47 protein-coding genes and 1 tRNA gene (1 of these 48 running past the window's edge) are annotated in these 57,671 nt (G+C 73.6%); 41 read left to right on the top strand and 7 right to left on the bottom strand.

Going from position 1 to position 57,671, the window contains the following annotated elements:
• Positions 1 to 2,077 carry the 5' portion of an isoleucine--tRNA ligase gene (gene ileS / locus BM142_RS00235; RefSeq protein ID WP_254790430.1) on the bottom strand. The gene continues 1,124 nt to the left of window position 1, outside the view, so 2,077 of the gene's 3,201 nt are visible here — the first part of the coding sequence; it begins with the start codon at positions 2,075 to 2,077; its stop codon lies off the left edge, out of view.
• A 104-nt stretch (positions 2,078 to 2,181) separates the two neighbouring features.
• On the opposite strand from ileS, the gene BM142_RS00230 reads away from it, so the two are divergent.
• The 12 genes from BM142_RS00230 to BM142_RS00175 all read left to right on the top strand — a co-directional run bounded on the left by BM142_RS00230 (position 2,182) and on the right by BM142_RS00175 (position 17,102).
• The gene (locus BM142_RS00230; protein WP_092194798.1) at positions 2,182 to 3,693 is read left to right on the top strand and encodes a potassium/proton antiporter; all 1,512 of its coding nucleotides are present in this window, start codon (positions 2,182 to 2,184) and stop codon (positions 3,691 to 3,693) included.
• A gap of 204 nt (positions 3,694 to 3,897) precedes the next feature.
• Positions 3,898 to 5,169: a DUF4032 domain-containing protein gene (locus BM142_RS00225; RefSeq protein ID WP_092195152.1), complete on the top strand. Its 1,272-nt coding sequence runs from the start codon at positions 3,898 to 3,900 to the stop codon at positions 5,167 to 5,169.
• Positions 5,170 to 5,358: 189 nt separating this feature from the next.
• Positions 5,359 to 6,636, top strand: a complete 1,278-nt coding sequence (locus BM142_RS00220; protein WP_254790429.1) for an extracellular solute-binding protein — start codon at positions 5,359 to 5,361, stop codon at positions 6,634 to 6,636.
• Entirely contained in the window at positions 6,633 to 7,592 is a 960-nt protein-coding gene (locus tag BM142_RS00215; RefSeq protein WP_092194796.1) for a carbohydrate ABC transporter permease, read from the top strand. The genes BM142_RS00220 and BM142_RS00215 overlap by 4 nt, the downstream gene beginning before the upstream one ends.
• Positions 7,593 to 7,595: 3 nt before the next feature.
• Positions 7,596 to 8,429, top strand: coding sequence for a carbohydrate ABC transporter permease (locus BM142_RS00210; protein ID WP_092194795.1), 834 nt, complete (start codon positions 7,596 to 7,598; stop codon positions 8,427 to 8,429).
• A gap of 64 nt (positions 8,430 to 8,493) precedes the next feature.
• Positions 8,494 to 9,774 (top strand): ABC transporter ATP-binding protein, encoded by a 1,281-nt coding sequence (locus tag BM142_RS00205; RefSeq protein ID WP_092194794.1) that lies wholly within the window; start codon positions 8,494 to 8,496, stop codon positions 9,772 to 9,774.
• Between the two features lie 165 nt (positions 9,775 to 9,939).
• On the top strand, positions 9,940 to 10,416 hold the full coding sequence (gene lspA / locus BM142_RS00200) for a signal peptidase II (protein ID WP_254790428.1): 477 nt from the start codon (positions 9,940 to 9,942) through the stop codon (positions 10,414 to 10,416).
• 27 nt (positions 10,417 to 10,443) lie between these two features.
• Positions 10,444 to 11,394 carry an RluA family pseudouridine synthase gene (locus BM142_RS00195; RefSeq protein ID WP_092194792.1) on the top strand — a complete coding sequence of 317 codons (951 nt, stop codon included), beginning with the start codon at positions 10,444 to 10,446 and terminating at the stop codon, positions 11,392 to 11,394.
• Positions 11,395 to 11,401: 7 nt separating this feature from the next.
• Entirely contained in the window at positions 11,402 to 12,184 is a 783-nt protein-coding gene (locus tag BM142_RS00190; RefSeq protein ID WP_092194791.1) for a CPBP family intramembrane glutamic endopeptidase, read from the top strand.
• 17 nt (positions 12,185 to 12,201) lie between these two features.
• Positions 12,202 to 12,630: a GNAT family N-acetyltransferase gene (locus tag BM142_RS00185; protein ID WP_254790478.1), complete on the top strand. Its 429-nt coding sequence runs from the start codon at positions 12,202 to 12,204 to the stop codon at positions 12,628 to 12,630.
• Between the two features lie 190 nt (positions 12,631 to 12,820).
• Positions 12,821 to 16,381, top strand: coding sequence for a DNA polymerase III subunit alpha (gene dnaE / locus BM142_RS00180; protein WP_092194789.1), 3,561 nt, complete (start codon positions 12,821 to 12,823; stop codon positions 16,379 to 16,381).
• 58 nt (positions 16,382 to 16,439) lie between these two features.
• Positions 16,440 to 17,102 carry an LPXTG cell wall anchor domain-containing protein gene (locus tag BM142_RS00175; protein WP_139228723.1) on the top strand — a complete coding sequence of 221 codons (663 nt, stop codon included), beginning with the start codon at positions 16,440 to 16,442 and terminating at the stop codon, positions 17,100 to 17,102.
• Here the strand turns inward: BM142_RS00175 and BM142_RS00170 are convergent.
• The gene (locus BM142_RS00170) at positions 17,095 to 17,931 is read right to left on the bottom strand and encodes an LON peptidase substrate-binding domain-containing protein (RefSeq protein WP_254790427.1); all 837 of its coding nucleotides are present in this window, start codon (positions 17,929 to 17,931) and stop codon (positions 17,095 to 17,097) included. The genes BM142_RS00175 and BM142_RS00170 overlap by 8 nt on opposite strands.
• Before the next feature lie 82 nt (positions 17,932 to 18,013).
• On the opposite strand from BM142_RS00170, the gene hisD reads away from it, so the two are divergent.
• From hisD to BM142_RS00140, 7 genes are all read left to right on the top strand, one after another.
• Entirely contained in the window at positions 18,014 to 19,318 is a 1,305-nt protein-coding gene (gene hisD, locus BM142_RS00165) for a histidinol dehydrogenase (protein WP_092194787.1), read from the top strand.
• On the top strand, positions 19,315 to 20,427 hold the full coding sequence (locus BM142_RS00160; protein ID WP_092194786.1) for a histidinol-phosphate transaminase: 1,113 nt from the start codon (positions 19,315 to 19,317) through the stop codon (positions 20,425 to 20,427). Before hisD ends, BM142_RS00160 begins: the two co-directional genes overlap by 4 nt.
• Positions 20,428 to 20,432: 5 nt before the next feature.
• Complete coding sequence (gene hisB / locus BM142_RS00155) at positions 20,433 to 21,029, top strand: imidazoleglycerol-phosphate dehydratase HisB (RefSeq protein WP_092194785.1); 597 nt, start codon at positions 20,433 to 20,435, stop codon at positions 21,027 to 21,029.
• A 3-nt stretch (positions 21,030 to 21,032) separates the two neighbouring features.
• Positions 21,033 to 21,209 (top strand): hypothetical protein, encoded by a 177-nt coding sequence (locus BM142_RS24320; RefSeq protein WP_175527028.1) that lies wholly within the window; start codon positions 21,033 to 21,035, stop codon positions 21,207 to 21,209.
• 141 nt (positions 21,210 to 21,350) lie between these two features.
• Positions 21,351 to 22,535: a hypothetical protein gene (locus BM142_RS00150; protein ID WP_092194784.1), complete on the top strand. Its 1,185-nt coding sequence runs from the start codon at positions 21,351 to 21,353 to the stop codon at positions 22,533 to 22,535.
• A gap of 17 nt (positions 22,536 to 22,552) precedes the next feature.
• Complete coding sequence (gene hisH, locus BM142_RS00145) at positions 22,553 to 23,191, top strand: imidazole glycerol phosphate synthase subunit HisH (RefSeq protein WP_092194783.1); 639 nt, start codon at positions 22,553 to 22,555, stop codon at positions 23,189 to 23,191.
• A 40-nt stretch (positions 23,192 to 23,231) separates the two neighbouring features.
• Entirely contained in the window at positions 23,232 to 25,562 is a 2,331-nt protein-coding gene (locus BM142_RS00140; RefSeq protein ID WP_092194782.1) for a M20/M25/M40 family metallo-hydrolase, read from the top strand.
• On the opposite strand, the gene BM142_RS00135 is transcribed toward BM142_RS00140, so the two are convergent.
• Both BM142_RS00135 and BM142_RS00130 read right to left on the bottom strand, forming a co-directional pair.
• On the bottom strand, positions 25,563 to 26,324 hold the full coding sequence (locus BM142_RS00135) for an SDR family NAD(P)-dependent oxidoreductase (RefSeq protein ID WP_092194781.1): 762 nt from the start codon (positions 26,322 to 26,324) through the stop codon (positions 25,563 to 25,565).
• Positions 26,311 to 26,910 carry a nitroreductase family protein gene (locus BM142_RS00130; RefSeq protein ID WP_092194780.1) on the bottom strand — a complete coding sequence of 200 codons (600 nt, stop codon included), beginning with the start codon at positions 26,908 to 26,910 and terminating at the stop codon, positions 26,311 to 26,313. The genes BM142_RS00135 and BM142_RS00130 overlap by 14 nt, the downstream gene beginning before the upstream one ends.
• Positions 26,911 to 26,975: 65 nt before the next feature.
• On the opposite strand from BM142_RS00130, the gene priA reads away from it, so the two are divergent.
• The 3 genes from priA to hisF are packed head-to-tail and all read left to right on the top strand — an operon-like array spanning position 26,976 to position 28,890.
• A complete protein-coding gene (gene priA, locus BM142_RS00125) occupies positions 26,976 to 27,710 on the top strand; it encodes a bifunctional 1-(5-phosphoribosyl)-5-((5-phosphoribosylamino)methylideneamino)imidazole-4-carboxamide isomerase/phosphoribosylanthranilate isomerase PriA (RefSeq protein WP_092194779.1) in 735 nt (244 codons plus the stop codon).
• Positions 27,707 to 28,099, top strand: a complete 393-nt coding sequence (locus tag BM142_RS00120) for a RidA family protein (RefSeq protein ID WP_092194778.1) — start codon at positions 27,707 to 27,709, stop codon at positions 28,097 to 28,099. Before priA ends, BM142_RS00120 begins: the two co-directional genes overlap by 4 nt.
• Positions 28,096 to 28,890 (top strand): imidazole glycerol phosphate synthase subunit HisF, encoded by a 795-nt coding sequence (gene hisF, locus BM142_RS00115; RefSeq protein WP_092194777.1) that lies wholly within the window; start codon positions 28,096 to 28,098, stop codon positions 28,888 to 28,890. Before BM142_RS00120 ends, hisF begins: the two co-directional genes overlap by 4 nt.
• Here the strand turns inward: hisF and BM142_RS00110 are convergent.
• Positions 28,887 to 29,498 (bottom strand): TIGR03085 family metal-binding protein, encoded by a 612-nt coding sequence (locus tag BM142_RS00110; protein WP_092194776.1) that lies wholly within the window; start codon positions 29,496 to 29,498, stop codon positions 28,887 to 28,889. The two genes, hisF and BM142_RS00110, sit on opposite strands and share 4 nt — an antisense overlap.
• A 102-nt stretch (positions 29,499 to 29,600) precedes the next feature.
• On the opposite strand from BM142_RS00110, the gene BM142_RS00105 reads away from it, so the two are divergent.
• The 16 genes from BM142_RS00105 to BM142_RS00030 all read left to right on the top strand — a co-directional run bounded on the left by BM142_RS00105 (position 29,601) and on the right by BM142_RS00030 (position 51,719).
• The gene (locus BM142_RS00105; RefSeq protein WP_092194775.1) at positions 29,601 to 31,376 is read left to right on the top strand and encodes an ABC transporter ATP-binding protein; all 1,776 of its coding nucleotides are present in this window, start codon (positions 29,601 to 29,603) and stop codon (positions 31,374 to 31,376) included.
• The gene (locus BM142_RS00100) at positions 31,373 to 33,205 is read left to right on the top strand and encodes an ABC transporter ATP-binding protein (protein ID WP_217640507.1); all 1,833 of its coding nucleotides are present in this window, start codon (positions 31,373 to 31,375) and stop codon (positions 33,203 to 33,205) included. Before BM142_RS00105 ends, BM142_RS00100 begins: the two co-directional genes overlap by 4 nt.
• 17 nt (positions 33,206 to 33,222) lie before the next feature.
• Positions 33,223 to 33,630: a hypothetical protein gene (locus BM142_RS00095; RefSeq protein WP_139228722.1), complete on the top strand. Its 408-nt coding sequence runs from the start codon at positions 33,223 to 33,225 to the stop codon at positions 33,628 to 33,630.
• Between the two features lie 83 nt (positions 33,631 to 33,713).
• On the top strand, positions 33,714 to 35,387 hold the full coding sequence (locus BM142_RS00090; RefSeq protein WP_092194773.1) for an FAD-binding dehydrogenase: 1,674 nt from the start codon (positions 33,714 to 33,716) through the stop codon (positions 35,385 to 35,387).
• 17 nt (positions 35,388 to 35,404) lie between these two features.
• A complete protein-coding gene (locus tag BM142_RS00085; RefSeq protein ID WP_139228721.1) occupies positions 35,405 to 36,079 on the top strand; it encodes a hypothetical protein in 675 nt (224 codons plus the stop codon).
• A 26-nt stretch (positions 36,080 to 36,105) separates the two neighbouring features.
• A complete protein-coding gene (gene hisI, locus BM142_RS00080) occupies positions 36,106 to 36,498 on the top strand; it encodes a phosphoribosyl-AMP cyclohydrolase (protein WP_092194771.1) in 393 nt (130 codons plus the stop codon).
• A complete protein-coding gene (locus BM142_RS00075) occupies positions 36,495 to 37,991 on the top strand; it encodes an anthranilate synthase component I (RefSeq protein ID WP_092194770.1) in 1,497 nt (498 codons plus the stop codon). Before hisI ends, BM142_RS00075 begins: the two co-directional genes overlap by 4 nt.
• The gene (locus tag BM142_RS00070) at positions 37,988 to 38,578 is read left to right on the top strand and encodes a Trp biosynthesis-associated membrane protein (RefSeq protein ID WP_092194769.1); all 591 of its coding nucleotides are present in this window, start codon (positions 37,988 to 37,990) and stop codon (positions 38,576 to 38,578) included. Before BM142_RS00075 ends, BM142_RS00070 begins: the two co-directional genes overlap by 4 nt.
• 161 nt (positions 38,579 to 38,739) lie before the next feature.
• A complete protein-coding gene (gene trpC / locus BM142_RS00065) occupies positions 38,740 to 39,549 on the top strand; it encodes an indole-3-glycerol phosphate synthase TrpC (protein WP_092194768.1) in 810 nt (269 codons plus the stop codon).
• 43 nt (positions 39,550 to 39,592) lie between these two features.
• A complete protein-coding gene (gene trpB / locus BM142_RS00060; protein ID WP_092194767.1) occupies positions 39,593 to 40,945 on the top strand; it encodes a tryptophan synthase subunit beta in 1,353 nt (450 codons plus the stop codon).
• A 29-nt stretch (positions 40,946 to 40,974) separates the two neighbouring features.
• The gene (gene trpA / locus BM142_RS00055) at positions 40,975 to 41,805 is read left to right on the top strand and encodes a tryptophan synthase subunit alpha (RefSeq protein ID WP_092195149.1); all 831 of its coding nucleotides are present in this window, start codon (positions 40,975 to 40,977) and stop codon (positions 41,803 to 41,805) included.
• Complete coding sequence (lgt, locus tag BM142_RS00050) at positions 41,802 to 42,752, top strand: prolipoprotein diacylglyceryl transferase (protein WP_092194766.1); 951 nt, start codon at positions 41,802 to 41,804, stop codon at positions 42,750 to 42,752. The genes trpA and lgt overlap by 4 nt, the downstream gene beginning before the upstream one ends.
• 447 nt (positions 42,753 to 43,199) lie before the next feature.
• A complete protein-coding gene (gltB, locus tag BM142_RS00045) occupies positions 43,200 to 47,855 on the top strand; it encodes a glutamate synthase large subunit (RefSeq protein ID WP_092194765.1) in 4,656 nt (1,551 codons plus the stop codon).
• Entirely contained in the window at positions 47,848 to 49,338 is a 1,491-nt protein-coding gene (locus tag BM142_RS00040) for a glutamate synthase subunit beta (protein ID WP_092194764.1), read from the top strand. The genes gltB and BM142_RS00040 overlap by 8 nt, the downstream gene beginning before the upstream one ends.
• 90 nt (positions 49,339 to 49,428) lie before the next feature.
• Positions 49,429 to 50,844: a pyruvate kinase gene (gene pyk / locus BM142_RS00035; RefSeq protein WP_092194763.1), complete on the top strand. Its 1,416-nt coding sequence runs from the start codon at positions 49,429 to 49,431 to the stop codon at positions 50,842 to 50,844.
• Positions 50,841 to 51,719 (top strand): acyl-CoA thioesterase, encoded by an 879-nt coding sequence (locus BM142_RS00030; protein WP_092194762.1) that lies wholly within the window; start codon positions 50,841 to 50,843, stop codon positions 51,717 to 51,719. Before pyk ends, BM142_RS00030 begins: the two co-directional genes overlap by 4 nt.
• Here the strand turns inward: BM142_RS00030 and BM142_RS00025 are convergent.
• Both BM142_RS00025 and BM142_RS00020 read right to left on the bottom strand, forming a co-directional pair.
• A complete protein-coding gene (locus BM142_RS00025) occupies positions 51,697 to 53,478 on the bottom strand; it encodes an aminotransferase class V-fold PLP-dependent enzyme (protein ID WP_254790426.1) in 1,782 nt (593 codons plus the stop codon). The genes BM142_RS00030 and BM142_RS00025 overlap by 23 nt on opposite strands.
• Before the next feature lie 215 nt (positions 53,479 to 53,693).
• Positions 53,694 to 53,767 (bottom strand) — tRNA-Leu (locus BM142_RS00020).
• Between the two features lie 72 nt (positions 53,768 to 53,839).
• Between BM142_RS00020 and BM142_RS00015 the strand changes: the two genes are divergently transcribed.
• From BM142_RS00015 to BM142_RS00005, 3 genes are all read left to right on the top strand, one after another.
• Entirely contained in the window at positions 53,840 to 54,463 is a 624-nt protein-coding gene (locus tag BM142_RS00015; protein WP_092194760.1) for an ANTAR domain-containing response regulator, read from the top strand.
• Between the two features lie 255 nt (positions 54,464 to 54,718).
• On the top strand, positions 54,719 to 56,047 hold the full coding sequence (locus BM142_RS00010; RefSeq protein WP_092194759.1) for an ABC transporter substrate-binding protein: 1,329 nt from the start codon (positions 54,719 to 54,721) through the stop codon (positions 56,045 to 56,047).
• Between the two features lie 241 nt (positions 56,048 to 56,288).
• Positions 56,289 to 57,671 (top strand): DUF222 domain-containing protein (locus BM142_RS00005; protein ID WP_139228720.1); only part of this gene is annotated, 1,383 nt, incomplete at its 3' end.

The raw sequence follows: 57,671 nt of genomic DNA, 5'->3' as shown, positions 1-57,671 counted from the left end.
GCGGGGGAGCGGCCGCCGGGTCCCAGCTGTTGGCCTCGGCGTACAGGGTGAAGAAGCTGGCGGTGTTCCAGTAGGTCAGGAGCACCTTGCGGACGACCTCGGACAGCGTCTCGTGGCCGACCCGGCGGGCCGACCACGGCGAGCCGCCGGCGAGCATGAACCAGCGGACGGCATCGGCGCCGTGCCGGTCCATCAGCGGGATGGGCTCGAGGATGTTGCCCAGGTGCTTGCTCATCTTGCGGCCGTCCTCGGCCAGGATGTGGCCGAGGCACAGCACGTTCTCGTAGGAGCTCCGCTCGAACACCAGCGTGCCCACGGCCATCAGCGTGTAGAACCAGCCGCGGGTCTGGTCGATGGCCTCGGCGATGAACTGCGCGGGGTAGGACGCCTCGAACTCGGCCCGGTTCCGGTGCGGTGCGCCCCACTGCGCGAACGGCATCGACCCGGAGTCGTACCAGGCGTCGATGACCTGCCGGACCCGGCGGAACGTGCCCTCCTCACCGGGGAGGGTGAAGGTGACCTCGTCGATGAACGGCCGGTGCGGGTCCAGGTCGGAGAGGTCCCGGCCGGTCAGCTCCGACAGCTCGGCCAGTGAGCCGACGGCGACCATCCGGCCCGGGTCGGCGTCGTTGCGCCAGATCGGCAGCGGCGTGCCCCAGTACCTGTCGCGGGAGAGCGCCCAGTCGACGTTGTTGGTCAGCCAGTCGCCGTAGCGGCCGTTCTTGATGCTCTCGGGGTACCAGTTCGTCTTCTCGTTCTCGGCGAGCAGCTGGTCCTTGATCTGGCTGGTCCGGATGTACCAGGACGGCTGCGCGTAGTACATCAGCGGCGTGTGGCAGCGCCAGCAGTGCGGATAGCTGTGCTCGTAGCGCAGCTCCCGGAACAGCACGCCGCAGTTCTTCAGGTCCTCGACCAGCGCGGCGTCCGCGGCCTTGAAGAAGTGCCCACCGACCAGGGGCACCTCGGCGAGGAAGTGCCCGCTCGGGTCGATCGGGTTCACCACCGGCAGCCCGTAGCCCCGGCAGACGGCGAGGTCCTCGGCGCCGAACGCGGGGGACTGGTGCACCAGCCCCGTGCCGTCCTCGGTGGTCACGTAGTCGGCGAGGACGACGAAGTGCGACCCCTGCTCGGGCAGGTCGGCCTCGGGGAAGGCGACCAGCTCGAAGGGCCGCTGGTAGTGCACGTACTCCCAGTCCCGCCCGGTGGTGCGGGCGAGCACCTCGACGTCCTCACCGAGCACCGCGGTCAGCAGCGGCTCGGCGACGACGAACGTGCCGGCGGTCGGACCGTCGCCGGGCACGCGCGCCACGACGTAGGTCACGTCCGGGTGGACGGCGACGGCGGTGTTGGACGGCAGCGTCCACGGCGTCGTCGTCCAGACGAGCAGGTCGGCCTTCCCCGCCCACTCGCCGGTGGTGATCGGCAGCCGGACGTAGACCGAGGGGTCGGTGAGGGTCTCGTACCCCTGGGCGACCTCGTGGTCGCTCAGCCCGGTGCCGCAGCGCGGGCAGTAGGGCGCCACCCGGTGGTCCTCGACCAGCAGCCCCTTGTCGAAGATCTGCTTGAGCGACCACCAGACGCTCTCGATGTAGGCGGGGTCCATCGTCCAGTAGGCCGTGGACATGTCGACCCAGTAGCCCATCCGCCGGGTCAGCTCGGAGAACGAGTCCACGTGCCGCTCGACCGACTCCCGGCACCGGGCGTTGAACTCGGCGATCCCGTAGCGCTCGATGTCGGGCTTGCCGGCGAAGCCGAGCTCCTGCTCGACGGCGATCTCGACCGGCAGGCCGTGGCAGTCCCACCCGGCGCGGCGGGGGACGGAGAAGCCCTGCATCGTCTTGAACCGGGGGAAGACGTCCTTGAACGCCCGGGCCTCGATGTGGTGCGTCCCCGGCCGGCCGTTCGCCGTGGGCGGGCCCTCGTAGAAGACCCACTGCGGCCGGCCGGCGGTGGCCTCCAGCGATCGGGCGAAGACCTTGTCGTCCTCCCAGCGCCGCAGGATCTGCTGCTCCATGGCCGGGAGGTCGACCTGCGGGGGCAGCGCGGCGAAGGGACCGGCGGGGGAAGGAGAACTCACGGCGCCCATTCTCCCCGACCCGCCAAACGGGTTGCGGGGCACGTCCGCAGCGGCGGCGGTGGGCGTCTTCCCGTACGGGAGACTGGCCCCATGGACGGCGCCCGGTGAACACCACGGTCACCGTGGCCATGGCGGCCGGCGCCGTCGTCGTGCTCGTCGCCGCCGTCGCCCTGCGGCTGGCCGACCGGCTCGGGTTGCCGAGCCTGCTGATCTACCTCGGCATCGGCCTGGCGATCGGGGAGGCCGGGCTGGGGGTGAACTTCGACGACGCCGAGCTCACCCAGAACCTCGGCGTGGCCGCCCTGGTGATCATCCTCGCCGAGGGTGGTCTGACCACCCGCTGGACCGACGTCCGTCGCGCCATCGGCCCGGGGCTGACCCTGGCCACCGTCGGGGTGGCCGTGAGCGTGGGGATCACGGCCGCGGTCACCGTCTGGCTGCTCGGTGCCACCTGGGGCTTCGCCCTCCTCCTGGCCGCGGTGATCGGCTCCACCGACGCGGCGGCGGTGTTCGCGGCCCTGCGCCGGCTCCCGCTGCCGCGCCGGCTCGCCGCCGCCCTCGAGGCCGAGAGCGGGCTCAACGACGCCCCGGCCATCCTGCTCGTCACGACGCTCGCCGCCTACCTGACCGACTCCGACGCCGCGGTCTGGTGGCTGGTGGTCCTGCAGGTCGTCGGCCAGCTGGTCGGCGGCGCGGTGCTGGGCGTCGCGATCGGCCTGGGCGGCGCCGAGCTGCTCCGCCGGTCCGCGCTGCCCCTCGCGGGCTTCTACCCGCTGGCGATGCTCGCGCTGTGCGTGCTGGCCTTCTCCGTCGCCACCCTGGCGGCCACCTCGGGCATCGTCGCGGTCTACCTCGCCGGCGTGGTGCTCGGCAACGCCGCCCTGCCGCACCGCTCGGCCAGCATCGGCTTCGCGGAGGGCATGGCGTCGCTGGCCCAGATCGGCCTCTTCGTGCTCCTGGGTCTGCTGGCCTCGCCCTCCCGGTTGCTCGACGCCCTGGGGCCGGCCCTGGTGGTCGGCGGGGCCCTGCTGCTGGTGGCGCGGCCGGTCTCGGTCGTGGTCAGCCTGGCCGCCTTCCGCTGGCCGTGGGCGCAGCAAGCCTTCGTCTCCTGGGCGGGGCTGCGCGGCGCCGTCCCCATCGTCCTGGCGACCTTCCCCCTCACCGCGGGCGTGCCGGGCGCGGAGAACATCTTCGACACGGTGTTCGTGCTGGTCGTCGTCTTCACCCTGGTGCAGGGCTGGTCGCTGCCGTGGGTGGCCCGGCGGCTCCGGATCGCCGCACCGGTCACGCCGAGGGACGTGGACGTGGAGTCGGCTCCGCTGGAGGAGCTCGACGCCGACCTGATGCAGCTGACCGTGCCGGCCGGCTCCCGGCTGCACGGGGTGTACCTGCCCGAGCTGCGGCTGCCCGAGGACGCGGCGGTGGTGCTGATCGTGCGGGAGGGCCGCGCGTTCGTCCCCGACGAGACGACCCGGCTGATGCGCGGCGACCAGGCGCTGCTGGTCTCGGCCCGGCGGTCGAGGCCGGAGGCCGAGCGGCGGCTGCGGGCGGTCAGCCGGGCCGGGCGGCTGGCCAGCTGGCGCGGCGAGGACGGCCGGGCCACCGGGCTGGACTGACGAAGGACCACCCTTCCCCCCACGCCTCGCGCGCTCGGCGGGGGCCCCTGAAGTGTGGCCGTTCCAGGACGTCACCAGGCTCGGCGCGGGCCCCTGGAGGGTGGCCGTTCCAGGACGTCGCCGCGCGGGCGGCGGGCCCAGCAGGAGGGACGCCGCCGTGGCATCGTGAGCGCGACGGCGACCTTCACGGGTGGGAGCGCGGACATGCGGTTCCTGTTCAGGCCCCCCGCCGCCGAGGCGACGGGCCTGCTGAGCCTGCCCTGGGAGCGTCCGCTGGCCGAGTGGGACCCGGAGCTGCTGCTCGAGGTGCCCCAGCGGGGCATCTCGCGGCACGTGGTGCGGTTCGTGGCCACCGGCGGGCAGGTCTTCGCCCTCAAGGAGATCACCGAGCGCCTGGCCCGCCACGAGTACGCCCTGCTGGGCCGGTTCGAGGAGGAGGGCCTGCCGACGGTCTCCGTGCTGGGGATCTGCGTCGACCGGCCGGACGACCAGGAGGCGATCCTGGTGACCCGGTACCTCGAGTACTCGATGTCCTACCGGTGGCTGTTCTCCAGCCCGCGGGCCGAGCACTCCGCCGAGCGGCTCCTCGACACGATGGTGGAGCTGCTGGTCCGGCTGCACCTGGCCGGCATCTTCTGGGGTGACTGCTCGCTGTCCAACACGCTGTTCCGGCCGGACGCCGGGGCGCTGGCGGCCTACCTGGTCGACGCCGAGACCGCGGAGCGCTACCCCGCGCTGTCGCCCGGCCAGCGCGCCTACGACGTCGACCTGGCCCGGGAGCGGGTGGGTGCGGAGCTGCTGGACCTGCAGTTCGGTGGCCTCCTGCCCGAGGGCATCGACCCGATCGAGGTCGCCGCGGGCCTGCCCGGGCGCTACGAGGCGCTGTGGGAGGAGGTGACCGCCGAGCAGGTGTTCGGGGTCGAGGAGCAGCAGTGGCGGATCACCGAGCGGCTGCGGCGGCTCAACGACCTCGGCTTCGACGTCGGCGAGGTCGAGCTGATCACCTCGCCGGAGGGCGCGAAGCTGCGGGTGGAGACGCGGGTCGCCGAGCCCGGTCAGCACCGCCGGGAGCTGCTGCGGCTGACCGGCCTGGAGGTGCAGGAGCGGCAGGCCCGGCGGCTGCTCAACGACATCGTCGCCTACCGCGCCCACCTGGAGCAGACCGAGGGGCACCCGGTGACCGACGCGTTCGCCGCCCACCGCTGGCTGGTCGAGGTGTACCAGCCGGTGGTGGACGCGGTCCCGCGCGAGCTGGCCGGCCGGCTGGCGCCGGCGGAGGTGTTCCACGAGGTGCTCGAGCACCGGTGGTTCCTGTCGGAGCAGGCCCAGCGCGACGTCGGGACGGCGGAGGCGACGACGTCCTACATCGCCCACGTCCTGCCGCGGACGCCCAAGGAGGTCACCACCCCGTCGGTCGCGGCGGAACTGACGCCGGGCGCCGGGAGAGGGGTCCCGAGGCAGGAACCGACGACCTGATCACGGCACCGTAACGGTTCGAATTGACACCCCTGGTGACCTGCACCACGCTCCGAGGACCTCGGTGATCAACCGTCGCAGACGCGCCAACGGAGGCGATGCGCAGTGCCCTACGCGGCTGGCAAGGAAGCGCCCGGGACGAGGGCGAAAACGATGCGACCGGCGGCGCGGGGGAGGTCCCGACGAGGTGTGGCCGGCGCGGCCGCTCTCCTCGTCACCGCCGGCACGCTCGCCGCGTGCGGCAGCGATGGCGGAGGCGCCTCCACGCTCACCTGGTACATCAACCCCGACGCGGGTGGGCAGGCGGAGATCGCCGACCGGTGCACGGAGGCCGCCGGTGGGCGCTACACGATCGAGACGGCGCTGCTGCCGCGCGACGCCGCCTCGCAGCGCGAGCAGCTGATCCGCCGGCTCGCGGCCAACGACAACTCCATCGACCTGATGAGCCTGGACCCGCCGTTCATCCCGGAGTTCGCGCAGGCAGGCTTCCTGGCCCCGGTGCCGGAGGACGTGGCCGAGGCGGTCACCGAGGACGTCGTGGACAGCGCGGTCGAGGGGTCCACCTGGGACGACGAGCTGGTCGCCGTCCCGTTCTGGGCGAACACCCAGGTGCTCTGGTACCGGGAGTCGGTGGCCGAGGCCGCCGGGCTGGACATGTCCGAGCCCGTGACGTGGGAGCAGATCGTCCAGGCGGCCGAGGAGACCGGCACGCTCGTCGGCGCCCAGGGCACCCGCGCCGAGTCGCTCACCGTGTGGTTCAACGCCCTCATCGAGTCCGCCGGCGGCGAGATCATCACCGACCCATCGCCGGAGGACCCGGCGCAGATCGAGCTGGGGCTCACCTCGGACGCGGCGGTGCGTGCGGCGGAGGTCATGCAGATGGTCGCGGAGTCCGACGCGGCCGGCGCCGCCTTCTCGACGTCGAACGAGGACTCCACCGCCACCGGCTTCGAGAGCGAGAACGGCGGCTTCCAGGTCAACTACCCGTTCGTCTACCCCCGCGCGCTGGGGGCGGCGGAGGCCGGGACCCTCGACCCGTCGGTGCCGGAGGACTACGCCGCGACGATCTACCCCCGGGTGGACGAGGACGAGCCGGCCGCCCCGCCCTACGGCGGGATCAACCTCGGGGTCAGCGCCTTCAGCGAGAGCCCCGAGCTCGCCTACGAGGCGGCCGAGTGCATCGTCTCCGACGAGAACCAGGCCTACTACTTCGTGACCAACGGCAACCCGGCGTCGTCCACCGCGGTGTACGACGACCCCGAGGTGCTCGAGGCCTTCCCGATGGCCCCGGTGATCCGGGAATCGCTGGAGCTGGCCGCGCCGCGGCCGCAGACGCCGTACTACAACGAGATCTCGGTCGGGATCCAGCGCAGCTACCACCCGCCGTCGGCCGTCGACCCGGGGGAGACCGGTGAGCAGGCCAGCGAGCTGATCAACGCGGTGCTGGCGAAGGAGGACCTGCTGTGAGTACCACGACGCTCCCCCCGACCAAGAAGACCGAGCCGAAGTCGGCGCCGAAGGCCGCCATCAGCGACCGGGCCCGCAGCGAGCGCAAGCTCGGCTGGCTGCTGGCCGGGCCGGCGTTCCTGGTCATGCTGCTGGTGACCGCCTACCCGATCCTGCAGGCCACGTACGAGTCGCTGTTCGACTTCCGGCTCACCGACCCGGAGAACCGCTCGTTCGTCGGGCTGAGCAACTACTGGGTGATCCTCACCGACTCGCTGTGGTGGCAGTCGATCGGCGTCACCGCCTTCATCACGGTGGTGACGGTCGCCGTCGAGCTGGTCCTGGGCTTCGCGCTCGCGCTGGTGATGGTCAAGGCGCTCCGGGCGCTGCGGCCGGTCCTCCGCGCGGCGATCCTCATCCCGTACGCGGTCATCACCGTCGTCTCGGCGTTCGCCTGGCAGTTCGCCTTCGACATCCAGTCCGGCTTCGTGAACTCGTGGTTCGCCTGGCTGCCCGGCGTCTCGGAGAACACCGACTGGTTCGGTGACCGCTGGACGGCGCTGCTGGTCATCTGCCTGGCCGAGATCTGGAAGACCACGCCGTTCATCTCGCTGCTCCTGCTCGCCGGCCTGGCCCAGGTGCCCGAGGTGCTGCAGGAGGCGGCCAAGGTCGACGGCGCGACCCGGTGGCAGCGGATGTGGCGGGTGACGCTCCCGAACATGAAGGCGGCGATCATGGTGGCGCTGCTCTTCCGCACCCTCGACGCGTTCCGGGTGTTCGACAGCATCTTCATCATGACCAACGGCGCGAACGGCACCGAGTCGGTCTCGTTCCTGGCCTACCGGCAGACCATCGCGCGGCTGGAGATCGGCCTGGGGTCCGCGGTGTCGGTGCTGCTCTTCCTCGCGGTCGTGCTGATCGCCTTCTCCTTCATCAAACTTTTCAGGGTCGACCTGTCCCAGGCTCGGGGGGAGTAGTCCATGTCCACGCGGAAGAAAGTCCTCTGGGGCGTCGGCAGCGCACTGATCATCGTCTACTGCCTGTTCCCGATCGCCTGGATCGTCTCGGTCTCCCTCAAGGCGCCCAGCGACCTGTCCAACGAGAGCTTCCTGCCCTCGGAGGTGACCTGGCAGAACTACGAGCTCATCCTCACCGGCGGTGCCAGCGACCTGTTCCTGCCGGCGTTGCGCAACTCCTTCGGCATCTGCCTGATCGCCACGGCGATCTCCTGCCTGCTGGCGATGTTCGCCGCCTACGCCATCGCCCGGCTGGACTTCCCGGGCAAGAAGCTGATCCTGTCCACCGCCCTGGCGGTGGCGATCTTCCCGGTGATCTCGATCGTGACGCCGCTGTTCAACCTGTGGCGCAACATCGGCCTGTACGACACCTGGCCCGGGCTGATCATCCCGTACCTGTCGTTGACGCTGCCCATCTCGATCTGGACGATGTCGGCGTTCTTCCGCGAGATCCCGTGGGAGATGGAGCAGGCGGCGCAGGTCGACGGCGCCACCACCTGGCAGGCGTTCCGCAGGGTGATCGTCCCGCTGGCGGCCCCGGGCGTGTTCACCACGGCGATCATCGCGTTCTTCATCGCCTGGAACGACTTCATCTACGGCATCTCGCTCACCTCCACGGAGGCGGCCCGCCCGGTGCCCGCGGCACTGGGCCTGTTCACGGGCGCCTCCCAGTTCGAGGAACCGACCGGCGCCATCTCGGCCGCCGCGGTGATCGTCACGATCCCCGTCGTCGTCCTGGTGCTCCTCTTCCAGCGGCGCATCGTCGCCGGCCTCACCAACGGCGCGGTCAAGGGCTGATCGCCATGACCGCGGCCGCGATCCCGACCTCCCGATCCACATCCCACCGAGGGGACGAGCACTGATGGCCTCCATCGACATGAAGAACATCGTCAAGAAGTACGGCGACGGCTTCCCGGCGGTGAACGACGTCAGCCTCGACATCGCCGACGGCGAGTTCATGATCCTCGTCGGCCCGTCCGGGTGCGGGAAGTCGACCCTGCTCCGGATGATCGTCGGCCTCGAGGACATCACCAGCGGGGACATGGTCATCGGCGGCAAGCGGGTCAACGACCTCGCGCCGCGTGACCGCAACCTGTCGATGGTGTTCCAGAACTACGCGCTCTACCCGCACATGACGGTGTACGAGAACATCGCCTTCCCGTTGCGGCTGTCCAAGACGCCCGACGACGAGGTGCGCCGCCGGGTGACCGAGGCCTCCGACGTGCTCGAGCTGAAGGAGCACCTCGAGCGCAAGCCGGCCAACCTCTCCGGTGGCCAGCGCCAGCGCGTCGCGATGGGGCGCGCCATCGTCCGCCAGGCCGAGGCGTTCCTCTTCGACGAGCCGCTGTCGAACCTCGACGCCAAGCTGCGCGGCCAGATGCGCACCGAGATCTCCCGGCTGCAGCGCCGCCTGGGCATCACCACGGTCTACGTCACCCACGACCAGACCGAGGCCATGACGCTCGGGGACCGGGTCTGCGTCCTGCGCAAGGGCAAGATCCAGCAGGTCGCCTCCCCCCGGGAGCTCTACGAGCAGCCGGTCAACCTCTTCGTCGCGGGCTTCATCGGCTCCCCGCCGATGAACTTCCTGCCGGCCACCCCCGAGGGCAACCGGCTGAAGACCCCCTTCGGGGACGTCGAGCTCGACGAGAAGCGGGCCGAGGCCGTCGCCGGCCACGACCTGCTGCTCGTCGGCATCCGGCCGGAGTACTTCGAGGACGCGTCGCTGGTCGACGAGGCCAAGCGGCCGCTGGGCTCGGTGTTCCGCGCCCGGGTCGACGTCACCGAGTGGCTCGGCGACTCGCAGTACGCCTACATCCCCTACGAGGCGCCCGAGTCGATCCAGAGCCAGATGCGCGAGCTGTCGAAGGAGCTGGACTCCGAGGAGCTGCGCACCCAGGCCATCGTGTCCATCGACGCCACCAGCCGGATCCGGGAGGGCCGCGAGGCGGAGTTCTGGCTCGACAGCCGGAAGGTGCACGTCTTCGACCCGGAGTCGGGGGACAACCTCACCCGCGACGCCGAGGCCGGCGCCGAGCTCACCCGGCTGGCGAGCCAGGACCGGGTCGAGCAGCTCGAGGAGTCGCAGGGCCGGGCGGGGACGAGCCAGCAGACCGGCGGTGCCACGGCCGCCTCGGCCTGACCGCGGCAGCTATCGTCGGGGGACGGCGGCCGCGGGGCCGCCGTCTCCCGACGAGCCGAGGAGCGCGTCCTGAGCGACCAGCCCGACCCCTCGGGGGCCCCTGTCGGCGGACCCCGACGCCGGCCCCGGACCCGGCTGCTGCTCCTGCTCGCCGCCGGAGTCCTCGTGCTCGACCTGGCCACCAAGCTGGTCGTGGTGGCCACGATCGAGCCGGGTGCGGACATCCGGGTGCTCGGCGGCGTGCTCTACCTGACGAACCTGCGCAACACCGGGGCGGCCTTCTCCTTCGCCGCGGGCTTCACCGTCGTGTTCTCCCTGGTCGCCGCGGCCGTGGCCGTGGTGATCGTCCGGACGGCGCGGCGGCTGTTCTCCACCGCCTGGGCGGTGACGCTCGGCCTGGTCCTCGGGGGCGCGCTGGGGAACCTGATCGACCGCGTGTTCCGCGACCCGGGATTCCTGCGCGGGGGAGTGGTCGACTTCCTCTCGGTGTTCGGGCCCGACGGCAGCGTCTTCCCGGTGTTCAACGTCGCCGACTCCGCGATCGTGTGCGGCGGCATCCTGGGCGTCCTGCTGGCGCTGCGCGGGATCGAGTTCGACGGCTCGACGGGCAAGGACCAGGCGCCGGCCCGCGACGCCGCCTGAACGGCGCCCGGCCGCGGGCGCGTCACAATGGGGAGCGTGAGCACCCCTGCACCCGGAACGACGCGCGCGCTGCCGGTGCCCGACGGGCTGGAGGGGCAGCGGGTCGACCAGGCCCTCTCCCGGCTCTTCGGCCTGACCAGGACGGCGGCCGCCGACCTGGCCGACGCCGGGAACGTCGTCGTCGACGGGCGCGTCCGCGGCAAGGGCGACCGGCTGACCGGCGGCAGCTGGCTCGAGGTCGAGCTGCCCCCGCCCCCGGGCGAGCCGGCCGCGCCCCGGCCGGTCGTCGGGATGACGATCCTGCACGACGACGACGACATGGTGGTGGTCGACAAACCCGTCGGCGTCGCCGCCCACCCCAGCCCGGGCTGGGACGGGCCCACCGTCATCGGCGGCCTCGCGGCGGCCGGCTACCGGATCTCCACCTCCGGGGCCGCCGAACGGCAGGGCGTGGTGCACCGGCTGGACGCCGCGACGACCGGCGTGATGGTGGTCGCCAAGAGCGAGCGCGCCTACACCGCCCTCAAGGCGGCGTTCAAGGAGCGGACCGTCGAGAAGGGCTACCACGCCCTGGTGCAGGGGCACCCAGACCCGTCGCGGGGCACGATCGACGCGCCCATCGACCGGCACCCCCGGCACGACTGGCGGTTCGCGGTGGTGCAGGGCGGACGCCCCTCGGTGACGCACTACGAGGTGATGGAGGCGTTCCCGGCCGCCAGCCTGGTCGACATCCGGCTGGAGACGGGGCGCACGCACCAGATCCGGGTGCACTTCTCCGCGCTGCGCCATCCCTGCGTGGGGGACACCACCTACGGCGCGGACCCGACGCTGGCCGCGCGCCTCGGCGTGCAGCGCCAGTGGCTGCACGCGGTGCGGCTGGGGCTCCCGCACCCCGCCGACGGCCGCTTCGTCGAGTTCACCAGCGAGTACCCCGACGACCTCGCCGGCGCGCTGGCCCTGCTGCGCGCGGAGGCCTGAGCCCGGCGTGAGCGACCTGCCGGTCTCCCTCGCCGACTTCGGCCCCGCGGCGTTCGCGGCGGTCGTGGTGGCGGGCTACCTGGTGATCGGCGAGCCGATGGTCGGCAACGTGCTGCACCGCCGGTTCGAGGGGCGGCTGCGCACCGACCCCGGCGCCCGCCGCTCCTTCTACGGCCGGCTGCTCGTGCTCGAGTGGGGCCTGGCCGTGCTCGTCCTGGTGGTGTGGCTCTCGTCCCCGGGCGTGGACGCGGCCGCGGTGGGGTTGCGCCTGCCGCCGGAGTGGCCGGGCCCGCTGACCACCGTGCTGCTCGTGCTGGTGCTCCTGTTCGTCGCCGTCTCGACGCGGGCGCTGCGCGGCGGGGCGCTGCTCGAGGCGGCCAGGCCGGTCCACCGGCCGGGAGAGGGCCGCCACGCCGAGGCGCCCGGTCAGGCGACGCTCGCCCTGCTGCCGCGCACGGCCGGTGAACGGCGGCTGTTCACGCTGGTCGGGATCACCGCCGGCGTGTGCGAGGAGTGGCTGTACCGGGGGTTCTTCCTCGCGGTGGTCGCCGCGCTGTCCGGGGGGCTGCCGACCGGCGTCCTGGTCGGTGTCGCGGCGGCCGCCTTCGGCCTGGCGCACGCCTACCAGGGCCCGGCCGGGATCGTGACCACCGGCGTGCTGGGCGGGATCATGGCCGCGATCTACCTGGACACCGGGTCCCTGCTGCTGCCCGTCCTGCTGCACGCGCTGATCGACCTGCGCTTCCTCCTGGTGCCGGCCGCGGCACTGCCCGCCGGGCGGCCGGGATGACACCGTCGGCGACCGTGATGACGCCCGCCGAGTGGCCGGAGGTGACCGCCCTGCGCACCCGCGTCTTCGTCGGGGAGCAGGGCGTCCCGGCCGAGATCGAGCAGGACGCCGCCGACGCGACGGCGGTCCACGTGCTGAGCCGCGACGAGGCGGGCGCGGTGGCCGCCACCGGCCGGCTGCTCCTGCGCGGCGACGGCACGGCCACGATCGGCCGGATGGCGACCGACGCCGCGGCCCGTGGGCGGGGGCACGGCGCGGCCGTCCTCGCCGAGCTGCACCGACAGGCCGCCCTGCGCGGCGTGCACACCACGGAGCTGCACGCCCAGGTGACCGCGCGCGGCTTCTACGAGCGCACCGGGTACGTGGCCGAGGGGGCCGAGTACGAGGAGGCGGGTATCGCGCACGTCACGATGCGCCGCACCGCGGCGGACGCCGGACGGCCGTGACGGAGCGGTCCGCCTGTGAGAAGACACGTCCTGTCAGACCCTCGGAGTAGACCTCCGGGAGTGCGAGGATCGACCCACCGCCCCCGCACCACCGAACGCAGGCACCCGTATCCACCGGTCTTCCCCACCGGTCGCCTGCCGGAGCACCTCCCGGCGGGCACGCACGACCACTGAGGAGCACCGACCAGCCGTGAGCAGTTCGTCCGACTCGTTCGCGCACCTGCACGTCCACACCGAGTACTCGATGCTGGACGGCGCGGCCAAGCTGCCCGAGGTCACCGCGGCCGCGGCGGCGCAGGGCATGCCGGCACTGGCGATGACCGACCACGGCAACGTCTTCGGCGCCTACGACTTCTACAAGCAGGCCGTCGCGGCCGGGGTGAAGCCGATCATCGGCATGGAGGGCTACTACACGCCCGGGTCCCGCTTCGACCGCGCGCCGTTCGACTTCGGCGACAAGCTCCTCGACGAGGAGGGCGACGGCGGGAACAACCGCGGCAAGGCCGCCTACACCCACATGACGCTGCTGGCCCGGACGACCGAGGGGATGCACAACCTCTTCCGCATCTCGTCGCTGGCCAGCCTCGAGGGGCAGTACCGCAAGCCGCGCTTCGACCGCGACCTGCTGGAGCGCTACGGGAAAGGCCTCATCGCCACCACCGGCTGCCCGTCGGGCGAGGTGAACATGTGGCTGCGGGCCGGCAAGGAGGACCGCGCCCGGCAGGCGGCCGCGGACTTCCAGGACATCTTCGGCAAGGAGAACTTCTACGCCGAGATCATGGACCACGGCCTGTCCATCGAGAAGCAGACCAAGCCGGCCCTGCTGGCGATCGCCGCGGACCTCGGCATCCCGCTGCTCGCCACCAACGACCTGCACTACACGCACAAGGAGGACGCGCAGGCGCACGACGCGCTGCTGTGCATCCAGACCGGCTCGCGGCTGAACGAGACCAACCGCTTCCGCTTCAACGGGGACGGCTACTACCTCAAGAGCGCCGCCGAGATGCGTGCGCTGTTCAGCGACATGCCCGAGGCGTGCGACAACACGCTGCTGGTCGCCGAGCAGTGCGAGGTGACCTTCACCGAGGGCGCCGACCTCATGCCGCGCTTCCCGCTGCCGCCGGGGGAGGACGAGACCTCCTGGTTCGTCAAGGAGGTCGAGCGCGGGCTGCACAAGCGCTGGCCGGGCGGCATCCCCGACCACGTGCGCAAGCAGGCCGACTACGAGGTCGGGATCATCTGCCAGATGGGCTTCCCGGGGTACTTCCTCGTGGTCGCCGACTTCATCAACTGGGCCAAGGACAACGGCATCCGGGTGGGCCCCGGGCGCGGGTCGGCCGCCGGGTCGCTGGCCGCGTACGCGATGGGCATCACCGACCTCGACCCGCTGGCGCACGGGCTGATCTTCGAGCGGTTCCTCAACCCCGAGCGCGTCTCCATGCCCGACGTCGACATCGACTTCGACGACCGCCGGCGGGGCGAGGTCATCCGCTACGTGTCGGAGAAGTACGGCGAGGAGCGGGTCAGCCAGATCGTCACCTACGGGACGATCAAGGCCAAGGCCGCGATCAAGGACGCCGCACGGGTGCTCGACCGCCCGTACTCGGTCGGCGACGAGCTGACCAAGCTCATGCCACCCGGTGTGATGGGCAAGGACATCCCGCTGTCGGGGATCTTCGACCCGGCCCACCCCCGGTACAAGGAGGCCACGGAGTTCCGGGCCCGGTACGAGTCCGACCCGGGCGCCGCCGAGGTCGTCGACCAGGCCCGCAAGCTCGAGGGCCTGAAGCGGCAGTGGGGCGTGCACGCCGCCGGCGTGATCATCGGCCGGCACCCGCTCATCGACAGCATCCCGATCATGCGCCGGGAGTCCGACGGCGCCGTCATCACGCAGTTCGACTACCCGACCTGCGAGACGCTCGGCCTGCTCAAGATGGACTTCCTCGGCCTGCGCAACCTCACCGTCCTCGACGACGCGCTGCGCAACATCGTGCTGAACGGCAAAGAGCCGGTCGACCTGGACGACATCAGCAAGGACCTCACCGACAAGGCCACCTACGAGCTCCTCGGCCGGGGTGACACGCTCGGCGTCTTCCAGTTCGACGGCGGCCCGATGCGCTCGCTCCTGCGCCTCATGCGGCCGGACAACTTCGAGGACATCTCCGCGGTCGGCGCCCTCTACCGGCCCGGCCCGATGGGCGCCAACTCGCACACCAACTACGCGCTGCGCAAGAACGGCCAGCAGGAGATCACCCCGATCCACCCGGAGCTCGCCGAGCCGCTCGAGGAGATCCTGGGCCAGACGTACGGCCTGATCGTCTACCAGGAACAGGTCATGGCGATCGCGCAGAAGGTGGCCGGGTACTCCCTCGGCAAGGCCGACCTGCTGCGCCGCGCGATGGGCAAGAAGAAGAAGTCGGTCCTGGACGCGGAGTTCGTCGGGTTCGAGGCCGGGATGAAGGCCAACGGCTTCTCCGGCGCGGCGATCAAGACGCTCTGGGACATCCTCGTCCCCTTCGCCGACTACGCGTTCAACAAGGCGCACTCGGCGGCGTACGGGCTGATCTCCTACTGGACGGCCTACCTCAAGGCCAACTACCCGGCCGAGTACATGGCCGGGCTGCTCACCAGCGTCGGCGACGACAAGGACCGCCGCCCGATCTACCTGGCCGAGTGCCGCCGGATGGGCATCAAGGTCCTCCCGCCCGACGTGAACGAGTCCTCGTGGGATTTCACCGCCGTCGGCACCGACATCCGCTTCGGCATGGCCTCGGTGCGCAACGTCGGGACCAACGTCGTCGACTCCATCGTCCGGGCCCGCGAGGCGAAGGGGCCGTTCAAGGACTTCGCCGACTTCATGCGCAAGATCGACACGGTGGCCTGCAACAAGAAGGTCATCGAGTCCCTGGCCAAGGCCGGCGCCTTCGACTCCCTGGGCCACTCCCGCCAGGGCATCGTCGCCGTCCACGCCCAGGCCGTCGACTCCGCGATGGGGCTCAAGCGCAAGGAGGCCGAGGGCCAGTTCGACCTGTTCGGCAGCTTCGGCGACGGCGCGGCCGCCGAGGACGACCCCTTCGGCAGCGCCCTCGACATCACCATCCCGACGGCCGACTGGTCGAAGAGCGAGCGGCTGGTGTTCGAGCGGGACATGCTCGGCCTCTACGTGTCCGACCACCCGCTGCACGGCGTGGAACACGTGCTCACCACCCACGCCGACACCCCGATCGCCGAGATCAACGCCGGGGGGGTGGAGGACGGCGCGAACGTCACCATCGCCGGCATCCTCACCGCCGTGGGACCGCGCACCAACAAGCAGGGCGCTCCGTGGGCGATCGCCACCCTGGAGGACCTCGAGGCCGGCATCGAGGTGCTGTTCTTCCCCAAGACGTGGGCCCAGGTGTCGGACAAGATCGTCCGCGACCAGATCGTCGCCATCAAGGGCCGGATCAGCCGGCGCGACGACCAGCCCTCGCTGTTCGCCTCCGAGGTCAGCGTCCCCGAGCTGACCGAGGGCCCGCGCGGCCCGGTGCTGGTCTCGATGCCTGCGGGGCGGTGCACGCCGCCGGTCGTGGAGCGGCTGCGCGAGGTGCTGGGCAGCCACCCCGGCACCACCGAGGTGCAGCTGAAGCTCATCAACGGCAGCCGGGAGACGGTGCTCCGCCTCGACCAGGGGCTGCGGGTCCGCCCCAGCACGGCCCTCATGGGGGACATCAAGGCGCTGCTGGGCCCGACCAGCGTGGCGATCCTGTGACCGGCCCGGACCGGCCGCCGGCCAGGCGCCTGCCAGCAAGCCGATGTTCACTGGGGCGGTGACCCACCCCGCGCCCCCCACCGACGTGCCGTCCGCCGGCACCCCGGCCGGCAGCACCCCGGCACCCGGGCCGGGTGCCGGCCGGCCCCGGGGCGTCCGTCGGGCGCCGGCCGCCTGGCGGGGCGTCGCGGAGCTGCGGGCCGACCTGGGCAGCGCGGCGGGCGTCGTGCTGTCGCTGATGCTGGCCGGTGTGCCGGCCGGTCTGCTGTGGTGGGCGCTGGCCCCACGCGCGGACTTCCGGATCACCGCGACCGGGCCGGTCCCGGTCGGGATGCCGTCCCCGGAGCTGCTGGTCGCCGACGACGCCGTCCTGGCACTGATCCTGGCCGGTGCCGGGCTGCTGGCGGGCGCCGCGGCCTGGTTCCTCCGCCGGCGCCGGGGGGTGGCGATGGTGCTCGCGCTCGCGCTGGGCGGGGCCCTCACCGGCATCGTGGCCTGGCAGGTGGGCGAGCTGCTGGGCGCCGGGCCCACGGAGTCCGAGCTCGCCGACGTCGGCGCCGTCGTGACCACCTCGCTCACGCTCGGCTCGCTGCCGGCGCTGGCGCTGGCGCCGGTGACCGCGCTGATCGTCTACGTCGCGGCCGTCCTCCACGCGCCCGACGACGGCCTGGGCCGCACCGAACCCGAGCCGGCCGCCCCTGCGGGGTCTGCGCTCAGTTGACCGTCATCGGGGTGGCGAACTGCTGGAGCGGCACGGGCACCGCCCCGAGCTCCTGCAGCAACGTCAGCTCGCGCCGCAGCAGGCGGGACTCCATGGCCAGGCGCCGGCGGGTGGCGGACTCCGCGAGCAGCGCCTGCCGGTCCTCGGTGGTCAGCAGCGCCGCGGAGGCGACCAGGTAGGACAGCGCGGCGGGATCGTCGCTGACTGCGTCGAGCAGCACGGTCGTCTCCGCATCCAGCATCGGCTCGCCCGGTTCGTCGTCCGGGTCGCCGCTGCCCAGGACGGACACCTCGGCGACGTAGCGGGTGAACAGGTGCCGGACCCCTCGGGTGAGCACGTCCAGGGAGCCGCGGGCCACGGAGGCGACGACCTCGTCCAGTCCGTCGTCGCACGGCGGCGCGGTGTCCGCCGTCCCGGGGACGATCAGGCCGTCGGTGTCGCCCGCGGCCTCCTCGGCGGCCTCCTCCTCGGCCAGCCACTCCACCTCGGCCTGCAGGTAGGGCGGGTCCTCGGCGACGACCACGTCGTGCAGCCGGAACCGCTCGCCGCCCACGGTGACGATCCGGAAGCCGCCGTCGGCCTGAGGGCGCACCGCCTGCACCCGTGCGGTGCAGCCGATGTCGTAGAGCGCCTCGGCCGGCGCCACCCGCTCGACCTCCCAGCCCTGGCGGATGGCGACGACGCCGAAGAAGCGCCGGTCGCCGTGCTCGGGGTGCGCCAGCAGGTCACGCATCAACCGGCGGTAGCGCGGCTCGAAGATCTGCAACGGCAGCACGATCCCGGGGAACAGCGGCGTCCCCAGCGGGAACAGCGGGATGAGTTCGCGCACCGGCCCACCGTACGGGCGGAGGAGACCCGGCCGCCGGTGCTGGCTACGCTGGAGGCTCACCCCATCCCTCCGGAGGCATGCCGTGCTCGCCCGCATCGACCTGCGCGGATCCGCGCTGCCGGGACGCCGTGACCTCGCCGGCCTGCTGCCGCGGGCCGGCACCGACATCGACTCGGTCATGGCGACGGTCCGGCCGCTGTGCGAGGACGTGCGCATCCGGGGTGCCCAGGCGGTGCGGGAGATCACCGCGCGGCTCGACGGGGTGGACGCCGAGGACTTCGCCGTGCCGCAGGCCGCGCTGGACCGGGCGCTCGCCGAGTGCGACCAGGCGCTGCGCGCCGCGCTGGAGGAGGCGATCGCCCGGGTCCGGGCGGTGCACGCCGACCAGCGGCGCACCGACGTCACCACCGAGGTCGTCCCCGGCGGGACCGTCACCGAGCGCTGGGTGCCCGTGCGCCGGGTCGGTCTCTACGTGCCCGGCGGCCTGGCGCCGCTGCTGTCCAGCGTCGTCATGAACGTCGTCCCGGCGCAGATCGCGGGGGTGGAGTCGATCGCGGTGGCCTCGCCTCCGCAGCGCGACCACGGCGGGCTGCCCGATCCCGGTGTCCTCGCCGCCTGCGCCCTGCTCGGCATCACGGAGGTGTACGCCGTCGGCGGCGCGCAGGCCGTGGCGGTCTTCGGCTACGGCGCCGGCTCCTGCGAGCCGGTCGACATGGTCACCGGTCCCGGCAACGTGTACGTCACCGCGGCCAAGCGGCTGCTGCGCGGCCGGATCGGCATCGACTCCGAGGCCGGGCCCACCGAGGTCGCGATCCTCGCCGACGACACCGCGGATCCCGCGCACGTGGCCGCGGACCTGATCAGCCAGGCCGAGCACGACCCGCTCGCCGGCGCGGTGCTGGTCACGCCGAGCGAGGCCCTGGCCGAGGCCGTCCTCGCCCTCGTGCCGGGGCAGGTCGCGGCCACCAAGCACTCCGACCGGATCAGCACGGCGCTGGACGGCAGCCAGTCGGGCATCGTGCTGGTCGACGACCTCGAGGTCGGGCTGCAGGTCGTCGACGCCTACGCCGCCGAGCACCTGGAGATCCAGACCCGGGACGCCGCCGCGGTCGCGGCCCGGGTGCGCAACGCCGGCGCGATCTTCGTGGGCGCCTGGTCCCCGGTCTCGCTGGGCGACTACTGCGCCGGGTCCAACCACGTGCTGCCCACCGGCGGCTGCGCCCGCTTCTCCAGCGGGCTGTCGGTGCAGTCCTTCCTGCGCGGCATCCACGTCGTGGAGTACGACGAGGCGGCCCTCGCCGGGGTGGCCGGGCACATCGACGCCCTCGCCGGCGCCGAGGACCTGCCGGCCCACGCGGCCGCGGTCAGGATCCGGCAGCCCCGGTGACGAGCCTGGAGGAGCTCCCGCTGCGGCCGGAGCTGCGCGGTCGCTCGCCCTACGGCGCCCCGCAGCCGCCGGCCACCCACCGGCTCAACACCAACGAGAACCCGCACCCGCTGCCGGCGGACCTGCTCGCCGACCTCGGCGCGGCCCTGGGCCGTGCGGCGCTGGAGCTCAACCGGTACCCCGACCGGGACGCGGTCGCGCTGCGCGCGGACCTGGCGGCCTACCTCACCCGCACGAGCGGCGAGACCGTCACGCCGCAGCAGGTGTGGGCCGCGAACGGCTCCAACGAGGTGCTCCAGCAGGTGCTGCAGGCCTTCGGTGGCGCGGGGCGGACGGCGCTGGGTTTCACCCCGTCGTACTCGATGCACCCGATCCTGGCGGCCGGCACCGGCACGACCTGGGTGGACGGTCACCGCCGCGCCGACTTCACCATCGACACCGCCGCGGCCGCGCAGCAGATCCGCGAGACGGCGCCGGACGTCGTCTTCGTGACCAGCCCGAACAACCCGACCGGCACCGCCGTGGCCCTGGAGACGATCGAGCAGCTGTACGCGGCGACCACCGGCGTCCTGGTCGTCGACGAGGCGTACACCGAGTTCGCCCGGGCGGGGACGCCGTCGGCGCTCACGCTGCTGCCCGGCCGCCCCCGGCTGATCGTGAGCCGGACCATGAGCAAGGCCTTCGGCATGGCGGGTCTGCGCCTGGGATACCTGGCCGCCGATCCGGCGGTCGTCGACGCGCTCCAGCTGGTGCGGCTCCCGTACCACCTGAGCTCGCTCACCCAGGCCGCCGCCCGCACCGCCCTGGCGCACACCGACGCGCTGCTGGCCACCGTCGACGCGGTGAAGGCACAGCGCGACCGGATCGTCGCGGCCCTGCCCGGGATGGGCCTGACCAGCGTGCCCAGCGACGCCAACTTCGTGCTGTTCGGCCGGTTCGCCGACGCCCCGGCCGTCTGGCGCGCGCTGCTCGAGCGCGGGGTGCTCGTCCGCGACGTCGGCCTGCCCGGCTGGCTGCGGGTGACGGCCGGCACGGCGGAGGAGACGGAGGCGTTCCTCACCGCGCTGGGTGAGGTCGCGCGGATCCAGCCCGGACCTGAGGGAGACTGACCACCATGACCCGCACCGCTCGCGTGGAGCGCGAGACCAACGAGACCAAGCTCGTGGTCGAGCTGGACCTCGACGGCACCGGCACCAGCTCGATCAGCACGGGCGTGGGGTTCTACGACCACATGCTCACCGCGCTGTCCAAGCACAGCGGCATCGACCTCACCGTGCGCGCCGACGGCGACCTGCACATCGACGCCCACCACACGGTGGAGGACGTCGCGATCGCCCTGGGGCAGGCGTTCGCGCAGGCGCTCGGCGACAAGCGCGGCATCACCCGCTACGGCGACGCGACCATCCCCATGGACGAGGTGCTCGCCCAGGCCGCCGTCGACCTGTCCGGCCGGCCGTACTTCGTGCACGCCGAGCCCGAGGACATGACGCCGATGATCGGGCCGGACTACCCGACCAGCCTGACCAAGCACGTGCTGGAGTCCTTCGCCTTCAACGCGCGGATCAGCCTGCACGTGCGGGTGCTCTACGCCGGCCGCGACGCCCACCACATCGTCGAGGGGCAGTTCAAGGCGCTGGCCCGGGCGCTGCGCCAGGCGGTCGCGATCGACCCGAGGGTGACGGACGTGCCCTCCACCAAGGGTGCCCTGTAACCGGTGACGGCCGGTCTGGTCCTGCTCCTCGTCGGCGGTTTCCTGCTCGGCGGCGCCTGGAGCGTCTGGCAGGTCGACGAGGACTCCCCGGACCGGGGCGGTCCGCAGGTCGCCCTCGCCGTCGTCCTGCTGGCCGCCGCCCTGATCGCCAGCGCGGCCGGCATCCTGCGCCTCGTCTGAGTAGCTCCCGCGGCCGACACCCGGCGGTCGTACCGTCGGTTCGGTGTCGTTGCCGGTGATACTGCTGCTCGCCGCCCCCCGCCGGCACCATCCGCTTCCAGCGGGTGACCCACAGGAGTCGGGAGCAGGCAGGAGGCGACGATGGGGGAGTGGGCCACGTCGGGGGTGACCGGCCTCCTTGTCGGCGGCGCAGTGGGACTGCTACTGAGCGTGCTGTTCGAGGACACGCTGAAGAAGGGCCTCTACCGCGGCCGACGCAAGGTCCGGGTGCGGGGGCGGCGGGCACGTCCGCCGGCCCCACGGGAGACCTTCTCGCTCGGGCCCTTGAAGACGTCACATCTGGTGATCGAGGGCGACGGGGTGCAGGAGATCGCCGAGGAATCGGTCACGGTGATCGTCGAACCGAGCTTCGTCACCCTCCCGCCCGATGTCGCCGCCCGGCGGGAGGAGATCGCCGTCGAGCAGGCGCATCGTCGGGCCGAAGGACTGCCTGCCGCCTGGAACGGACCCAGCTACGCGATCGCCCGGTTCTCCGTCAGCCGTCGCCCGGACGACGAGGCGCCCGAGGTGTTCGTTCGGCTCAGACATTCCGACTTCTTCACGTTCCTGGCCACCCAGGAACTTGACGTCGTGGGCGCGGACGGCCAGACGCTCCGGGAGCGCTACCTCGGCGGCGACCCCCTGAAGGTCGAGCCGTTCATGTCCAGCAGTTTCGGGGTGAACATCGCGGTCGTCACCGCCGACCACCGGTTGCTGATCAGTCGTCGTAGCGACCGGGTCCAGACGGCCCGGTCGCTGTGGTCCTCGTCGGCGAACGAGGCGCTCTCGCGCAGCATCGACTCCGCCGGTCGGCAGGAACCAAGCTTCCACGGCGTCGCTCGGCGGGGACTGTGCGAAGAGCTGTCGCTTGACGACGATGAGTATGGACTGAAGCTCCTGACGTTCTGCCTCGACACGGCCACCCACCAGTGGGGGGCGACGTTCGTCGCCCGTCTGCACAGCCTGACCAGCACCGAGTTGGAAGAGCGTTGGTCCCGGGGGGCACCGGACGCCTGGGAACACGACCGCCACTGCTTCGTCCGATTCGTGCCCGAGGACGTCTTCCGATTCGTCCTCGCGCCCGAGCGGCGGGACCGGTGGACGGCCACCGGTCCACCGCTGTACTTCTACGCGCTGGCGAACGAGTACGGCCGGGCGCGCGTGGAGAAGGCGATCCGGACGGTCGCGCGGGAACCTGCCGGCCGCCGCCGTCGCGGCCGTCGACGAGCGGCGAGTGGCGTCGACCACGTGGCCGCCGGGGAACACGGGGGGAATGCAAGGCGCTGATCGGTAGCGTGGCAGGCGTGAAGAAGGTGACGATCCTCGACTACGGGTCGGGCAACCTGCGGTCGGCCGAGCGGGCGCTGGCCCGCGTCGGTGCGGACGTGACGGTGACCGCCGACCCGCAGGCGGTCCTGGACGCCGACGGGCTCGTCGTCCCGGGGGTGGGCGCGTTCGCCGCCTGCATGACCGGTCTGCGGGCCGTGGACGGGCCCCGGCTGATCGGCCGCCGGCTGGCCGGTGGCCGGCCGGTCCTCGGCATCTGCGTGGGCATGCAGATCCTCTTCGACCGCGGCGTCGAGCACGGCCACGACGCCGAGGGCTGCGGTGAGTGGCCCGGTGTCGTCGAGCAGCTCGAGGCGCCGGTGCTCCCGCACATGGGCTGGAACACCGTCGAGACCCCCGCGGACACCGTGCTGTTCGACGGCCTGGCCGACGAGCGCTTCTACTTCGTGCACTCCTACGGCGTGCGCGAGTTCCCGCTGGCCGCCGACGGCCCGCCCACGCCGCTGGCCAAGCCGCGGGTGACCTGGGCCGAGCACGGCGACCGGTTCGTCGCCGGCGTGGAGAACGGCGCGCTCTCGGCGACGCAGTTCCACCCCGAGAAGAGCGGCGACGCCGGGGCCCAGCTGCTCACGAACTGGCTGCGGACACTCGCCTGACCTGACCCGGGAGCGCCGCGCGCGCACCTAGGGTGACGCCGTGTCAGCGACCCGGTCACGGAACGCCGGACGGCCGAGCCGGCTCGCCGGGCTGGCCGTCGTGCTGGTCCTGCTCGCCCTGGCGGCCTGGAGCGTGGCGAGCCTGCGGCCGCCCGATCCCGCGCCCGCCGACGCCCCGGCGCAGGACTTCAGCGCCACCCGCGCCTTCGGCCACGTCGAGGCGATCGCGGCGCAGCCGCACGTGGTCGGCAGCGCGGAGTCCGGACGGGTCGTGGACCGGCTGGTCGAGACCCTCCGCGGCCTGGGCCTGGACACCCGCGTGCAGAACGCCGTCGGCGCGACCCGCACGGCCGCCGGGGAGACCCGGATGGCGCGGGTGCGCAACGTGGTCGCCGTGCTGCCCGGCACCGATCCGACCGGCCGGCTCTTCCTGACCGCCCACCACGACTCCGTCGAGACCGGCCCGGGGGCCGCCGACGACGCGGCCGGCGTGGCCGCCGTGCTCGAGTCGGTGCGCGCGCTGGCGGCCGAGCCGGCGCTGCGCAACGACGTCGTGGTGCTGCTCACCGACGCCGAGGAGGCCTGCTCCTGCGGCGCGGAGGCGTTCACCGCGGCACACCCGCTCGGCTCGGCCGGCGGCGTCGTCCTGAACCTCGAGGCCCGGGGGACCGGCGGGCCGCCGATCATGTTCGAGACCTCGCCCGGCAACGCCGCCCTGGCGCAGGCCTACGCCGCGGCCGCGCCGCACCCGGTCGCCAGCAGCGTCGCCGTCGAGGTCTACCGGGCGCTGCCCAACTTCACCGACTTCAGCGTGTTCCTGGCCGACGGGGACTTCACCGGGCTCAACACCGCCTTCGTCGACGGCGCGGCCGCCTACCACAGCCCGCAGGACGTGCCCGAGCGGCTGGACCGGGGATCGCTGCAGGCCATGGGGGACAACGCCCTGGCCGTCGCCCGCGAACTGGGCGACCGCGACCTCTCCGCCCTGGCCGAGCCGGGCGCGGCCGACGCCACCTACTTCCCGGTGCTCGGGGAGCTGGTCCACTACTCGGACGCGCTGGTCCGTCCGCTCGCCGGGGCCGCCCTGGCCGCGGTGGGCCTGCTCGTCCTCGTGCTGCACCGCCGGGGCATCAGCTCCCTCGGCCGGACGGCGGTCGCGACGGTGCTGGCCGTCGTGCCGCTGGTCCTCGCGCTCCTGGCCGCCCAGGGGCTGTGGCTGCTGCTGGTCGCCGTCCGCCCCGGGTACGGGCAGCTGCTGGACCCGTGGCGACCCGGCTGGTTCCGGCTGGCGACCGTCGCCCTGCTGGCCGGAGTGGTGCTGTGCTGGTTGGCGCTGCTGCGCCGGCGGGTGGGGTCGGCCGCGCTGGCCACCGGCGCCCTCGTCTGGCTGGCCGTGCTCGGTGCGGTGCTCGCCGGCGTCGCACCCGGTGGTTCCTACCTCGCGGTGTGGCCGGCGCTCGCCGGCGCCCTGACCGGGCTGGTCGCCTCGGCCTCCGGTTCCCGGGTACTGACCGTGCTGTCCGCGCTGCTCGGGGGCGCGGTGGCCGTCGTGGTCCTGGCGCCGACCGTCGCACTCTTCTTCCCGGCCCTCGGTCTGAGCGCGGCGGCGGCGCCCTCGGCGGTCGCCGCGCTGCTGCTGGTGGCGCTGCTGCCGGCGCTCGACCTGCTCTTCCCGGGAGAGGACGACCACCGGCCCTGGTCGGTCGCCGCGGTGCCCGCGGCCGCACTTGCGGCGGCCATCGCCTTCGCCGGGATCGGGCTGGTCGTGGACCGGTTCGACGCCGATCACCCGGTGCCCAGCCGGCTGGCCTACGTCCTCGACCGGGACACCGGCCAGGCCTCCTGGGTGAGCACGGAGCAGTCCCCGGGGTCCTACACGGTGGACTTCGTCGGCACCCGGGCCGAGCTCGACGCCCGGTACCCCTACCTGGGCGGACCCGTGTGGTCCGGCCGGGCCGAGCCGGCCGACCTCGCGGCCGCCGTCGTCGAGACGGTCGCCGACTCGCCCGTCGGCGCCCGCCGCGAGCTGTCGGTCCGCGTCACGCCGCAGCGCGCCGGTGTCCGGATGCTCGTCCTCGACCTGCGCGTGGCCGGTGGCACCGTCGCCGGGGCCCGCGTCGGCGGCCGCCCCGTGCCGGCCGGGGAGCTCGGGGGCGACCGGGCGTGGATCGTGTTCCACGCGCCGCCCGAGGGCGGGCTGCCGGCGTCGTTCAGCATCGAGGGGGACGGCGAGGTGACCCTGCGGGTCGTCGAGGTCAGCGACGGGCTGGCGGGCCTGCCCGGGCACGAGCCACGGCCCGCCGGGGTGGACGCGGCGGGGTCGCACAGCTCGGACGTCGTCCACGTGGCCGCCACCACCCGGCTGGGCTGATCAGGTCCGCAGGTACGAGGCGCCGTTGACGTCGACGACGGTGCCGTTGGAGAACCGTGCCTCCGGCGAGGCGAGCCACAGCACCGCCGACGCCACCTCCTCGGGTACCGCGACCCGGCCGAACGGTGACTGGGCGCGGACGGCGTCCCCGCCCGGGCCGTCGAGCACCTCGCGGGCCATCTCGGTCTGCACGAAGCCCGGGGCCACGCAGGTGACCGAGATCCCGTGCGGTGCGAGGGCCAGCGCCATCGATTGCGCGAACGCGTTCAGCCCCGCTTTGGACGCCCCGTAGGCGGGGTTGACCGGCTCGCCGCGGAAGGCGCCCCGGCTGGACACGTTGACCACCGCGCCGCCCCCGGCCGCGATCAGGTGCGGCACGGCGCGGAACGTGGCGTTGGCCGCACCCACGAGGTTGACGGCGAGAGTCTGCGACCAGGCGGCCTGCCAGTCGGCGTAGGACGTCTCCAGCGGCGGGTGCGCGGTGAACACGCCGGCGTTGTTGACCAGCACGTCCAGGCCGCCGAGCGCCGCGGCCGCCTCGTCGACCATGCCCGCCACCGCGCCGGCGTCGGCCAGGTCCGCCTGCACCAGCACGTGCCCCTCGCCGGGGAGCTCGGCCAGCACCCGCTCGGCGCGCTCCCGGGAGCTGCCCCAGTGCACCGCCACCCGGTCGCCCCGCTCGGCGAACGCCCGGGCGATGGCCCGTCCGATGCCGCGGGAGCCCCCGGTGACCAGCACCGCCCGTCCCTCACCAGCTGCCACGGTGCACGACCTCCTCGACGGGGCGCCGGCCACGGCGCAGGGACGGGGAGCGGCGGTCGCCGTCCCCGGGGTAGCCGACCGACACGCAGCCGACCGGCCGGTAGGCCTCGGGGACGCCGAAGGCGGCCCGGAACGCGCCGACGCGGTCCGCGGGGATCCCGAAGAAGCAGGCGCCCAGCCCCTCGTCGACCGCGGTGAGCAGCATCAGCAGCGACGCCATCCCGGTGTCGACGTCCCAGTAGGGCACCGGCCAGCGGGACTCGTCCCGGTCTGTCCAGCCCTTGTCCGGCTCGGCGTAGCGGTCCAGGTAGGCGCCCTTGTTCGCCAGCGGGACGATCAGCAGGGGAGCCCGGCTCATGCGGGTGAGCCAGCCGTCCGGTGCACCCCCACCGGTCGTCGCGGCCCAGAACCGGTCGCGCTCGTCGGCCGACTCCAGCACGAGGAACGCCCACCCCTGGCTGAACCCGGCCGACGGGGCCCGGATCGCGTGCTCGAGCAGCCGCTCGCGCACGAGCGCCGGCACCGGGCGGCCGGGGTCGTAGTCGCGCACCATGCGCCGTCGCCGGACGACGTCAGCGAATTCCATGCCAGCACTCCACGGACGACAGCCTGCCGTAGGGGTCCGACGCGTCCGCTCCTAGGCTGCTCACCGTGCCGAAGCTGCAGCTGCTCCCCGCCGTCGACGTCGCCGACGGCCAGGCCGTCCGTCTCGTGCAGGGGGAGGCCGGCAGCGAGACCTCCTACGGCGACCCGCTCGAGGCCGCGATGCAGTGGCAGCGCGACGGCGCCGAGTGGGTGCACCTGGTCGACCTCGACGCCGCCTTCGGCCGGGGCACCAACCGCGAGCTGCTGGCGCGGGTCGTCGGCGAGCTCGACGTCGACGTCGAGCTCTCCGGAGGCATCCGGGACGACGAGTCGCTGGCCGCCGCGCTGGCCACGGGCTGCCGCCGGGTGAACCTGGGCACCGCCGCCCTGGAGTCCCCGGAGTGGTGCGCCCGCGCGATCGCCGAGCACGGGGACCGCATCGCCGTCGGTCTCGACGTCCGCGGCACCCGGCTGGCCGCCCGCGGCTGGACCAAGGAGGGCGGAGAGCTCTACGAGACCCTCGCCCGCCTGGACGCCGAGGGCTGCGCCCGCTACGTGGTCACCGACATCACCAAGGACGGCACGCTGCGCGGGCCCAACCTCGACCTGCTGCGCGAGGTCTGCGCGGCCACCCCGCGGCCGGTCGTCGCCTCCGGCGGCGTCAGCTCGCTGGACGACATCCGGGCGCTGGCCGGGCTCACCGCGGTCGGCGTCGAGGGCGCGATCGTGGGCAAGGCCCTCTACGCCGGCGCGTTCACCCTCCCCGAGGCGCTGCGGGTGACCGAGGACGCCCGCCCGTGAGCGTGATCCGCCTCGGGTCGGGCGCCCCCTGGGAGGGCGTCGTGGGGTACAGCCGGGTGGTGGTCCGCGGCGAGGCCGCGTGGGTGAGCGGGACGACGGCCACCGTCGACGGCGCGGTGGTGCACCCCGGCGACGCGGGGGCGCAGACGCGGCAGTGCCTGCGGACCATCGAGCAGTCCCTCGAGCGGGCCGGGTTCACGCTGAACGACGTCGTCCGCACCCGGATGTTCGTCACCGACATCTCCCGCTGGGAGGAGGTCGGCCGCGCCCATGGCGAGGTCTTCGGCGACATCCGCCCGGCGACGACGATGGTGCAGGTCGCCGCCCTGATCGACCCCGCGATGCTGGTGGAGATCGAGGCCGAGGCCGTGCGCGGGGTGCCCGCATGACCCTCGCCGTGCGGGTGATCCCGTGCCTGGACGTCGACGCCGGGCGGGTGGTGAAGGGGGTGAACTTCGTCGACCTGCGGGACGCCGGCGACCCGGTGGAGATGGCCCGGGTCTACGACGCCGAGGGCGCCGACGAGCTGACCTTCCTCGACATCACCGCCAGCTCCGGCGACCGGGCCACCACCTACGACGTGGTCAGCCGGACGGCGGAGAGCGTGTTCATCCCGCTGACCGTCGGCGGGGGCGTGCGCACGCCCGGGGACGTGGACCGCCTGCTGCGTGCGGGTGCGGACAAGGTCGCCGTCAACACGGCGGCGGTCGCCCGGCCCGAGCTGATCGCCGAGATCGCCGACCGGTTCGGCAACCAGGTGCTGGTGCTGTCGCTGGACGCCCGCCGCTGCCAGGACGGGGCGCAGACGGAGTCCGGCTTCGAGATCACCACGCACGGCGGGCGCCGGGGCATCGGGCAGGACGCCGTCGAGTGGTGCATCCGGGCCGCCGAGCTCGGGGCGGGGGAGATCCTGCTGAACTCCATGGACGCCGACGGCACCCGCGCCGGCTTCGACACCGACCTCATCCGGCAGGTGCGCCGCGAGGTCCGCGTGCCGCTGATCGCCAGCGGGGGAGCGGGTGCGGCCGAGCACTTCCCGCCCGCGGTCGAGGCCGGTGCCGACGCCGTCCTGGCGGCCAGTGTCTTCCACTTCGGGATGCTGCGGGTCGGCGAGGTCAAGGCCGCCCTCGCCGCGGCCGGGATCCCGGTGCGGCAGGAAACCGACCACCCGCTCGGCTAGGAGACGTCCACGCGGGCGACGTCGCGGCGGCCGGACGCCCAGAGCAGCAGCTCGAGCGGTTCGCCGGTGACCGTGCGTCCGCCGGACCCGATCCGCTTCTGCACCCCGGTCGCGTCGCTGCGCCGCAGCACGAGGCCGCGGCGCCCGGCGGCCCGCCGGGCGTAGAGGGTGGCGGGGGCCCACAGGGCGTCCTGCCGGGCGGGGGAGAGCGGACGCGGCCGCCAGTCCGGCTGCGCCCGGCGGACGTCCTCGTGGTGGATGACGAACTCCGCGGTGTTGACCACCCGGGCGACCGGGCCCCACGCCAGCGGCGACCACGCCGGCGGCCCCGCGCGGAACCGGTCGACCACCTCGGCGAACGGGGTGGCGGCGCGCAGCCGGTCCTCCACCCGGTGCGACCAGGAGCCCAGCGGGGCGCCGCCGGGCAGCATCTCGAGACCGAAGCCCGGCATGGCGTCGGGACGCCGGTCGCGGGTCACCAGGTGCGCGGCCAGGTGCGCCGTCGTCCACCCGGCGCAGCAGGTGGGGGCGTCCGGCCCGAGCTCGTCGAACAGGTCGGCCAGGTCGGTGCGCTCGGAATCGGCGAAGGAACGGGAAGAGGCGGGCATCGGCGGAGGTTACCGAGATGCCCGTGACGCGGCCTCCCGGCAGACGCTTAGCCGGACTCACGATCACGTAGCATCCGAGAGCTCGCCGACCAGAGGAGAACAGTGGCCCGCCGCCGAGACGCCGTCGTCCGGCGCGGTCTCCGTCACGTGGGGCGCGGCATCGTCGAGCAGCCCCGCATGTTCACCCTCGCGGTGCTGGGCAGCAGCCTGTACGGCGCGATGACCGTGGCGAGCGCCTACGTGATCGGTGAGGTCACCGACCGCGTGCTGCTGCCGTCCTTCGACGACGGCGTCACCACGGCCACCGCCCTCTCCCTGGCCGCTGCCGCCATCGTCGGCGTGGCCCTGCTGAAGATCGTCGGCATCCTCGGCCGCCGGCTCTTCGCCGGGATCATGAGCTACCGGCTGCAGGCCGAGTACCGCCGCCGCGTCACGCGTCAGTACCTCCGCCTGCCGCTGTCGTGGCACCAGCGGCACCCGACCGGGCAGCTGCTCTCCAACGCCAACTCCGACGTCGAGGCGTCCTGGTACTTCGTCGCGCCGCTGCCGTTCGCCGTCGGCGCGCTGGTGATGATCGCGATCACCTCGGTCGCCCTGGTGCTCACCGACCCGCTGCTGGCCCTCGTCGGCCTGGTCGTCTTCCCGCTCGTCTTCCTGGTCAACATCGTCTACTCGCAGGTGATGAGCCCGCGCATGCAGCGCGCCCAGCAGCTGCGCGCCGAGGTCAGCGAGATCGCCCACGAGAGCTTCGACGCCGCCCTGGTGGTCAAGACCCTGGGCCGCGAGTCGGCGGAGAGCGAGCGCTTCGGGGCCCGTGCCGAGGAGCTGCGCGACGGGCTGATCGCCGTCGGCCGTGTGCGCGGCCTGTTCGACCCGTTGATGGAGGCGCTGCCGAACCTGGGCACCCTCGCCGTCCTGCTGATCGGCGCCGGGCGGGTGGCCGACGGCAGCACCGACGCCGGCGAGCTGGTCTCCATCGCCTACCTGTTCACCCTGCTGGCGCTGCCGATCCGCGCGATCGGCTGGGTGCTGGCCGACCTGCCCCGGGCCCTCGCCGGCTTCGACCGGGTCACGCCGGTGCTGGAGGCGACCGGGGAGACGCCCTACGGCCCGGATGCCGCCGCCGTGGTCACCGGGGGCGCCACGGTCGGGGTCGCGGGCGTGGACTTCGCCTTCGCCGACGCCTCCGCGCCGACCCTGCGCGGGGTCACCTTCGACGTCCGGCCCGGGACGACGGTCGCCGTCGTCGGGCCCACCGGTTCGGGCAAGTCGACGCTGGCCGGCCTCCTCGTCCGGCTGGTCGACCCGGCCGACGGCACCGTGCTCCTGGACGGCGTGGACGTGCGCCGGCTCCGCGAGGGCGAGGTCAGCGGGCAGGCGGCCTTCGTCGCCCAGGGCACGTTCCTCTTCGACGACACGGTCCGCGGGAACGTCACCCTCGACGAGCCGTTCTCCGACGAGCAGGTGTGGGCAGCGCTGCGGGTGGCCGCCGCCGACGAGTTCGTCGCCGCGCTGCCCGACGGCCTCGAGACCCGGGTCGGGGAACGGGGCGCGACGCTGTCGGGCGGGCAGCGGCAGCGCCTGGCGCTGGCGAGGGCCGTCGTCCGGCGGCCGCGGCTGCTCGTCCTGGACGACGCGACGAGCGCGGTGGACCCGTCCGTGGAGGCCCGCATCCTCGACGCGCTGCGCGACAGCGACGAGCCCGCGACCGTCGTCGTGATCGCCTACCGGCAGGCCACCATCTCCCTGGCCGACGAGGTGGTCTGGCTCGAGCAGGGCCGGGTGCTGGCCCGCGGCAGCCACGAGCAGCTGCTCGGCGAGGTGCCCGGCTACGCCGCGCTGGTGCGCGCCTACGCGCAGGCGGAGGTGCCCGCGTGACCGACGTGGTGGTGCCCGCGGACGCGCGGTGCGAGGGCGCCCTGGCCACCCTGCGCCGTGGCCTGCGGATGATGCCCGAGTTCCGGCGCGGGCTGCCGGCCACCTTCGCGCTGGCGCTCCTGGCCACCGCCGGCCGGGTGGTCGTACCGATCGCCGTCCAGCAGGTCATCGACCGCGGGCTGGCCGACGGCGGCGCCGACATGGAGCTGATCACCCGGCTGGTGGCGCTCTGCGCCGTCGTCGTGCTGATCACGGCCGTCGCGGTCTACCGGATGAACCTCCGGCTGTTCCGCACGACGGAGACGGCGCTGGCGGGACTGCGCGTCCGCGCCTTCCGGCACGTGCACGACCTGTCGGTCCTGCACCAGCAGGGCGAGCGCCGCGGGTCGCTGGTCTCCCGGGTGACCAGCGACGTCGACCAGCTCTCCACCTTCATGCAGTGGGGCGGGGTGCTGGGGCTGATCAGCCTGGGCCAGCTGGTGGTGGCGACGGCGGTCATGGCCGTCTACTCCTGGCAGCTGACGCTGCTGGTGCTCCTCTGCTTCGTCCCGCTGGGGATCGCGGTCCGGTGGTTCGCCCAGCGGCTGGCGACCGCGTACGGCGTGGTGCGGGAGCGGGTGGGCGACGTCCTCGGTGCCGTGGCGGAGTCCGTCGTCGGCGCCCCGACGGTGCGCGCCTACGGCGTCGGCGCCCGGACGGCGGGCCGCATCGACACCGCGATCGACCGGCAGTACCGCGCGCAGGTCGACGCGCAGAAGGTGACCGCGGCGGTCTTCATCAGCGGCGAGTTCGTGGCCGCCCTCGCCAACGCCGCCGTGGTCGTGGTCGGCGTGCTGCTCGGCCTGGCCGGGGACATCACGGCCGGCACGCTGGTGGCCTTCCTCTTCCTGGTCACCCTGTTCGTCGCGCCGGTGCAGACCGCGAGCGAGGTGCTCAACGAGGCGCAGAACGCGGTCGCCGGCTTCCGCCGCGTGCTCGACGTCATCGACACCGCGCCCGACGTCCGCGACCCGGCGGTGGCCGCCCCGGAGCGGGCGCGGAACCTGCCCGACAGACCGCTCGGCGTGCGCTTCGACGGCGTCGCGTTCCGCTACGCGCCCGGCGCGCGTCTCGCGCTGGACGACGTCTCGCTCACCATCGACCCGCGCCGGCGGGTCGCGGTCGTGGGGGAGACCGGGTCGGGCAAGACCACGTTCGCCAAGCTCGTCACCCGGCTGATGGACCCGGTCGAGGGCACCGTGCTGCTCGGGTCGGACGACGGGGGCTGGGTGCCGCTGGACGAGGTGGCCTTCTCCTCGCTGCGCGCGCGGGTGGTGATGGTGCCGCAGGACGGGTTCCTGTTCGACGCGACCGTCGCCGACAACGTCCGCTACGGCCGTCCGGGGATGACCGACGCCGAGGTCGCGGCGGCGTTCGACGACCTCGGGCTCGACGCCTGGGTGGCCGGCCTGCCCGACGGCGTGGCCACCGCGGTGGGGCAGCGCGGGGAGTCCCTGTCCTCGGGCGAGCGGCAGCTGGTGGCGATCGCGCGGGCCTACGTGGCCGACCCCGACCTGCTGGTGCTCGACGAGGCGACCAGCGCCGTCGACCCGGCGACCGAGCAGCGGCTCACCCGGGCGCTGGACCGGCTGACCGACGGGCGCACCACGCTGACCATCGCGCACCGGCTCTCCACCGCCGAGCGCGCCGACGAGGTGCTCGTGGTCGACGCCGGGCACGTCGTCCAGCGGGGGACGCACGCCGAGCTCGTCGATGTGGACGGCCCGTACGCCCGGTTGCACGCCTCGTGGCGGCGCTCCTCCGCGGGCAGCGCCGCGGCGGCGGGCTGACCCCTTACGCTCCGCCCGTGCAGAGCCCTTCCGCCCCGGTCCGCCGGACGCCGCCCGCCCCGGCGATCGCCGCCGCGGTGCTCGCCCTGCTGAGCGCCTTCGTGCCGGCGGTGTTCGCGCTGGCCGCCCTCGCCTTCTCCGGCGGGGAGCTCGAGGGCCCCGACTGGCTGCTGATCGCCGTGCCCGTGCTGCTGGTCCTGGGACTGCTGGTGGGCGGGCTGCTGCTGCTGCTCGGCCGGTCCTGGCTGGTGCTGGCGCTGTCCGCCGGCCTGCTCACCGCGCTGCTGCTCTACGGGTACGCCTCCGGGGGCTGGGGCGCCGGCGCGTTCGGCGTCTTCGTCGTCCTGGTGCCGCTGCTGACGACGGTCCTCGCCGTCCTGCCCCGCGTCCGCTCCTGGGTGGCGGCCCGGCGCACGGCGCCCTGACGGCGGCAGGCCGACGGCAGGTGAGGCGCGTCGTTCCCCCGGGGGACGGCGGGAACGGGTGGGCAGCCGCTAGCGTCGCTCCCGTGACGAGCAACGAGACGGGCCGGGCGGAAGCGGACGCGGTCGTGGTGGGAGCGGGCCTCGCCGGCCTGGTCGCCACCGCGGAACTGGCCGACGCCGGCCGACGGGTGATCCTCCTGGACCAGGAACCCGAGGCGTCCCTGGGCGGGCAGGCCTTCTGGAGCTTCGGCGGGCTCTTCCTGGTCGACTCGCCCGAGCAACGGCGGCTGCGGGTGCACGACTCGCTCGAGCTGGCCCGGCAGGACTGGTTCGGCACCGCCGGGTTCGACCGCGACTCCGACCACTGGCCGCGGCAGTGGGCCGAGGCCTACCTGCAGTTCGCGGCGGGGGAGAAGCGCTCCTGGCTCAAGGAGCAGGGCATCGGCTTCTTCCCGGTGGTCGGCTGGGCCGAGCGCGGCGGGTACACCGCCACCGGGCACGGCAACTCGGTGCCCCGGTTCCACATCGTCTGGGGCACGGGCCCGGCCATCGTCGAGGCCTTCGCACGGCGGGTGCGGGCCGCGGTCGCGGCCGGGCGGGTGGAGCTGCGCTTCCGGCACCGGGTGTCGGGGCTGGTGATCACCGACGGGGCAGTGACCGGGGTCCGGGGTGCGGTGCTGGAGCCCAGCGGCGTCGCCCGCGGCGAGGCCAGCTCGCGGACCGAGGTCGGCGACTTCGAGATCACCGCGCAGGCCGTCGTCGTCACCGCCGGGGGCATCGGCGGCAACCCGGACCTGGTGCGCCGGAACTGGCCGGCCCGGCTGGGCCCCGCGCCCACCCGGATGCTCTCGGGTGTCCCGGCGCACGTGGACGGCCACATGCTCCAGGCGACGCAGGACGCCGGTGCCAGCGTGGTCAACGGCGACCGGATGTGGCACTACACCGAGGGCATCGCCAACCACTCGCCGGTCTGGGCCAACCACGGCATCCGGATCCTGCCGGGCCCGTCGTCGCTGTGGTTCGACGCCACGGGCAACCGGCTGCCGGTCCCGCTGTTCCCCGGGTTCGACACCCTGGGCACCCTGGCCCACATCGGCACCACCGGCTACGAGCACACCTGGTTCATCGCGACGCACAAGATCGTGGAGAAGGAGTTCGGGCTGTCCGGCTCCGAGCAGAACCCCGATCTGACCGGCAAGGACGTCCGGCTCCTCGCCACCCGGGTCAGGGCCGGCATGGCCGCGCCGGTGCAGGCCTTCCTCGACAGGGGCGAGGACTTCGTGGTGGCCGACACCCTGCCCGAGCTGGTCGCCGGGATGAACCGGATCACCGGTGGCACGCCGGAGCTCGACCTGGGCCGGATCGAGCGGGAGATCGTCGCCCGGGACCGCGAGATGGCCCACGAGTTCGGCAAGGACATGCAGGTCAACGCCATGCGGGCGGCGCGCAACTACCTCGGCGACAAGCTCATCCGGGTGGCCCAGCCGCACCGGATCCTCGACCCCGAGGCCGGTCCGCTGATCGCGGTGCGGCTGAGCATCATCACCCGCAAGACGCTCGGCGGGCTCGAGACCGACCTCTCCGGCCGGGTGCTCCGGCCCGGCGGCGAGGTGTTCCCGGGGCTGTACGCCGCCGGTGAGGTGGCGGGCTTCGGCGGCGGCGGGATGCACGGCTACCGCTCGCTCGAGGGCACGTTCCTCGGCGGCTGCCTGTTCTCCGGCCGGACGGCCGGCCGGGCCGCCGCGGCGGCGCTGTGAGCGGACCCGGCGGCACGGTGAGCGGACCTGGCGGCTGGGGCCCGCCGGGGTCGAGCCCGTGGGCCGACCCGGCCACGCCGACGCAGCCCGGCCCGCCCTACCCGGGCCCGCCGCCGACCGGCCCGCCCGCGTACGGCCCGCCCGCCTACGGCCCGCCGGGTCAGCCCTGGGGGGCCCCGCAGTGGGGGCCGCCCCCGTACGGCTACCCGCCCGGGCCGCGCCGCCCGCAGCGGCCCGGCCAGGTCGTCACCGCGGCGGTGCTGGCGTTCGCCCAGGCCCTCGTGGTGCTGGTCGCCTCGCTGTACCTGTGGTTCTTCGCCTCCGTGGCCGAGCTGGCCGCGGCGGAGGCCGGCGGGATCTACGCGCCCGGGACCGTGGACGCGCTGGCCTCCGAGGGCACCGCGCTGGCGCTCGTGCAGCTGCTGTCGGCGGTGCTGCTCATCGGCGCCGGGGTGTGGGCGCTCAACAGCCGCCGACGGGCGGCCGGGGTCCTGCTGCAGACCGCGCTCGGCCTGCAGGTGCTGCTCGCGGTGTACTGGGCGGTGCGGCTGAACAGCGAGGTGGGCGGCTACGAGACCGAGGGGACCATCGCGGCCTTCGCGCTCTTCTTCGCCGCCGGCCCGCTCGTCGGCCTCGGCATGCTCCTCGCCGGTCCGGGCCGGCGCTGGTTCGACGGCACCGCGCGGGCCTGAGGGCCCGGCACGGCAGACTGGACGGCATGTCCACCGCTCCGTCCGCCGAACCCGCCCTCGATCCCGAGGTCGCCGCACTGCTGACGCACGACGACGCCGGCCTGGTGGCCGCCGTCGTCCAGCAGCACGACACCGGCGAGGTGCTGATGGTGGCCTGGATGGACGACGAGGCGCTCCGGCGCACCCTGACCACGGGCCGCGCCACCTACTGGTCGCGCAGCCGGGGCGAGTACTGGGTCAAGGGCGAGACGTCCGGCAACCGCCAGTGGGTGCGGGAGGTCCGCGTGGACTGCGACGGCGACGCGCTGCTCCTGCTCGTCGACCAGGAGGGCGCTGCCTGCCACACCGGCGAGCGCAGCTGCTTCTTCCGGACCGTCCCGGCGGTGGAGGGCGACCCGGCGGGGGCGGGGCAGCGATGAGGTTCGGCGTCACCACTCCCTCCGCCGAGGAGTTCGCCGCGCTCGACGGGGCGGTCGTCCCGGTCACCCGCAAGCTGCTGGCCGACAGCGAGACCGCCGTCGGCGTCTACCGCAAGCTGGCCCGGAACCGGCCGGGCACGGTGCTGCTGGAGTCGGCCGAGCAGGGCAAGCGGTGGGCGCGCTACAGCTTCGTCGGGGTGCGCAGCGCCGGCGTCCTGACCGAGCGCGACGGCGTCACCGAGTGGCTGGGCGACGACCTTCCGGGGCTCACCGACGACCTGCCGGAGGACCCGCTCGCCGCCGTCCGCACCCTGGCCCGGCGGCTGCGGTCGCCGCACCGCGACGGGCTGCCGCCGCTGACCGGGGGACTGGTCGGGTACCTGGGCTACGACGTCGTCCGCCGGCTGGAGCGGCTCCCGCGGACCAGCGCGGACGACCTCGGCATGCCCGAGCTGGCGATGATGCTGGTGACCGACCTGGCCGTGCTCGACCACACCGACGGCTCGGTGCTGCTGATCGCGAACGTCCTGCGGGGCGGAGGCGGCTACGACGACGCCGTCGCGCGCCTGGACGCCATGGCCGCCGACCTCACCCGGGGCACACCGCCGGGGGTGGCGGTGCTCGAGCGCGCCGACCCGCCGCCGGTGACCAGCAACCTCGCGCCCGGCGCCTACGCCGACGGCGTGGAGCGCATCCGCGAGCACATCCGCGCCGGGGACGCCTTCCAGGTGGTGCTGGCCCAGCGGTTCGAGCTGGCCACCGACGTCGACGCGCTGGACCTCTACCGGGTGCTGCGGGCGACCAACCCGTCGCCCTACATGTACCTGCTGCGCTTCGCCGGCCGCCGCTCGCCGTTCGACGTCGTCGGCTCGTCGCCGGAGGCGCTGGTGACCGTGACGGGCAGCTCCGCCGTCGTGCACCCGCCGGCCGGCACCCGGCCGCGCGGCGCGACGCCGGAGGAGGACGTGCGGCTGGCAGAGGGCCTGCTGGCCGACCCCAAGGAACGGGCCGAGCACGTCATGCTGGTCGACCTCGCGCGCAACGACCTGGGCCGGGTGTGCGTCCCGGGCACGGTGGAGGTGCCCGACTTCATGCGGGTCGAGCACTACAGCCACGTCATGCACCTGGTGTCGACGGTGGCCGGGACGGTGGCGCCGGAGCACGACGCCCTCGACGTCTTCGACGCCACGTTCCCGGCCGGCACCGTGTCCGGGGCGCCCAAGCCGCGGGCCATGGAGATCATCGAGTCGCTGGAGCCCACCCGCCGGGCGCTCTACGCCGGCACCGTGGGGTACGTCGACGCCGGCGGCGACATGGACATGGCGATCGCCATCCGCACTGCGGTGCTGCACCAGGGCCGCGCCTACGTGCAGGCCGGGGCCGGCATCGTCGCCGACAGCGACGCGGCCACCGAGGAGGCCGAGACCCGGCACAAGGCGCGCGCGGTGCTGTCGGCGATCGCCACGGCCGAGGGCCTGCAGGAGCTGCGGTGAGCGCCACGCCCACGGCGGCGCGGCGCGAGCTGACCGCTGCCGTCGGCGGCTCGGGGCTGGCCGGGGCCCTGGCGCTCGTCGCCGGCGGCCAGACGTGGGTCGAGGTGACCGCGGAGCGGGTGCCACCGCTGCCTCCGCTGGTCGAGGCGTTCCCCGGCGCCGACGCGGCACCGCTCGTCCCCGCGGCCGGCCTGCTGCTGCTCGCCGCCGCGCTGGCGCTGCTGGCCGTGCGCTCGGTCGCGCGGGTGGGGCTCGGCCTGGTGATGGCCGTCGCCGGGGGCGTGCTGGCGTGGTCGGGGATCCGGGCGCTGTCCGGGGGGCTGGGGGCCGGCCTGCTCGACGGGGCCGGCGGGGCGGTGACGAGCACCGACGTGAGCGCGGCGGGGCCGGTGCTGGCCGCCCTCGCCGGTGTCCTGGCCGTGGCCGCGGGGCTGGTCGTCGTGCTGCGCGGCCGGGCCTGGCCCGGCATGGGACGGCGGTACGAGCGGTCCCCGGAGCGGGCGGCGGCCGGCCGCCGGGAGACCGAGGAGGACCGGGCCCAGGCGGCCTGGAAGGCGCTGGACCGGGGCGAGGACCCGACCGCATAGCGGAACCGGTCGACACCGGTTCAGCCGCCCCCCGGCCGGGGCGCGAGATCGTCGCCTCTACAGTGGATCGCACCCATCCGCCCGGTGAGGGGACGTTTTCTCGTGCGACATCCGGAGGACCGCGTGAGCTTCCGCACAGCGGCATCGGCAGGCTCGCGGTCGTGAACGTGCTCGACGAGATCGTCGCCGGCGTCCGCGCGGACCTCGCGGTCCGCGAGGCGGCGACCCCGCTGGCGGAGGTCAAGGCCGCCGCGCTGGACGCCCGCCCCGCGCTCGACGCCCTGGCCGCCCTGCGCGCCCCCGGCGTCGGGGTGATCGCCGAGGTGAAGCGGCGCAGCCCGTCCAAGGGCGACCTGGCCGACATCCCCGACCCGGCCGACCTCGCCCAGCAGTACGCGGCCGGGGGAGCGCGGGTCATCTCGGTGCTCACCGAGCGCCGTCGCTTCGGCGGCTCGCAGGCCGACCTCGACGCCGTGCGCGCCGTGGTGGACGTGCCGGTCCTCTGCAAGGACTTCGTGGTCACCAGCTACCAGGTGCACGAGGCGCGGGCGCACGGTGCCGACGTCGTCCTGCTGATCGTGGCGGCGCTCGAGCAGAACGCGCTCGTGGGCCTGCTCGAGCGGGTGGAGTCGCTGGGCATGACGGCGCTGGTCGAGGTGCACACCGAGGCCGAGGCCGACCGGGCGATGGAGGCCGGTGCATCGGTCATCGGCGTCAACGCCCGCGACCTCACCACGCTGCAGGTCGACCGCTCCACCTTCGAGAAGATCGCTCCCGGCCTGCCGTCGGGCGTCGTGAAGGTGGCCGAGTCCGGCGTGCGCGGCCCGCACGACCTGATCGGCTACGCGGCGGCCGGCGCCGACGCCGTGCTGGTCGGGGAGGGGCTGGTCACCGCCGGGGACGCCCGGCAGGCGGTCGCCGACCTGGTCACGGCCGGCAGCCATCCCGCGACACCGCGCACGACGCGCTGACCCCCGGCACCGCAGGCGGGGCGCGGCGCGGGACACTTGTGGCATGACGACGACCAGTCCGACGACGCAGCCCGGGGAACGTGTCCTGCCGGCGCGCCCGGACTGGCCAGACGCCACGGGCCATTTCGGCATCTTCGGCGGCCGGTTCGTGCCCGAGGCGCTGATCGCCGCCCTCGACGAGCTGACCGAGGCCTACGAGGCGATGCGGGTGGACCCCGCCTTCCTCGCCGAGTTCGACCGCCTGCAGCGCGACTACACCGGCCGCCCCAGCCCGGTCACCGAGGTGCCCAGGTTCGCCGAGCACGCCGGCGGCGCCCGGATCCTGCTCAAGCGCGAGGACCTCAACCACACCGGCTCGCACAAGATCAACAACGTGCTGGGTCAGGCCCTGCTCACCAAGCGGATCGGCAAGCAGCGGGTCATCGCGGAGACCGGCGCCGGGCAGCACGGCGTGGCCACGGCGACGGCCGCCGCGCTCATGGGCCTGTCCTGCACGGTGTACATGGGCGAGGAGGACACCCGGCGCCAGGCGCTCAACGTCGCCCGCATGCGGCTGCTCGGCGCCGAGGTGATCCCGGTGACCACCGGCTCGCGCACCCTCAAGGACGCGATCAACGAGGCCTTCCGCGACTGGGTGACCAACGTGGAGACCACGAACTACGTCTTCGGCACCGTCGCGGGCCCGCACCCGTTCCCGGCGATGGTCCGCGACTTCCAACGGGTCATCGGCGACGAGGCGCGCGAGCAGGTGCTCGAGCGCGAGGGGCGGCTGCCCGACGCCGTCCTGGCCTGCGTGGGCGGCGGCTCCAACGCCATCGGCATCTTCACCGCCTTCGTCCCCGACGACGGCGTGCGGCTGGTGGGGCTGGAGGCCGGCGGCGACGGCGTGGACACCGGCCGGCACGCGGCCACGATCACCGGCGGCACGCCCGGCGTCCTGCACGGCGCCCGGTCCTACCTGCTGCAGGACGACAACGGCCAGACGACGGAGTCGCACTCCATCAGCGCCGGCCTGGACTACCCCGGCGTCGGGCCGGAGCACTCCTACCTGCACGACATCGGCCGGGCGGAGTACCGGCCGGTCACCGACGCCGAGGCGATGGAGGCCTTCGCGCTGCTCTGCCGGACCGAGGGCATCATCCCGGCGATCGAATCCGCGCACGCGCTCGCCGGCGCACTCGTCCTGGGCCGGGAGCTGGGGCCGGACGCGCTGCTGCTGGTGAACCTCTCCGGCCGCGGCGACAAGGACGTCGAGACGGCGTCCCGGTGGTTCGGTCTGGGCGACCGCGAGGAGGTCGACCCGGGCCCCGGCCTGGACACCGACCAGCAGCCGACCGACGGAGCCGTGACGCAGGGCGACGCGGTCGCCGGGCCGGCCGCCGGGGACGAGCTGTGAGCGCTGCCGAGAACGACGGGGGAGTGAGCATGGCAGCGAGCGCCGGCGAGCGAGGGGAGCGAGCCGGGAGTCGAGGTAGTCGACTCGCCGACCGCATCGCCGCCGCGCGGACGGAGGACCGGGCCGCGCTGATCGCCTACCTCCCCGTGGGGTACCCGACCGTCGAGGAGTCGATCGCCGCGATGGTGGCCGCGGTCGAGGGTGGTGCGGACATCGTCGAGATCGGCGTCCCGTACAGCGACCCGGGGATGGACGGGCCGGTGATCCAGGAAGCGGTGGACGCCGCCGTCCGGGCCGGCGTGGGCATCCGCGACGTCCTGCGCGCGGTCGCCGCGGTCGCCGGGGCCGGGGCCGTCCCGGTCGTGATGAGCTACTGGAACCCGATCGAGCGCTACGGCGTCGAGCGGTTCGCCGCCGACCTGGCCGCGGCCGGGGGAGCGGGCGCCATCACGCCCGACCTCATCCCCGACGAGGCCGCCGACTGGATCGCGGCCGCCGAGGGGCACGACCTCGACCGGGTCTTCCTCGTCGCGCCGTCCTCCACCGACGCCCGGCTGCGCTCGACCACGGCGGCCTGCCGCGGCTTCGTCTACGCCGCCTCGACCATGGGCGTCACCGGCACCCGCGCCACGGTCGGCGACGCGGCGGAGGAACTGGTGCGCCGCACCCGTGAGGCGGCGCCCGGCCTGCCCGTGTGCGTCGGGCTCGGCGTCTCGAACGGCGACCAGGCGGCCGAGGTCGCCTCCTTCGCCGACGGCGTGATCGTCGGCTCGGCGTACGTGCGGGAGCTGATCGAGGGCCGCGGCGCCGACGGCGTGCGGGCCCTGTCCCAGGACCTGGCGAAGGGAGTGCGGCCGTGACCGGCGTCGTCGACACACTGGCCGCGATCCCCAGCCCGACCCAGGGCGTGTGGGAGCTCGGGCCGCTGCCGTTGCGGGCCTACGCGCTCTGCATCGTGGCCGGCATCGTCGCCGCCGTGCTGCTCACCGAGAAGCGCTGGGTGGCGCGCGGGGGAGCACCCGGCGACGTGCTGGACATCGCCGTGTGGGCGGTGCCGTTCGGGATCGTCGGTGGCCGGATCTACCACGTGATCTCCAGTCCCCGCGCCTACTTCGGCGAGGGCGGGGACCCGATGCGGGCGTTCGCCATCTGGGAGGGCGGGCTCGGGATCTGGGGGGCCATCGCCCTCGGCGGGGTCGGCGCCTGGATCGCCTGCCGGCGGCGCGGGATCCCGCTGCCGGCGTTCGCCGACGCCCTGGCGCCCGGGCTGCTGGTGGCGCAGGCCATCGGCCGGCTGGGCAACTGGTTCAACAACGAGCTCTACGGCGGGCCCACCGACCTGCCGTGGGCCCTGGAGATCTACCAGTGGAGCGGCGGCCGGGCCGTGCTCGGCGCGGACGGCGAGCCCATCCTGCTCGGCACGTTCCACCCGACGTTCCTCTACGAGCTGCTGTGGAACCTCGCGGCCGCGGTCTTCGTCATCTGGGCCGACCGCCGGTTCCGGCTCGGCCACGGGCGGGCCTTCGCGCTCTACGTCGTCGCCTACTGCACCGGCCGGTTGTGGATCGAGCTGCTGCGCACCGACCCGGCCGAGACGTTCTTCGGCGTCCGGCTCAACGTGTTCACCTCGATCGTGGTCGGGCTGCTGGCGCTGGGCTACTTCTTCTGGCAGCGCGGGAAGCCCCGCGAGGTGATCACCCGCGGCGAGGCGGACGTCCCTCCGGCGACGGCCGACCGGACCGGCGAACCGGCAGCCGAGCCCGATCCCGTGCACGACGACGACTCCCGCCGGGCCGGACCCGGCTGAGGCGCCGGCGGCCCGGTGAGAATCCCCTCGGTGAGGATGATCACCGGCCGGGGCCCCCGCAGCCGCCCGACGGCGGCCGGTGACCGCAGCGATCCTGCCGACGCGCCGCGCCGCGGGGTTTGGGCGGGTGAGGCACGTGTTACGGCTGTGTACCCTTCGCTCAGACCCGCCGGTGATCCTGGCCGGGTCGCACCGTCGGACCGGGCCAGCGTCGCCCCGCGGACGACAGCCCGTCGGCCACCCACCGATGGGCTCCAGCCTGCCGCGGCGGGATAGACGTCCCCCGGCCGCCGGCCTCCGCAGTGCCGCCCCGCCATGACCCTCCAGAGCAGGCCCCGCTCCACGCAGGCCCTGCAGACACCGGCCCCTCAGACCCCCGGCCCGGGCCACGAGCCCCCGCCCGCGACCTCCTCCGAGGCGCGGACGGCCGCCGACGACGGGAGTGACATGCCCGACCTCACCGCCCCCGCCGCTGCGACGTCAGCAGTTCCCTTCTCCGCCGTCCCGGCGAGGACGGGGCTCTACGACCCGGCGAACGACAAGGACGCCTGCGGTGTCGCCTTCGTGGCCGACGCCCGTGGCCGTCGTTCGCGGGCCATCGTCGCCCAGGGCCTCACGGCGCTGCACAACCTCGACCACCGCGGCGCCGCCGGGTCGGAGCCGAACTCCGGGGACGGTGCGGGGATCCTCACGCAGGTCCCCGACGCGCTGCTGCGCGCGGGCGTGGACTTCGACCTGCCGCCGCTGGGCGAGTACTCCGTCGGCATCGCCTTCCTGCCCGCCGACGAGGCCGAGCGAGAAGCCCGCTACGCCGACGTGGCCCGGCTGGCCGAGGAGGAGGGGCTGACCGTCCTGGGCTGGCGGGACGTGCCCGTCGATCCCGACGGCGCCGACCTGGGGCCCACGGCCCGCGCGGTCATGCCGCACTTCGCCCAGCTGTTCGTGGCCGAGACCATGGGCGGCCGGGCCGACGAGACGGCGTTCGGCGGGAACGTCACCTGCAACGGCGTGACCCGGCTCGAGCGGCGCTCCTTCGTGCTCCGCAAGCGGGCCGAGCGGGCCGCGGTCGAGGCCGGCAGCTCGCTGTACATCGCCTCGCTGTCCTCGCGCACGATCACCTACAAGGGCATGCTGACCACCGACCAGCTGCCGCTGTTCTTCCCCGACCTGCGCGACGAGCGCTACGAGTCGGCGATCGCCCTGGTGCACAGCCGCTTCTCGACCAACACCTTCCCGAGCTGGCCGCTGGCCCACCCGTTCCGCTTCATCGCGCACAACGGCGAGATCAACACCATCAAGGGCAACCGCAACCGCATGCGGGCCCGCGAGGCGAAGCTGGACACCGAGTTCTTCGACGGCCCCGCGGGGCCGTCGTCGGAGCTGGGGCTGGACCGGATCTTCCCGGTCACGGCCAGCGACTTCAGCGACTCGGCAACCTTCGACGAGGTGCTCGAGCTGCTGCACCTGTCCGGCCGGTCGCTGCCGCACGCCGTCCTGATGATGATCCCGGAGGCGTGGGAGAACCACGACGAGATGGACCCGGCCCGCCGGGCCTTCTACCGGTTCCACTCCTCGATCATGGAGCCGTGGGACGGGCCGGCCGCGGTCTGCTTCACCGACGGGACGCTGATCGGCGCCGTCCTCGACCGCAACGGCCTGCGGCCGGGCCGCTGGTGGCGCACCAAGGACGACGTCGTCGTGCTGGCCAGCGAGGTCGGGGTGCTGGACATCCCGCCCGCGGACGTGGTCGCGAAGGGGCGGCTGCAGCCGGGCCGGATGTTCCTGGTCGACACCGCCTCGGGGAAGATCGTCTCCGACGAGGAGGTCAAGGGCGCGCTGGCCGCCGAGCACCCCTACGAGGACTGGCTGCACGCCGGCCTGGTGCACCTGCCCTCCCTCCCCGAGCGCCGCCGGTCCCGGCCCAGCCACGAGTCCGTCGTCCGCCGGCAGATGCTGTTCGGCTACACCGAGGAGGAGCTGCGCGTCCTGGTGACGCCGATGGCGTCCTCCGGCGCCGAGCCGATCGGCTCGATGGGCACCGACACCCCGGTCGCCGCCCTGTCCGACCGGTCCCGGCTGCTCTACGACTACTTCGGCCAGCTGTTCGCGCAGGTGACCAACCCGCCGCTGGACGCCATCCGCGAGGAGCTGGTGACCAGCCTCGGCCGCACGTTCGGGCCGGAGCAGAACCTGCTGCAGGCCACGCCGGCCTCGTGCCGCCAGGTGTTCCTGCCGTTCCCGGTCATCGACAACGACGAGCTCGCCAAGATCCTGCACATCGACGACGACGGCGACCTGCCCGGCTACGCCGCCGTCCGGATCACCGGCCACTTCGACGTCAACGGCGGGGGAGCGGCGCTGGCCGAGGCGGTCGAGCAGCTGCGGACCAAGGTCAGCAAGGCCATCGCCGCCGGGGCGCGGATCATCGTGCTGTCCGACCGCGACTGCGACGAGAAGCGCGCCCCCATCCCGTCGCTGCTGATGACCGCCGCGGTGCACCACCACCTGGTGCGGGAGAAGACCCGCATGGAGGTCGGTCTCGTCGTCGAGTCCGGCGACTGCCGCGAGGTGCACCACGTCGCGCTGCTGCTCGGCTACGGCGCGGCCGCGGTCAACCCCTACCTGGCCTTCGAGTCCATCGAGGACCTGATCCGCGACGGCGCGCTCACCGGCATCGAGCCGGCGCAGGCCGTCCGCAACATGGTGAAGGCGCTCGGCAAGGGCGTCCTCAAGGTCATGAGCAAGATGGGCATCAGCACCGTCGGCTCCTACACGATGGCGCAGATCTTCGAGGCCGTCGGGCTCTCGCAGGACCTGATCGAGGAGTACTTCACCGGCACCTCCTGCCCGCTGGGCGGCGTCGGCATCGACGTCCTCGCCGAGGAGGTCGCCATGCGCCACCGGCGGGCCTACCCGGAGAACCCGACCGAGACTGCGCACCGCCGCCTCGAGGTCGGCGGGGAGTACCAGTGGCGCCGCGAGGGCGAGGTGCACCTGTTCAACCCCGAGACGGTGTTCCTGCTCCAGCACGCCACCCGCTCGCGGCAGTTCGACGTCTTCGAGAAGTACACCCGCACCGTCGACGAGCTCTCCGAGGAGGCCGCCACCCTGCGCGGGCTCTTCACGCTGCGCACCGGCGTCCGCCCGCCGGTGCCGATCGAGGAGGTCGAGCCGGCGAGCGAGATCGTCAAGCGGTTCAACACGGGCGCGATGAGCTACGGCTCCATCTCGCAGGAGGCCCACCAGACCCTCGCCATCGCGATGAACCGGATCGGCGGCCGGTCCAACACCGGCGAGGGCGGTGAGGACCCCGACCGCTTCACCCCCGACCCGAACGGCGACCTCCGCCGCTCGGCGATCAAGCAGGTCGCCTCGGGCCGGTTCGGCGTCACCAGCGAGTACCTGGTCAACGCCGACGACATCCAGATCAAGATGGCGCAGGGCGCCAAGCCCGGCGAGGGCGGCCAGCTGCCCGGCAGCAAGGTCTACCCGTGGGTGGCGCGGACCCGGCACTCGACGCCGGGGGTCGGGCTGATCAGCCCGCCGCCGCACCACGACATCTACTCGATCGAGGACCTCAAGCAGCTCATCCACGACCTCAAGAACGCCAACAACGACGCGCGGGTGCACGTCAAGCTGGTGTCGGAGGTCGGGGTCGGCACCGTCGCGGCGGGGGTGAGCAAGGCCCACGCCGACGTCGTCCTGATCTCCGGGCACGACGGCGGAACCGGCGCCGCGCCGCTGACCTCGCTCAAGCACGCCGGCTCGCCGTGGGAGCTCGGCCTGGCGGAGACCCAGCAGACGCTGCTGGCCAACGGCCTGCGGGACCGCATCACCGTCCAGGTGGACGGCCAGATGAAGACCGGCCGGGACGTCGTGATCGCGGCGCTGCTGGGCGCCGAGGAGTTCGGCTTCGCGACGGCGCCGCTGGTGGTCTCCGGCTGCGTCATGATGCGGGTCTGCCACCTCGACACCTGCCCGGTCGGCGTGGCGACGCAGAACCCGGAGCTGCGCAAGCGGTTCACCGGCCGGCCGGAGTTCGTCGTCACGTTCTTCGAGTTCCTGGCCGAGCAGGTGCGGTCCTACCTCGCCGAGCTGGGCTTCCGCTCGATCGACGAGGCGGTGGGCCACGCGGAGCTGCTGGACACCCGCAAGGCCGTGGGGCACTGGAAGGCGCAGGGGCTGGACCTCTCGCCGATGCTGGTGGTCCCCGAGCTGCCCGAGGGTGCCCCGCTGCGCCGGGTGAAGGAGCAGGACCACGGGCTGGACATCGCCCTGGACCAGACGCTCATCCAGCTCTGCGAGGGCGCGCTGCTCGACGCCCGCCCGGTCAGCCTGGAGCTGCCGGTGCGGAACGTGAACCGGACCGTGGGCACGATGCTCGGCTCGATGGTCACCCGCCGCTTCGGCGGGGAGGGCCTGCCCGACGGGACGATCGACCTCACCTTCGGCGGGTCGGCCGGCCAGTCCTTCGGCGCGTTCCTGCCGCGCGGCATCACCATGCGGCTGTTCGGCGACGCCAACGACTACGTCGGCAAGGGTCTCTCCGGCGGTCGGATCGTCGTCCGGCCGTCCCGCGAGGCGTCCTTCGCGGCCGAGGACAACGTCATCGCCGGCAACGTCATCGGCTACGGGGCCACAGGAGGGGAGATCTTCCTGCGCGGCCGGGTGGGCGAGCGGTTCTGCGTGCGCAACTCCGGCGCGCTGGCCGTCGTCGAGGGTGTCGGCGACCACGCCCTGGAGTACATGACCGGCGGCCGTGCGGTGATCCTCGGCGCGACCGGCCGCAACATCGCGGCCGGCATGTCCGGTGGCGTCGGCTACGTGCTCGACCTCGCCCGGCACCGGGTCAATCCCGACATGGTCGACATCGACCGGCTCGACGGCGAGTCCGCGCAGTGGTTGCGCGACGTCCTCGTGCGCTACGCCGCCGAGACCGAGTCCACGGTGGCGCAGGCGCTGCTGGCCGACTGGGGCCGGTGGTCCGAGCAGTTCAGCGTGATCATGCCCCGCGACTACCGCCGCGCCCTCGACGCGCAGCGGATGGCGGAGGCCAACGGCACCGACGTCGACCTGGCAGTGATGGAGGCAGCTCGTGGCTGACAGCACCGGTTTCCTGAAGTACGACCGCGGCCTGCCGCCGCGCCGTCCGGTCGAGGTCCGCATCCGGGACTGGAAGGACGTCTACACCGCGCGCCAGCACGGCGAGGACCCGCTCTTCCCGACCAAGGAGGTCCGCAGGCAGGCGGCGCGGTGCATGGACTGCGGCATCCCGTTCTGCCACCACGCCTGCCCCGTGGCCAACCTGATCCCGGAGTGGAACGACCTCGCGCGCCGCGACGACTGGCAGGACGCCATCGAGCGGCTGCACGCGACCAACAACTTCCCGGAGTTCACCGGGAAGCTGTGCCCCGCGCCGTGCGAGGGCTCCTGCGTGCTGAACCTGCAGGAGTCGCCGGTCACGATCAAGCAGATCGAGTGGGAGATCATCGACCGGGCGTTCGAGGAGGGCTGGGTCCAGCCGCAGACGCCGGCCCAGCGGACCGGCAAGAAGGTCGCCGTCGTCGGCTCCGGCCCCGCGGGCCTGGCCGCGGCCCAGCAGCTCACCCGGGCCGGGCACGACGTGACCGTCTACGAGCGGGCGGACCGGATCGGTGGGCTGCTGCGCTACGGCATCCCGGAGTTCAAGATGGAGAAGGCCGTCCTCGACCGGCGGCTGGACCAGATGCGCGCCGAGGGGACCCGGTTCGTGACCGGCGTCGAGGTCGGCGGGCCGGGTGAGGACGACCTGTCCACCGAGCAGCTGCGCGATCAGTTCGACGCCGTCGTGCTGGCCGGAGGCGCCACGGTCGGCCGGGACCTGCCCGCGCCCGGCCGCGAGCTGGCCGGCATCCACCTGGCGATGGAGTACCTGCCGTACGGCAACCGGCAGGCGCTCGGCGAGCTGGACGACCCGCCGATCAACGCCGCGGGCAAGCACGTGGTGATCATCGGTGGCGGTGACACCGGCGCCGACTGCCTCGGCACCGCGCACCGGCAGGGCGCCGCCTCGGTGACGCAGCTGGAGATCATGCCGGCGCCGCCGGACCGCCGCGCCGAGGACGTCAACCCGTGGCCGACCTACCCGATGATCATGCGGGTCTCCAGCGCGCACGAGGAGGGCGGCGAGCGGCTGTACTCGGTCAACACCGAGAAGTTCGTCGACGACGGCTCGGGCACCGTGCGCGCGCTCCTGCTGCACGAGGTCGAGCGGGTCGACGGCCGGTTCGCCAAGATCGAGGGCAGCGAGCGCGAGCTGCCGGCCGACCTGGTCTTCCTGGCCATGGGGTTCACCGGTGCGCAGCGCGAGGGTCTCGTCGACGGCCTGGGCGTGGAGGTCGACGGGCGGGGCAACGTGGCCCGCGACGAGGCGTTCATGTCGACCGAGCCGGGCGTCTTCGTGGCCGGTGACATGGGCCGCGGCCAGTCGCTGATCGTGTGGGCGATCGCGGAGGGCCGCGCCGCGGCCGCCGCGGCCGACACCTGGTTGACCGGCGAGTCGATGCTGCCGGCGCCGGTGACGCCCACGATGGTCGCCCTGCGATGAGCAGCCGGCGGCCCGGGTCCCCCCGCCGACACGCGGGCAGGACCCGGGCCGCCGGGGCCGGCAGTTCGTCTAGCCACTAGCGTTATCACCATGCCCCGCCGCGCCAAGATCGTCTGCACCCTCGGGCCCGCGACCAGTTCCCCGGAGCAGGTCACGGCCCTCGTCGAGTCCGGGATGGACGTGGCCCGGCTGAACTTCAGCCACGGGGCCCACGAGCACCACGCCAACGCCTACCGGCTGGTCCGCGAGGCCTCGGACGCCACCGGCCGCGCCGTCGCCATCCTCGCCGACCTGCAGGGGCCCAAGATCCGGCTGGGAACCTTCGCCGACGGGCCGGTGGACTGGCCGACCGGCGCGCAGGTCTGCATCACGACCGAGGACGTCCAGGGCACCGCCGAGCGGGTGTCGACCACCTACAAGAACCTCTCCGACGACGTCCAGGTCGGCGACCGGCTCCTGGTGGACGACGGCAAGCTGGCGCTCACCGTCGTGCGCGTGGACGGCCCCGACGTCTTCTGCCTGGTCGTCGAGGGCGGCGAGGTGTCGAACAACAAGGGGCTGTCCCTGCCCGGGGTGGCGGTGAGCGTCCCGGCGCTGTCGGACAAGGACGAGGAGGACCTCCGCTTCGCCCTGCACCTCGGCGTGGACTTCATCGCGCTGTCCTTCGTCCGCTCGCCGGCGGACTTCGAGCTGGTCTGCGACATCATGCGCCAGGAGGACGTCACCGTCCCGGTGATCGCGAAGCTGGAGAAGCCGGAGGCGGTCGAGAACCTCGAGGCGATCGTCGAGGCCTTCGACGGCATCATGGTCGCCCGCGGCGACCTCGGCGTGGAGCTCGCGCTGGAGCAGGTCCCGCTGGTCCAGAAGCGCGCGATCCAGGCCGCCCGCGAACGCAACAAGCCGGTCATCGTGGCCACCCAGATGCTCGAGTCCATGATCACCAACTCGCGGCCCACCCGCGCCGAGGCCTCCGACGTCGCCAACGCCGTCCTGGACGGCGCGGACGCGGTCATGCTCTCCGGGGAGACCTCGGTGGGGGCGCACCCCGTCGGTGCCGTGCGCACGATGGAGCGGATCATCGACGCCGTCGAGAGCGACCACCTGTGGGTCCCGGACGTGGTGCGGGTGTCCCGGTCCCGGTCGGGGGCCATCGTGCGGGCCGCCAAGGACGTGGGCGAGACGCTCGACGTCAAGGCGCTGGCGACCTTCACCCAGACCGGGGACACCGCGCGCCGGCTGGCCGCACTGCACCCGCGGCAGCCGCTCCTGGCCTTCACCGTCGACGCGCGCGTCCGGAGCCAGCTGGCGCTGTCCTGGGGTGTGGAGACGTTCCTGGTGCCGGAGGTCGAGCACACCGACGACATGGTCGCCCAGGTCGACTTCTCGCTGCTGTCCATCGGCCGGCTCCGGGTGGGTGACCGGGTGGTCGTCGTCGCGGGCAGCCCGCCCAACACCGTCGGCTCGACGAACCTGATCCGCGTGCACGAGGTGGGCACCGACTCGTGAGCGCTGCCACGGGGGGCAGCCAGGCCGCCGCGCTGCTCGCTGTCCTGGAGCTGGAGGAGCGCGAGCGCGACGTGTTCGTGGGGCGGACCCCGAGCACCGAGCGGCAGCGGATCTTCGGTGGGCAGGTGGCGGGGCAGGCCCTGATGGCCGCCGGGCGCACGGTCCCGGAGGACCGCGCGGTGCACTCGCTGCACTCCTACTTCCTGCGCCCCGGCGACCCGTTCGAGGAGATCCGCTACGAGGTGGACCGGATCCGCGACGGGCGGTCGTTCACGACGCGGCGCGTCGTCGCGCGGCAGCACCGCAAGGGGGAGGACGTCGCGATCTTCGCCCTGACCGCTGACTTCCACGCCGGCGAGCAGGCGGTCGCCGAGCACGCCACGCCGATGCCCGACGTCCCCGGCCCGGAGACCCTGCCCGGGACGGACGAGATCGTCGCCGCGCACGGCGAGCGCGCCGCGTGGATGGCGGCCATGGGCAACGTGGTCGACCAGCGCTTCCTGCAGGACCCGTTCACGGCGCCGCCCAAGTCGCCGCCGGACACGCAGACACGCACCTGGCTGCGGGTCGCCGGCGAGCTGGGGGAGGACCCCGCGGTTCATGCCGCGGCGCTCACCTTCGTCAGCGACCTGACGCTGCTGTCGGCGGGCTTCGCGCGGCTCGGCGGCGGGTGGCCGGACTTCGTGGGCGCCAGTCTCGACCACGCGGTCTGGTTCCACCAGCCCGTGCGTGCCGACGACTGGTTCCTCTACGAGACCGACAGCCCGGCCGCCTCGGCGGGCCGGGCCCTGTGCTTCGGCACGATCTGGTCGGCCGACGGCACGCACGTCGCCACGGTCGCCCAGGAGGGCCTCATCCGGTCGTTGAAGGACTGACGGACTCCTCGCCGGCGTCCTCCGCTGCCGTCTGCTCGGCTGCGGCCCGGTCTGCCGCTGCCTGCTCGGCTGGTGCCTGCTCGGCTGCGGCCCGGTCTGCCGCTGCCTGCTCGGCTGGTGCCTGCTCGGCGGCTGGCTGCTCGGCTGCGGCCTGCTCTGCCGCTGCCTGCTCGGCTGTCGCCCGCTCGACTGCGGCCTGCTCTGCCGCTGCCTGCTCGGCTGCCGCCCGCTCGACTGCGGCCTGCTCTGCCGCCGCCCGCTCCGCCGCCCGCTGGGCTTCCCGCTCGGCTGCCGCCGCCGCGAAGTCGGTCGCCAGGAAGTCGTGGTTCTCGCGCAGCAGCGCCCACACCCGCTCGACGTGGGCCGGCGTGGTCGCCGGGGCGCCGACGGCGACCCGCAGCACCGCCCGGCCGCCGACGGTGGTGTGCGTGAGGAAGACCTCGCCGCCGTCGTTGAGGCGTTCCAGCAGGGTCATGGTCGCGACGTCGGCGTCCACCTCGGCCGACCAGCGCGGCCGCAGGCAGACCAGCGAGAAGGGGTGCGGTGCGACGACGTCGAAGCGCTCGTCGGCGCCGGCCCACCCGGCCAGCTGCTGGGCCATGGCGACGTGCGAGCGGATGTGGGCGCGCAGGCCCTCGGCGCCGTACCAGCGGAGCACGAACCAGAGCTTGAGCGCCCGGAAGCGGCGCCCGAGGGGGATCTGCCAGTCGCGGAGGTCCACGACCGAGCCGGCGTCGGTGGCCGCGTTGCGGAGGTACTCGGGGAGGATGGCCAGCGCCCCGGTGAGCGCCGCGCGGTCGGCGACCCAGAACAGGGTGGCGTCGAACCCGGTGAGCAGCCACTTGTGGGCGTCGGTGGTGTAGCTGTCGGCCCACTCGACGCCGGCCTGCAGCTCGCGAAGCTCGGGCACGATCGCGCTCACGCCCGCGTAGGCGGCGTCCACGTGCAGCCAGACGCCGTACTTCTGGCAGATCGGCCCCAGTTCGGCCAGCGGGTCGATCGCCGTCGTCGACGTCGTCCCGACCGTCGCGCAGACCAGCACCGGGGTGTAGCCGCGGGCGACGTCCCGCTCGAGCCGGGCGGCCAGCGCGGCGGGTCGCATGGCCAGGTCCGCGTCGACCTCGACGATGCGGACGGCGTCGCTGCCGAGCCCGGCGATGCGTACCGCCTTCTCCATGGAGGAGTGGGTCTCCGCGGAGACGTAGACGGTGGCGCGGTCGGGGTCGACGCCGTGCCGGACGGTGGCACCGGTGCTGGTCCGGTGCAGCGCCGCCAGCAGGGCGACCAGGTTCGCACCGGAGCTGGAGTCCTGGACGACGCCCCCGCCGGTGCTGGTGGAGCGGAAGGAGGACGGCAGGCCGAGGAGCTCGGCGAACCAGTCCATGACGTGCTGCTCGACCTCGGTCGCCGCCGGGCTCGTCACCCACGACATGCCCTGGACGCCGAGACCGGCGGACACCAGGTCGCCGAGCACGGAGGGGCCTGAGGTGTTGGCGGGGAAGTAGCCGAAGAAGCCGGGGTGCTGCCAGTGCGTCGTCCCCGGGAGGACGACGCGGTCGAGGTCGGCGAGGACGGCGGAGAAAGGCTCGCCCTGCTCCGGCGCCTGCGCCGGCAGGGTCGCGCGGACGTCGCCGGGGGACACCTGCGAGCGGACCGGGAGATCGCCCACCCGCGACCAGTAGTCGGCGATCCAGTCGACCACCTCGTGGCCGTGCTGCCGGAACTGCTCGGGGGTCATGTGCGGAACGGGCTCGGTCACCAGATCACAGTATTGCCCGCGAGGAGCGGGGCCCGAGGGGTCCCCGACGAGCGAGGCGGCGGCAGGACGAAGGCGCTGGAACGCGAGCCGCCCTGCGAGGCAAGCTGCCGAGCGGGGGCCGGAGGCTCCCCGAGGTAGCGCGGGGAACGGCTCGACGCAGGTGGGGACGGCACGTGGAGGCGGTCGTCGTCCGGCAGGACGACAAGATCGCGGAGTGCCCCCGGTGCGACTCGAACGCACACTGCGCGGGTTTTGAATCCGCTCCCTCTGCCGATTGGGGTACGGGGGCTCGCCGGTCACCCGGCCGCCGCAGCAGCCTAGCGGTGAGGTGCCGGTGGGCCGGCCTGGATAGGCTGCCGCCGTGAGCAGCGAGACGATCCGGGTCATCATCGCCGAGGACGAGGCGCTCATCCGCCTGGACCTGAAGGAGATGCTGGAGGAGGAGGGCTACTCCGTCGTCGCGGAAGTGGGCGACGGCCAGCAGGCCGTGGACCGCGCGACCGAGCTCCGCCCCGACCTGGTCATCCTCGACATCCAGATGCCGGTGCTGGACGGGTTGTCCGCGGCCGAGCAGATCGCTGCCGCCCGGGTCGCCCCGGTGATCGTGCTGACCGCGTTCAGCCAGCGGGAGCTCGTCGAGCGGGCCCGTGACGCCGGTGCCATGGCCTACCTGGTGAAGCCGTTCTCGAAGAACGACCTGGTTCCGGCGATCGAGGTCGCGCGCGCCCGGTTCGCCGAGATGACGGCGCTCGACGGCGAGGTCCGCACGCTGGAGGAGCGGCTGGAGACCCGGAAGGTGGTGGAGAAGGCGAAGGGGCTGCTCATGGCCGAGCAGTCCCTCACCGAGGCTGAGGCGTTCCGCTGGATCCAGCAGACCGCGATGAACCAGCGCACCTCGATGAAGGCCCTCGCCCAGGCGATCGTGGATGCCGGGCTCCCGGCCGGTGCCCTGCCGGGCACCGCGGCGGAGGACCCGACCGTCTGACCGGCGTGTCGGGCCGTCGGCCCCGGCGTGTCCCCGTGGGGCGTCTGCCGGCCGATCCGTGTTCCGTCCCCCGCCTTCCTGCCGCCGCACCGGCGGAAATCGGCTAGATCACGACCTCATCACTATCGGTGCGAGGCCGGGTGCATCCCTTCCTTTGGCAGTTAGGTTCTCCGCACCGATCGGCGTCCGATCGGCGGTTCCGGCTCGTGGATCGCCCATCGGAACGCAGAGAACGATGACACTGGGAGTTCCTTGATGCGCACTGGCACCACTGCCCGCAGCATCGCCGTCACCGGTGCCGCCCTCCTCGCCATCACCGCCTGTGGCGGTAGCGATGACGAGGGCAGCACCGACGCCGGCGCCGACAGCGGTGAGAAGCAGGTCAACGTCTACGGCACCGACGGCAACATGGGTAACGCCCTCGGCGAGGACTTCTCCGAAGAAGGCGCACTGGCCGGGATGAAGGGCACCACGCCGCTCACCGACCTCTCCGACGACTTCAAGAACCGTCTCCTCGAGATCGACCCCGATCTGCAGGACTACAACTACGCCGGTGAGACGTACGACGCGGTGATCCTGACGGCGCTGGCCGCCCAGGCCGCCGGCAGCACGGAAGCCAACGTCTTCAAGGAGTACGTCAACGGCCTCACCTTCGGCGGCGACACCTGCACCGACTTCGCGTCGTGCAAGGAGATCCTCGACGCCGGCGGCAACGTCGACTACGACGGTGCTTCGGGTCCGCTGAGCTTCGCCGACCCGGGCGAGCCCGCGGAGGCGAGCTTCGGTCTCCTGCAGTTCGGTGACGACAACACCCTCGACGACGAGCTCACCTCGTTCGTCATCGCCGGTGACGAGGACAACGCCGCCACCGACGAGGGCCCGGCTCCGGCGCCCGCCGGCGCCACGGGTGACCCGCTGGTGATCGGCACGCTGCTGCCGCTGACCGGCAACCTGGCCTTCCTCGGCCCCCCGGAGGTCGCGGGTGCGGCTCTGGCCGTCCAGGACATCAACGCCGCCGGCGGGGTCCTCGGCCAGCCGGTGCAGCTGATCGAGGGTGACTCCGGTGACGCCTCGACCGACACCGCCACCCAGACGGTCGACCGGCTGCTGCAGAGCGGTGTCGACGCGATCGTCGGCGCGGCGTCCTCGGGCGTGAGCCTCACCGTCATCGACGCCATCACGCAGGCCGGCGTCATGCAGATCTCGCCCGCGAACACGTCGGACCAGTTCACGACGTACAACGACAACAACCTGTACTTCCGCACGGCGCCGCCGGACACGCTGCAGGCTCGGGCGCTGGCCGACCTGATCATCGAGGACGGCAACAACACCGTCGGCATCCTGGCCCTGAACGACCCGTACGGCACGGGCCTCGCGGAGAACACGGTGCAGAACCTGATGGACGCCGGTCTGTCGGAGGACGCGATCCAGAGCATCACCTACGACCCCCAGGCCGCGAACTTCGACTCCGAGGTCCAGGAGATGGTGGACTTCAACCCCGACGCCATCGTGGTCATCGGGTTCGAGGAGTCCTCGCGGATCATCGAGGGGCTCAACCAGAACGGCATCGGCCCGCAGCGCTGATCCCGTTCCCCGGGTCCCCGACCCGGTGAACCATCGCAGTGGCCCGGCACCGATCACGGTGCCGGGCCACTGTGCTGTCGTGGGGGCGGGGGTAGGGGCGAGGGGGCGGCACGGCGAGGTCACGGTGCGATGGTCGGCGGTCGCCCCGATCTGAGGCGGTCGGCCGTCCACAGCTGACCCGTGTGTCCACAGTCGGGATTCCCGCTGGTCAGATCGGTGCGGAGTGGATATCCTCGAACGCATGTTCGATCAGTCGCGGCTGAGCGTGGAGGACCGGCCCTCGGTCCTCGAGGCGTTGCTGCGCGCCACGCTGGCCGGCCGGTCGGCGCCCGCGGAGTCGTACGCGCCGCGGCGGCGGGTGCTGCTCGACAGCTTCTCCCCGCACATCTCCCGCCCGGCGATGAGGGCGTCCCTGGAGTCCGCCGCTGCCGCGACCGAACCGCAGCCCTCGGCGGCCGGGCAGGACACCGCAGCCGGTGCCGAACCGGAGTCGGGCGCTCCGGTGGGCACCCCTGCTGCGGACGAGTCCGACGCTGGATCGGCCGATGCGGGCGCGGCCGAGGCGGCTGAGTCCGACGCTGGGTCGGCCGATGCGGGCGCGGTCGAGGCGGGCGCCGCCGATGCTGCCGAGGTCGGCGCGGCCGCCGCTGGCGCCGGCGAGGTGGGCGCGGCCGATCCGGGCGGGGCGCAGGTGGAGCCGGAGTGCGCGGCGCTGGCCGGGCTGCTGGAGGCCGGGGCCGCGCACCTGGCCGAGGCGGGGGCGGCCTACCGGGCGCAGGGCCGGCAGGCGGCGCGGCAGGCGCGGGCGCTGGCGGCGTTCGCCGCGGCCCGGCCGGCGGCGGCGATGGACCGCCCCGACGGGGAGGTGGGGGCGGCGGCCGCGGCGTCGCGGGCGGCCCGACCGGCGGCGCTGACCGGGGTCAGCGAGTGGGCGGTGGACGAGGTGATGGTGGCCCTGGCGCTGTCCTCGCGGGCGGCGTCGACGCTGCTGGGCGAGTCGGTGGTGCTGGTGGAGCAGTTCCCGGCCACCGTGGCCGCGGTGGAGGCCGGCACCATCTCCTGGGCGCACGCCCGGATGCTGGCCCACGAGCTGTCCCTGCTCACCGACGACGCGCTGCGGGCGTCGGTGGAGGCCCGGCTGCTGGCCGGGGCCGGCGGGCGCACGGTCGGGCAGCTGCGGGTCTCCGCGCAGCGGGCGGTGCTGCGCGCGGACGCCTCGGCGGCGGTCCGGCGGCTGGCCGCGGCCATCAAGCGCCGGGCGGTGCGGGCCTATCCGGACAAGGACGGCATGGGCACCCTGTCGGCGTCGATGCCGCTGCCGGTGCTGCGGGCGTGCGAGGGGGTGCTGCGCCAGTACGCGCGGGAGTGCACCTTCCCCGGCGACGAGCGCAGCACCGACCAGCGGATGCTGGACTGCCTGGTCGATCTGCTGCTGCGCCCCGACGCCGCCGGCCGGCCACCGGTGCAGGCGCACCTGACCATCGTGGCCTCCGCCGGCACCCTCGCCGGGGGCGATGAGCCCGGGGAGGTCGACGGCCAGCCCGTCCCGGCGGCGCTGGTCCGGGAACTGGCCTACGCCCTGGGCCTGCTCCCGAGACCGCAACCCCCCGCCGATGCCGGCACC

The sequence above is a fragment of the Blastococcus tunisiensis genome, assembly GCF_900112815.1.
GTDB classification, from domain to species: domain Bacteria; phylum Actinomycetota; class Actinomycetes; order Mycobacteriales; family Geodermatophilaceae; genus Blastococcus_B; species Blastococcus_B tunisiensis.
Note: the sequence above shows the minus strand (reverse complement) of the source record. Positions and strands in the feature narration are given on the sequence as shown.

Excerpts from the sequence above, each read along its gene's own strand:
- BM142_RS00110 (WP_092194776.1), bottom strand. The coding sequence starts at position 29,498 with ATGCCCGCCTCTTCCCGTTCCTTCGCCGATTCCGAGCGCACCGACCTG.
- BM142_RS00210 (WP_092194795.1), top strand. The coding sequence starts at position 7,596 with ATGTCCACGCGGAAGAAAGTCCTCTGGGGCGTCGGCAGCGCACTGATC.
- hisF (WP_092194777.1), top strand. The coding sequence starts at position 28,096 with ATGACCCTCGCCGTGCGGGTGATCCCGTGCCTGGACGTCGACGCCGGG.
- BM142_RS00010 (WP_092194759.1), top strand. The coding sequence starts at position 54,719 with ATGCGCACTGGCACCACTGCCCGCAGCATCGCCGTCACCGGTGCCGCC.
- BM142_RS00150 (WP_092194784.1), top strand. The coding sequence starts at position 21,351 with ATGGGGGAGTGGGCCACGTCGGGGGTGACCGGCCTCCTTGTCGGCGGC.
- BM142_RS00075 (WP_092194770.1), top strand. The coding sequence starts at position 36,495 with ATGAGGTTCGGCGTCACCACTCCCTCCGCCGAGGAGTTCGCCGCGCTC.
- BM142_RS00130 (WP_092194780.1), bottom strand. The coding sequence starts at position 26,910 with ATGGAATTCGCTGACGTCGTCCGGCGACGGCGCATGGTGCGCGACTAC.
- gltB (WP_092194765.1), top strand. The coding sequence starts at position 43,200 with ATGCCCGACCTCACCGCCCCCGCCGCTGCGACGTCAGCAGTTCCCTTC.
- BM142_RS00205 (WP_092194794.1), top strand. The coding sequence starts at position 8,494 with ATGGCCTCCATCGACATGAAGAACATCGTCAAGAAGTACGGCGACGGC.
- BM142_RS00185 (WP_254790478.1), top strand. The coding sequence starts at position 12,202 with ATGACGCCCGCCGAGTGGCCGGAGGTGACCGCCCTGCGCACCCGCGTC.
- trpA (WP_092195149.1), top strand. The coding sequence starts at position 40,975 with ATGGCAGCGAGCGCCGGCGAGCGAGGGGAGCGAGCCGGGAGTCGAGGT.
- trpB (WP_092194767.1), top strand. The coding sequence starts at position 39,593 with ATGACGACGACCAGTCCGACGACGCAGCCCGGGGAACGTGTCCTGCCG.
- hisI (WP_092194771.1), top strand. The coding sequence starts at position 36,106 with ATGTCCACCGCTCCGTCCGCCGAACCCGCCCTCGATCCCGAGGTCGCC.
- hisB (WP_092194785.1), top strand. The coding sequence starts at position 20,433 with ATGACCCGCACCGCTCGCGTGGAGCGCGAGACCAACGAGACCAAGCTC.
- BM142_RS00195 (WP_092194792.1), top strand. The coding sequence starts at position 10,444 with ATGGGGAGCGTGAGCACCCCTGCACCCGGAACGACGCGCGCGCTGCCG.
- pyk (WP_092194763.1), top strand. The coding sequence starts at position 49,429 with ATGCCCCGCCGCGCCAAGATCGTCTGCACCCTCGGGCCCGCGACCAGT.
- BM142_RS00225 (WP_092195152.1), top strand. The coding sequence starts at position 3,898 with ATGCGGTTCCTGTTCAGGCCCCCCGCCGCCGAGGCGACGGGCCTGCTG.